Origin of the sequence: Aeromicrobium sp. Leaf272 (assembly GCF_001422865.1) — a bacterium.
Classification (GTDB): Bacteria; Actinomycetota; Actinomycetes; order Propionibacteriales; family Nocardioidaceae; genus Aeromicrobium.
The window spans coordinates 1-40,802 of the sequence record NZ_LMMY01000015.1; the positions used below are offsets into that span (position 1 = coordinate 1).

Here is a 40,802-nt window from a genome sequence, read left to right on the forward strand (position 1 = left end):
CCTGCCGTTCTTCGCGGTCATCGCCGCCACGGCCGAGGGTCAGACCCTGCTGCACGACTGGGTCTACGAGAACCGGGCGATCTACCTGACCGACTCCTCAGTTAGCTCAACGGTCCGGCGATCGGGATGAGCAGAGAGGTTTGGATCAGGAGGTGTGGGAGTTGCTGAGGATCATGGCCTCGGAGCCGTAACCACGCCGCTCCGCAGCTCGGTGGGTACCCGCCGCGATGGGCGGTCGGGTGGCTCCCCCTTGGTGTGTTGTTCGGAGACGTTGTTGTCACGGAAGACCGTCCAAGCCTCTTGCGCCCTCTGGCACGACGACCTTCACCGCGTGGCAGCTCGCAACAACACCCAGCCAGGAATGCGAGCGCCGGCGTATCCCATGGGCGAAAGCGGACGCCGCGTGGGTTGCGAACCAAGATGCTGTCCCCGCCGTCAGTCCTCTCAGAACATGCGCAGTCCCGGGCCCGGGAACAAGGTGCGTGTCTGGACTCGGAACACACTCCACCGGTCATGCGTCTCAGCGACTCAAGGTCCTTCGCCTGACGTTCAGCTCTTCCGTAGGGTTCTGCGAAGGATCTTGCCGGAAGCCGACTTTGGCACGGCGTCGATGAAGCTGACGGCTCTTACCTTCTTGTAGGGGGCCACCCGCTCCTGGACGTACGAAAGGACTGTGTCTTCGTCAATGATGGCTCCCGGGGCGACGACCACGTAAGCGTGTGGCGCCTCGTCCCCGTCGCCGATCGGGTCGCCGACCACGGCAACGTCAGCTATGTCCGGGTGTTCGAGCAGCAGGCCCTCGAGCTCGGCGGGCGCCACTTGGTAGCCCTTGTACTTGATGAGTTCCTTGAGACGATCGACGATCGTCACGGCGCCTTGTGAGTCGACGACCGCGATGTCGCCGGTGTGCAGGTAGCCCTCGGCATCCAAGGTTGTGGCCGTCGCGGTCGGGTTGTCGAGGTACCCAAGCATGACGTTCGGTCCCTTGCACCAGAGCTCTCCGCGTTCGCTGACGCCCGACTGGGGGAGCCCGCGTTCCTGGCCTGTCTCGGGGTCGACCAGCTTGCAGGTCATGTTGGCGACGGTGAGGCCGACCGACGCGGGCGCGATGTTGTCGACCGAGAGCGGGGCGATGTGGCTGACCGGGCTCATCTCGGTCATGCCGTAGGCCTGGCGGACCGCGCATCCGAGACGCGTAGCCACGGCCCCAGCGAGGGTCGCGTCCAGCGGTGCGGCTCCCGACAGCACGAGTCGGACCGATGACAGATCGCGACCGTCGAGGGATGGCGACTTGCCGATCGCGACCATGACGGGTGGAGCGACAGGCAAATGTGTGAGTCGTTCGCGCTCGATGACGTCCAGAAGCGTGTCGAGGTCGAACGAGCGCATCGTCACGATGGTTGCCCGCCGGCGGAGCGATAGGTTCACCACCACCGTCATCCCGTAGATGTGGGCGAACGGAAGCAGGCCCAGCACAGCGGAATGGTGATCAATGCCGAGCGGTTCGTCCAGCTGGCACAGGTTCGCCACGAGGTTGCGATGGGTCAGCGAGACTCCCTTCGGCAGGGCTGTGGTGCCTGACGAGAACGGGAGCGTCGCCACTTGGGTGACCGGCGCGACGACGCGGTCGTCAAACGGCGTGGCTGTCTCTGGGGACAGGTCCACCGAGTCGAGGTCGCGGGCCGCCCCAGCGTCAAGTCCTGCCTGTTCGGCTCCAGCGCGCGCCGCCTCGAGCACGACGGGATCCGCGTAGATCTTCATGGCCTTCGAGGCCGTTAGCTGCTTCGCGACCTCGGATGCGTTGGCGAGCGTCGTCACCGGTGTGACGACGACGCCCGCCTTGAGCGCCCCGAGGTACGCCACGACCCATCGGGCGGAGTTCGGTCCCATCAGTGCGACCGTCTCTCCATTGTCAGTATCCGCGGCGATGGCCGCCGCGAAGTGGTCGACGGCGGACGACAGCTCGCCGTAGGTCAGGGTGACTCCGGCGTGCAGGTCGACGACTGCCCGACGGTGTGCGTCGTCCTCGCTGAGCTCGCCCAGCAGGTAGGTGACGATGCTGATGTCGGGGATGTCGACCGGCGGGAACGGGCTGGTGAACGGCACGGTCAGCTGGTTGCGTAGTCGGCGATGTTCGTCTCGAACCCGGCTTCGGATCCGAGGATCAGGATCTCACCGTGCTCGATGTCCTCCTGCCACACCAGTGACGCGTTGGAGGTGTGCAGCGGGTGGTCCTGGACCGTCAGGACGCGGGCGCCCTCGTCGCTGATGAAGTGCTGGTGCGCGGCCCAACCCGGAGCCGAGAGCATGAGGTCGCCGGCCGCCCACTCGTAGCGCTGGCCCTCGACGACACTCGCCCCGCTGCCACCGAAGTGGTAGTTGATGGCCGAGCTCATGTGCCTGTGGTTGCCGCCGATGAACTCGCCACCCACCGCGGTGATGGTGGCGAAGAACGAGGGGGTCGTGCCGTTCAACCGGCCGGTCGCGGGGTTGTAGAGCACGACTAGAGGACGGCCGGTGTACCCGGTGGTCAGTCCCAGCACGCCGCTGAGGTGCTGGCTTACCTCGGCCCACGCGAAGTGGAGCGGCTTGTCCTCGACGAAGTCCGGGTCGACGAGGTGCTCGTAAGGGAGCAGCTGCTCGTCGCCGGTCAGCGGGATCGCGGGTGCGAGGTCCTTGGCCCGACGACCGTGGTCGATGACTCCGGCCTCGATGGCGGCGGCTTCGCTGCCTCGGTCCTCGTAGAACGCCGAGATCGACTCGAGCAGCGCGGCGTTCGAGTAGCGCAGGTAGCGAAACGGCTCGGTGCCGGTGTTAGTGAAGCGCTCAAGGCGCATGGTCGGCTTGGTCCAGACGTCCTGAAGGGAAATCTGCATGGTGCGGTCGCCCACCTCCACCTGGCCGGTGCCGCCGATGCCCATGGCGAGCCCGGTGGTGTTGTCGCGGGTCAGCTCCGTCGACTCGCCTGGGAGGACGACGCCCACGACGACCTGCGTGGCAGGAGCGAGCCCGCGGACTCCGGCCGGTGCCTGCGGGTGGACGATGAACGCTTCGCGTCGACCGTGGTCGTCCTGGTCACCGTCCTCGAGTGCCGACAGCTGCGCCTCGATCTCGGCGGCCGAGATCTTCATGGGACTCCACAGTCCGCGCGGCTTCCGCTCGATCTCACGGCTGTCTTGAAACATGTTCTGGGCGTTCATATAAGCGCTCCTTGCGAGGCTGCGTCGCTGCAGGGCAGCGAACGGTCTGGTGTCTCACGTCACACTAGGAACGGCGAAGCATAATTGCTAAGACCGAAAGGTCGATCGGGTCATAACCAAATGTCGATGCGCCGATGGGTAGCCCCCTCACTCCGTCGAGGCGAGCGCCTCGCGGATCGCGTCGACAGCGTCGCGCTGCAGCGGTGAGTGGAGTCGGTCGCGTCGGTGGAGCAGGACGATGCGCTCGGTCAGCTTCAGCTCGGGCACCTCGACCTCGTGAAGTCGCGCGTCGCTGCCGACCGAGTACGCGGGAGCGATGATCGCCCAGTCGTTGGCGGCGGCGGCTCGGATCATGGCCTCGGAGTGCCCGAGGCGCAGCGTGAAGCGCGGCTCCTCGAGTCCCGCTGCGCGCAGCTGCTCGACGAGGTTCCGCTGGTACACGACGTCCTTGGGTGCTCCCACGAACGGGAGGGCCATCGCGTCGGTCGGCGACAGCGTCGTGCCCGGGGCGATCAGGGCGGCGGTCGTGAAAATGCCCAACCGTGTCACGGCCAACAGCTCTGACGTCATGGACTCGGGGATGTCACGTCCGTCCCAGTTCAGGACGCCGAAGTCGAACTCACCGGTCTCGACGCCGTGGACCACCTCGTCCGGTCGCGCCACCGCGACGGTGATGTCGGCGTTCGGTCGTTCATGTCCGAGCTGTGCGGCCACCGGAGGGATGAGGTAGGTGCCGACGGCCATGCTCGACGCGATGATGACGCGGCCTGTCTCGCCTGACGCAAGGTCGCCGACGTCTCGCCGGATCTGGGCAGCGCCGGCGAGCACCTCCTTGGCCCACGCGGCTGTCCGCTCACCGGTCTCGGTCAGCACGAGGCGGTTGCCCTTGCGGACGAACAGGGGCGCACCTACCCACGACTCGAGGGCGCGCAGCTGGGCCGAGACGGCGGGCTGCGCAATCATCAGCACCTCGGCGGCTCGCGTGACGCTCCGCTCCTCGACGACGAGCCTGAACACCTCCAGGCGTCGGAAGGACAGTTGGGCCTCCATGGCTTCTCCATAACGTTCGAGGTATGCGCTCATCGACATGTTGGTCTTTGTGTTATGACGACGCGGGCATCAGTGTAAGTCACGTCACAACACTCGATACCGGCGTCGCCCCGAGGGGCGCGACGCGGGTTCCGTCCCAGGAAGGTCACCCGTGGCGACCACTACACGTCCCAACATCCATACCTCGGTGCTCGAGGGCAGCGACGTCGTCGCGGCTGTCGACCAAGGTCGTGCGACCGACGCGGTGCGCGCAGTTCTGCGCGCGGCGGCTCGCGGGGAGGCTCGACCCATCGCCAAGTCGATGGCGGCTTGGGATGACCGGTCCACCGCCCACACCCTCGGCGCGGTTGACGAGAGCCGGGGGCTCGTGGCCTTCAAGAGCTGGGTCAACACGCCTGCGGGGGCAAGCGCGTTGCTATCGCTGTTCGACGCTCGGACGGGAGCGGTCCTGGCCGTGATGGATGCTGGGCAGCTGGGCGCCTTCCGCACGGCCGCGACCGCCGCGGTCGCCACTGACCTACTAGCTGCGCCAGAAGCGAACGTGCTCACAGTCCTTGGCAGCGGGCGTCAGGCGTTCCAGCAGGCGACGGCCGTCTCGCTGGTTCGGCCGCTTGAGGCGATTCGCGTGTGGAGCCGGACTCCGGCGAACCGACAGGCGTTCGCCGTGACCCTAGAGCGCGAGCTGGGGCTGCGGGTCGACCAGTTCGATGACGCGAGGGACGCCGTGGACGGCTCGCCCATCGTCACGGCCGTCACGCGCGCCGCTGACCCCTTCCTCGCGCGGGAGTGGTTGGCACCCGGGGCCCACGTGAACGCGGTGGGAGCCATCCTGCCGAGCGCCGCAGAGCTGCTTCCGGGCGTGGTCGAGGCAGGAAGCCTGGTCGTCGTCGACGATCTGGAGAACGCGCGTCGGGCGAGCAAGGAGCTCAAGGACGCGCTCGGCGACGACCTGGCCGGGACCGTCGAGCTCGGGCGGTTGCTGGAGGACGGCGTCGGTCGTCCCGATCAGCCAGCGCTGACGGTGTTCAAGGGCATGGGTTCGGGGCTGTGTGATCTCGCGGTCGCTGCGCTCGTCCTCGATCGTCAGGAGGTCGGAGCATGAGGTTCCGCAACACGCCCGAGCTCATCTCGGGCTCCATCGTCCCGCTCATCACCCCGTTCACCGACGACGGCGAGCTCGACGAGAAGAGCATCACCTCGCTCGTCGAGTGGCAGCTCGCCGCCGGTACCCACGGCGTCTCGATCGGAGGCTCCACGGGCGAACCGAGCGCTCAAACCATCGACGAACGGGCTCGTGCGATACACACCGTGGCCGAGGCCGTCGGTGACCGCGTCCCGTTCATCGCGGGCACCGGCTCGGCAAAGCTCGACGAAACGATCCGCCTGACGGGCGAGGCCGTCGACGCGGGCGCGGACGCCGCACTGGTCATCACCCCGTACTACGCCCGACCCACCCAGGACGCGCTGTACACCTGGTACTCCACCGTGGCGCGTGAGTACCCAGACCTCCCGATCATCGCCTACAACGTCCCGTCCCGGACGGCGGTGGAGCTTGCTCCCAAGACCGTCGCGCGGCTCTACCGCGACGTCCCGAACGTCGTCGGCATCAAAGAGACGACCAAGGACTTCGAGCACTTCTCCCGCGTCATCGAGGCGGCCGACGAGGACCTGCTCGTCTGGTCCGGGATCGAGCTGCTATGCCTTCCTCTGCTCGCGCTCGGCGGCATCGGCTACATCAGTGCCACCGCGAACGTGGCGCCAGCAGCCTGCGCCCGCATGTACGACCTGTGGCTCGCCGGCGACCACGAAGGAGCCCGTCGCATCCACTACGCCCTCCACCCCGTCGTCGACGCCCTATTCGTCGAGACGAACCCCACCACGTTGAAGTGGATCCTCCAGAAAGAGGGACGGATCGCGTCCGCCCACGTGCGCCCGCCGCTCGCCGAGACCACACCGTCCGGGGTCGAGCGGGTCCGTGCACTGCTGGCCGATGCCGCCGACCTGATCGACGCAGAGCGAGCGGTCCGATGAGGCTGGCTACGGTCGAACTCGACGGAGAGACCCGGGTCGTCGCGTCAATCGACGGTCACACCGTGCACGACGTGTCGGACACCGCCGGTCGGTCCGGCCTGGTTGGTCTCCTTCCGAGCGACGCCCAACAGCGGCTTGCGGACGAGCTGGAGCAGCACCCGGTAGTGAGTCTCACTGAGGCGACATGGCTACCGCCTGTGCCGCGGCCCGAGCACGTCGTCTGCGTCGGCCACAACTTCAACTCGCACGCAGCCGAGGTCGGTGCCAAGCCGACCGAGCATCCCACCCTGTTTACGCGTTTCGCGTCGTCGTTCGTGGGACACGAGGTGCCGCTCGTAGCGCCGTTCGTGTCGGACACGCTCGACTGGGAGGGCGAAGTTGCCGTGGTCATCGGTGACGGCGGTCGACACATCAGCCGCGCCGACGCGATGAGCCACGTCGCCGGCTTCAGCGTGATGGGCGAGAACAGTGTGCGCGAGTTCCAGCTCCACAGCCCCCAAGCCACAGCCGGCAAGAACTTCGACGGCTCCGGCTCCTGGGGGCCGTGGATCGTCACCACCGACGAGGTCCCTGACCCCGCTGCCCTGGAGATCGTGACCCGGCTCGAGGGCGTCGAGGTTCAACGAGGGTCGCTGGCCAACCTGACCTTCGACGTCTCGGCCGTCATCGCTTACGTCAGCGCCTTCGTCACCCTGGTGCCGGGCGACGTCGTCGCGCTCGGCACGCCCCCGGGCATCGGCCACCGCCAGGATCCGCCGCGCTACCTGCAGCCGGGGGAGAGGCTGGAAGTGTCAATCCCCGGGTTGCTCGAGCTGAGGAACGTCGTGCGCGCCGAGGTCGCAGCGCCATGACCGGCTGAGCACGCCGTCCAGCAGCACCACCCGTTTCCGTCTAGACCCCATCAGGTGCGACTCGGCGCACCGCAACACGAAAAGAGGAGCCTCACCGTGCCGTCTGAAACCGAGCCGCCAATCGACCCCGACCTCCCCGTCATCGACACCCACCACCACCTGTTCGACCACCCGAACGACATCGTCCGCATGGTCATGCGCCGCGAGCGGTTCCTCATCGACGAGTACACAGACTTCGTGTCCGACGGGCATAACGTCATCGCGACGATCGCCATGGAGTCGCAGGCGATGTACCGCACCGACGTTCCCGAGCACCTCCAAACCGTCGGCGAGCTCGAGTTCTTCGGCGGTCAGGCGGCGATGGGCGCCACGGGCAAGTACCGCGGCATCCGTGTCGCGACCGCGTTTGTCGGGCGGGCCGACCTGCGCCACCCTGACGTCCGCGAGACCCTCGAAGCGTCGGTCGCGGAGGCGCCGCACCGGCTGAGGGGGGGTGCGACAGGAAGCTCTGTGGGACGAGGACGAGTCGATCGTCGGAGCGGTCTTCGACCACGGTCCGGGCATGTACCTCGGCGAGAACTTCCGGCGCGGCTTCGCCCACCTGGCACCGCTCGGGCTGAGCTTCGACGCGTTCGTGCTCTCTCCCCAGCTGACCGACATCCTCGCGCTCGCCCGGGACTTCCCGGAGACGTCGATCGTCGTCGACCACCTCGGTCACCCCGTCGGCATTGGACGTCACACGGGCAAGCTGGAGGAGGAGTTTGACCAGTGGAGGGCGGACATGGCCGCCATTGCCGCGTGCGAAAACGTCACGGTCAAGATGGGTGGACTCGGATCGTTCCTGTCCGGCTCACCCACGTTCCTTGCCGACCCGCCGGCGAGCTCCGAGACCCTCGCGGCGGAGTGGCGTCCCTACGTCGAGACGTCCGTCGAGCTGTTCGGTGCCGATCGCATGATGTTCGAGAGCAACCTCCCGACCGACGGCTCCGGCCCGTTCGGGCACGTCTGCAACGCCTACCAGCGCATCACGGCGGGCTGCTCGCAGTCCGAGCGCGAGGCGATCTTCGCAGGGACGGCCAAGCGCGTCTACCGACTCGAGGGACTTCTCGGCTGAGGGTTCATCGCTGGCTCGCGGCCAGCTGATGCTGAGGCCCTCAGGCTGGAGAAACTCCACGAGCTCCAGTCGTGCGCTCTCACGGCCCAGCCCCCTGCTCTTCACCCCGCCGAACGGAGCAGACGGGTCCGACACGACAGCTCGGTTGATACCGACCATGCCGACCTCGAACGACTCAGCGAGCCACACGGCGTCCTGCAGATCTGCTGCGTAGACGTACGCCACGAGTCCGGCGTCGCTCGCGTTGACCAGCTCGTGCAGCTGCGCGTAGTCGTGCCCCGTGACGATAGGCGTCACGGGGCCGAAGATCTCTTCGCCCGGGATGCGCGCGTGCGGGCGGACGTCGCGCAGGACGGTCGATGCCGAGAAGTAACTTCGCCAGCTCCGGAATCCTGGCCCGGTGGGCCAGCGTCGCGCCGTCCTCGAGTTCCTGGGCGACGAGCCGCTCGACCTTGTCGACGGCCTCGGCTGAGGTCAGCGGTCCGATGTCGGCGCCGTCGACGGCGGCCCCGAGACTCAGCGAGTCCGCCCGGGTGAAGCGATCCACGACCTCGTCGACAACGTCGGCGTGCACGTAGGAGCGATTCCTTCAGAGCGGTAGGGCACAGGCGGCGGCCTCGAGTGCAGCGTCGGCCTCGGCGACACCACAGTCAGAGACTTCGGCGAGCACCGTTCGTGTCGAGTGGGCGTCCACCGCGGACGTGCCGGGAGCGGTCTGCCACCGACTTCCGATGTAGGCGGCGCGATCCGCTGAACAGGGCCACGTCGATGGTCATGTCGACTCACCGTTCCCGGCCGCATCGAGCACCGCCAATCTGAGTTCGCGACTGGACCCATAGCGAGAAGCGGTCCGAGCGACATCACCTTTCCATGATGGGCAGATCAGTTGACTTGTCTTGGCGTTATAGGGCACGGACGCCATAACGTGATTGACGCCACAGTGATCCGGCTCGGCCGGTCCGCGATGGTGCACCACCAGTACTTCCCGACAGCTGAGAGCGAGCCCCTGATGTCCGCCGACACCCTCGACTTCCCGATCGACCTGACCGACCCCGAGTTCCTCGCTGGCGACCGGACCGCGGCCTACGAACGTCTTCGTTCCGAAGTTGTGTTTCCGCTCCAGCTCGGCCCGGGGGACCCCGCTTGGGTCGTCAGTCGCTACCAAGACGTCCGCGCCGTCCTCCGTTTGCCCGAGGGCCGTGTCCAGCCGGTCGGGACCGAGGCGCCGCCGTGGTTCGACGGTGTGGCACGACAGCGACTGCGCGCCAACCTCGTGCAGATCGACGACCCTGACCACGCGCGGCTGCGGAACGTCGTCGGGCCCATGTTCATCCCGCGTCGTGTCGAGCAGTTTCGAGAGTTCGCGACCGAGTCGGTGGCTCGGGCCATGGCCAACGTGGCGGCCAAGAACGGCGAGGTCGACGCGGTCCAGGATCTCGGCGTCGACATCCCGCGAGGCGTCATCTGTCGCTTCCTTGGCATCCCCGAGGAGGACTGGCAGCGCCTGACGGAGAACCAGCACGCCTTCTTGCTCATCTTCGCGCCGAAGCCGCTCGGCGACGACGAACGGGCCGCGCTCGAGAACATCACACAGTTCTACCTCGACTACTTCGACACGTTCGTCGCGAGTAAGTCGCGCGAGGAGCACAGCCCGTTCGTGCAGCTGCTCCTCGAGGCAGAAGATCGCGGGGACTTGAGCCACGTCGAGGTCCTGTCGCTCATGCACACAATCCTTGACGCGGGCTACGAGACGACCCGCACGTCGATCTCCAACCTGGTCGAGGTGCTATGCCAGGAGCCAGATCTGCTCTCGGTCCTCCACGACGAGCCGGAGTTGATCCCCGGGGCGGTCGAGGAGCTCCTGCGTTACCGAACGCCTCTTCACGTGCGCGAGCGCTACCTTGTTGACGACTTCGAGCTGTCCGACGGCAAGGTCCTCGCAGCGGGCACGCGCGTCATCGTGATGGTGGCCGGCGCCAACCGTGACCCCGAGCAGTTTCCGGACCCCGACCGGCTCGACCTTCGGCGGGAGAACGCGTCCGGTCACGTCGCCTTCGGCGGCGGCATGCACCACTGCCTCGGTGCGCCGATCGCGCGCATTCAGCTCCAGGAGACGCTACGCGGACTCGTGGCGCAGTTCGGATCAGTCGACCTGCGCGAGGACGGCCACCGCTTCCCGGACCTCATCTTCCCGGCCCTGCTGAGCCTGCCGGTCACCTTCCACCCGCGGAGCAGCCAGGGATGAGCACGGCGACAGCCCGAGCCACGGACACCGATCTCGCCCTTCGAGTGAGCCGCAAGCTGCCGCTCTCGACCGACGTGGTCGAGATCGTCCTGACCGGCGACGCGCCGCTGCCCAGCTGGTCGGCCGGCGCTCATCTCGAGGTGCAGTGCGGTGACGTGCGGCGGCAGTACTCCCTGTGCGGGGACCCCTTGGCACGAGACGAGTACCGGATCGCCGTGCTGCGCGAGCAGGAGAGCCGAGGGGGTTCGTCGTTCCTGCACGACGTCCTCGACAGCGACGACACCCTGCCGGTGTCGGCACCTCGCAACTCCTTTGAGCTGGAGCCGAGCCCGTGCTACGTGTTCGTCGCAGGCGGCATCGGGGTCACGCCGATCGTCACAATGGTGCGCGAGGCCGAACGCCGGGGTGCGGACTGGGAGCTGCACTACGGAGGTCGCAACCGTGCCACGATGGCCTACCTCGATCAGTTGGAGAGTCTCGGCGCGCGAGTCCACGTCTACCCCGAGGACGAGATCGGTCTGCTGCCGCTGGACACTCTCATCGGCGCCGCACGGGACGACACGCTGATCTACTGCTGCGGTCCCACCCCGCTGCTGGACGCAGTCGAGCGTGCTTCCGCCGGCTGGCCCGCGGGCGCCCTGCACATCGAGCACTTCAAGCCCCTCGAGCTGGATGCCGACATTGAGCAGCCGGTCGAGGTGACGCTCGACCGCAGCGGTCTGACGGTTCAGGTGCCGAGCGACCGAACCCTCCTCGAGGCCTTGAACGAGGCTGGCGCGAACCTCGGCTCCTCGTGCGAGGTCGGTACCTGCGGGACATGCGAGGTCACGGTCCTCAGTGGGATCCCAGACCACCGCGACTCCGTTCTCACCCCTGAGGAGCGGGCCGAGAACGCGTACATGTTGCCGTGCGTCTCGCGCGCCCTGACCGAACGGCTCGTGCTTGACCTCTGACCGATTACCGGTGTCACAGCGTCGTCCCGGCGACTCGCCGGTGCCGAAGATCGCGACAGCCTAGGTCAGTCGTTGAATGACGATCGCGGCGTGCTTACCGATGAAATGATTACCCGAGCAAAACCATCAACGGGTGACAGGGTTCGGCACGCTGTCGCTCTGATCCGTGCTCGCGACGCCGACGAAGTGCCGGAACCTCAGGGTTCCGGCACTGGCTGCGTCCGGGCCCCGCCCGGAACGCGTTACAGGCGACCTCAGCAGTCGATTGTCTTCTGCATGGTGTCGGGTAGCGGTCTCGCCGCACCCGGACGCTGCTGGATGCCTCGTCGAGCTCGGTCAGGCCGCCGTCAGGTCGAGGTCGGCGGCTCCGAAATTCTCCTCCAGGCGTGGCAGTCGGCGGGTGCCCAGGATCGGGACGGTCCGGGGCTGCTGGGCCGGCAACCAGACGAGGGCGGTGTTGGCCTGGAGGGCATCGGCCTCGAAGCGGGGAAGGGTCGGCGGCACGGCTGTACGGCTCGGCGGTGTAGGTGATGATGACGAGTTCGTCGTCGGGCAGTTGCAGAGCTTCGCCGATGACTTCGAGGCATACGAGCAGGACTGGGGATGAAAACCTGGCCTCTTGTCGTGTCGCCGCACTTCTTGGAGGGCAGGAGGAGGCCGTGTCGGTCGTCGGTCATAGCCTTGCCTGAACGCAAGGAGCGAGATGAGCAGTCGGGATCAAGGGGATGACCGTGAACCGTGGGCGTCGAACCCGTCGCGGTTAGCCGAGGAGCTCCTCCGCCTCCGCCGGCTCACGACGGGAAGCGACCCGACGGGACGCGAAGGCATCGCGCACGTCCGCCCGGGCGTTGCGTACCTTTCCGGCTCTACCGTGGAACCTCTCGGTGGCAACTACGTAAGGCTGCCGTCCGGCCTCGTCCTCCCCGAGAGGACCGCCGCTGGCCCCGCGCCAATCGATCAAATCGCCGTGTACCTCGAAGCCGAAGAGGTCTTCGGCCGGTCGGTGCCGGTCGAAGAAGCTCACCAACTACTGGGTCGCATTTCATCCGAGTTGGTCGTCTCATGGGCAGCATCCTGGCTGGCGAAGCTGCGAAGCCCTAAAGCCAAGCATGCCGAAGTCGACAACCACTTCGTCGAAACCTACTTCGGCGGAAGGCCACTAGCGCGACTCAAGGGCCTGCTCCGCGACCCCAACCGGGTGATACTTACCCCGCAAGCGCTTATGGCGCTGGTGAAGGGCGGTCTGCTGGTCAGCACGCCGCGCGGCGAGGTGCCAACCGAGACCCGCGAGATGCACCAGGACCTCGTTCTCGCGCTCATCGGTTTGTCGTCTGCGATGGGTCCGGGCGACGATGAAGTCAACGAGCACGAAGACGGTTGGGTCATGACACACGTGCCAGGCGAGATCGGCCGTTCCGTCGTCGCGAACCAAGCCTTCAACGCACCTCTGAACGAGCGCGAGAACTGGGCAGTGCTGCAGAGATGCTGGCGTGAACTTCCTGTCGAACTCCAAGACGACCCTCGTGTTATGGACCTGGAGCAGGAGTACGCGAACGTCGTCGGTATCGAGCTCGAAGATCTGATGGCCGTCAGCGCGCTGGCGTGGGCGGAAAGTCTCGCCGGCAGGTCAACCTTCCCGATTCAACTGCTCGAGACCTCGTTCGGGTTCGACGCCGCCAAGCTTGCTCGTCTGGTCGAACTCATCTCCGCCACACCCGAGCAGATGTGCGAACTGGTGACTAAAGACGCTGAGAAGTACGGCTTCGAGTGGAGCCGCAGAGTTTTTGAGGAACGGCCCGCCGTTCTGTGGCCTACGGGGCACTTGACGATCGTCGATCCCGACCTGGTCCTCAACCGCTCGACAGGGATGTGGCCCATGTTCGACATCCTGCGAGAGCTGGAGGTCCGAGGTGACCGTAAGCGCATCAACCAGGTCAGGGGTGCGGTCAGTCATGTCCACGAGATCTACGCGCGCGAGGTGCTCGACGCCATCGTCGGGGAGGGGACTGAACGCGCCTACGACGAAAAGGTGCTCCAGCGAGCCTACCGAGGCAAGGCTGCTGACGTCGCTCTCGACTACGGCGAGGCATGGGTCATCGTCGAGATCACGACCACCGGCGCCCAAGCCGCGACGATTGCCGGCAGCAGCGACGAAGCTTTCATGCAAGACCTCGACAGGTATGTCGACAAGCTGGGCCAAGTGATGGCGGTCATCGACAACCTGCGAGCCGACGAGAAGAGGCTGACCGGAACGGCCTCGACCGTCGACAAACGGTTCATCCCGGTGCTTGTCGTGGCTAATACCTTCGTCACCAGCCCCATCACGATGACACTCCTGCTTGAACGATTTCAAGCGAACTACTCGCCGCGTCACGACGTCGCAGAGCCAACCGTGCTCACACTCGAGGACCTGCACGCCATCGAAGGCCTCCAAGAACAGGGCGGGCCCAGCTTGCTCCAGCTACTCGAAGGTCGAGCCAGATCCGGGCTCCGGCACATGGCGATGAAGGACTACATCCTGTTGGACCTCCGCCGAAACCCTCCGCCGCCGGAACGAGTCCGGTCTCGGTGGCCTTCTTGGTTCGAGCCCGCAAGACGACGCCTCGCCGAGAACCAAGACGAGGCCGGCGAACCCGGCACCGGGTGACCTCAACCTCTCGATGCGCGTCGGCAGAGAGTGCCACTTCTTCAGTTCCTAACGTTGGCAATCCCAACTAGTAAGTAGGCTGCTGCCATGCCCTCACAGGACGGTCTACTGGAAGCCGCGTTGGACTTCTCGTCGGCGGTGCTCGCTGCGGTCTCGGTGGCGTCGGTTGATCATGGACTTTCGGCCGCGCAGGGTCGTCTACTCGGCATCCTTCTCACACGAGAGCCGCGCATGTCTGAAGTCGCCGACCTCCTCGGCTTGGACAAGTCGTCTGTGAGCGGGCTTGTAGCGCGGGCTGAAACCAAGGGACTCGTCCACCGCACGGAAGATGCCGGTGATCGAAGATCGTCCCGAGTCGCGCTCACCGAAGAAGGGCGAGAAGCCGCAACTCGACTGGCAGTCGACCTGGCCGATCGGATGGTCCCACTGGGATCGCGCTTCTCGACCGCCCATCGCGCTCTCTTAGCCGAATCCCTCAACGAGGCGGCCGCCGCGCTGCGGCGAACGGACGACTCCGCGGTCGAAGAAGCGTGAGGCGGTCCGGTGGAAGGGGCGTCGTTCAAATCAGGTGCCCTCGCCGATTCGTCTCAGAGCTTCCGCTAGACCGACCTCGTTTGAGTGCCAGGAACGGCAGGCGGCGCGCCTAGTAGCTGCGCGGAAAGTTGTCCTTGCGCGAACTGTGAGATGGTGGCCGTATGAACCTCCCTCTGCGGATCCGCAGGGGGGCGAACTTCGAGTCCGGGATTTTGGCAGGGGCGAACTTTCAAGTCCCGCTAATGAGACTGCACCGCGTCGCTACGATGCCGCCGTGAGTGACATCAGCGATCCCGGGGGAGCCGGACGCGGGGACCGGCGCACCGCTCGACGCGCCGTCGACGCCGCCTACGCGGCCGGTCGCATCTCGGCCGTGGACCGGTCGCTGCGGATGGAGCAGATCGACGCGGCCTCGACCCGAGGCGACCTGGCCATGGTGGTCCGCGACCTGACGGACCGCCCGGCCGATCCGCCGCCCTCTCGGCCCACCACGTCGAGCGACGCGGCCCAGCCGTCGTTCCCGCCGTCGCCCGCGGCCGACCAGCCTGCCCCGTCGGCGGGCAGCAGCCCGTTCCCGGCGCCACCGACCACGAGCCCTGGCGAGGCGCCGGGTCGCGCGTGGCCGCCGCCCGGGTTCGGTGGGACCCCGCAGGTGGGCGAGCGCACCTCCGGCACCAACCGTCGGACGATCGGCTGCATCGTCGCCGTGGTGGCGTTCTTCTTCCTGGCTCCCTGCCTGCTGGGTGCCGGCGGGCTCGTCCTGAGCCTCTTCCTCGGTGGCAGTGACTCCGACAGCAGTGACGTCGTCGCGGTCGAGCAGGTCGAGCAGTGGTGGGACGAGCGGGTGGACGACCTCGCCGCCGCCTCCGGGACCACCGTCGTCTCGGCGTACCGCGTCGGCGAGGACACCGGCACCGCCACGACCGACGAGCCGACGGCCTCGACCGACTGGACCTACTCGTCGAGCGTGTGGGTGGAGGGCATGACCCGCGCGGACCTCCCCGAGCGTCCCGTGGCCGACCTCGCCCGCATCGACGCCTCGGCCGTGCAGACCGCCGTCGACGACGCCCGGTTCGCGGTCGACACCGACGCCGACCCCACGATCATGATCAGGGTTAGACCGCAGATCGGGCAGGACCCCCTGCTCGAGGTCACCGTCGGGGACGGCGCAGCGGTGCAGAGCCGGACCTACGACTCCGACGGCCTGCTGCTCCAGGACTGAGCCTGGCTCAGACGACCTGCTGCAGCAGTCCGGTGTCGACGTCGTACAGGAAGCCGCCGACGTCGATCGAGTCCGGGATGAGCGGGTGCGAGGTCACGCGGTGCACGTCGGCCCGGAGCTGGCGCTGCTGGTCGTCGATCGGGCCGATGCTCATCCAGGTGGAGTCGGTGCCGGTGCTGCTGGAGACGCGCTCGTGGATCTGCTCCTCCGTGGAGGAGGCCATCGCGCACCGGGTGTGCTCGACCACGAGGACGCGCTTCACCTGGAGCAGGTGCACGCCCAGCACGAGGGCCACGAGCTCGTCGTCGTTCACCCGGCCGCCGGGGTTGCGCAGGATCTTCGCGTCACCGGGCTGGAGGCCGATCATGCCGAGCGGGTCGATGCGCGAGTCCATGCACGTCACCATGGCCACACCGGCACGGGCGATGCCGTCGAAGCCGGTGAGGGCGAAGGAGTCGGCGAAGGTTCGGTTGGCTGCGAGAAGGTCGTCGAAGTCCGTCACAGGGGCAGCGTAGTACCGCTGCTGCGCGTGCGGGTATGAGCAGGTTCACGTAGGAGCCAGAGCGACAGGCCCGCCGCGACGACCGCGCAGACGGCTGCCCCGAGGAACACGGCGTGCAGCTGCGCGATGCCGGCGTCGCGCACCGCGTCACGGTACGCCTGGCAGAGCTGGACCTCCCCGGTGCAGAGGTCCGCCGCCGCCGGGATCCGCGACGAGGCCGAGTAGAACGCCCGCAGCCCGATGGTCGTCAGCGCCGAGACGCCGATGAGCATGCCGACCATGCGGGCCACGATGAGCAGGGCGCTCGCGACGCCGTGGACGGCGTCGGCGGTGTGCTCGAGCAGCACGGCGTTGACCGGTGCGATCGCGAGCCCGAAGCCCAGTCCGGCCGCCACGAGCGAGAGCGTCTCCCACTCGCTGGCCAACGACTGCGCGTCCCACGTGGCCATGTGCCAGAACGCGGCCGCACTGACCAGCATGGCCACCGCGGTCAGCCACGACGCCGGTACGCGGCGCAGGAGCCAGCCGCCGAGGACCGCGCCCACCGGGAGTGCCACCAGGAAGCGCACGAGCACGAGGGCCGCGTCGAGCTGGGAGTCCCGGTGGACGGTGAGCCGGGCGAAGAAGGGGATGTCGACGAGAGCCGCGATCAGGGCTGCCCCGATGACGAAGGAGACGACGAGGGCGCCCCAGGCCGGCCGGGCCGACAGGGCGCCGCGCGGGACCAGGGGCTCGGTCGCCGTGCGCTGCCGGTACACGAACCCGACGGTCGCCAGGGCGGCGACGGGCAGGAGCCACGGGGCCTGGGGCGAGAGCGTGCCGGACTCCGGCTCGGCCGAGGCGAAGGTCACGATCACCGCGGCGAGGGCGATCGCGAGGAGTGCGGCCCCGACGAGGTCGGTGCTGCGCGCGATCTCGCCCCAGCTGCGCCACTGCACGAGCGGCCGGCGGGCGGTGGCCTGGCGCACCACGAACAGGGCGGCGACGACGTAGGTGCCGAGCGCGAGCGGGGTCAGCCAGCGGGAGTCGCCGGTGACCGGAAGGAACGCCAGCCCGGCGGTGACGCCGGTGACGAGGCGTTCGGGCTGCAGCATGACCAGCGAGAGGCCCGTCAGCGCGAGGGCCAGCAGGCCGAAGCCGGGCAGGTCGGGCCGACCGGGCGGGCGGTCGGGTGACGCGGCGGCGTGACCGCGCGGCGGGGCGGCGGGGGCGGCGTCACGCAGCCGCAGCATGACGGCGGCCAGGACCAGCCCGACGGCAGCGTTGAGCCAGAAGATGTCCCGCCACGAGCCGAAGGCCAGCACGACCGCTCCGTACAGCGGCCCCAGCACGCTCCCGAGCTCCTGCACGGCGCCCACGACCCCGAGGGGGAGCCCGCGTCGGCGGGGCGGCCACAGGTCGGCGACGAGCGCCAGCGTGGGAGGGATGAGTCCGCCGCCGCCGACGCCCTGGAGCAGTCGCCCGGCGACGATCGTGCTCAGGTCGTAGGCGGCGGCGGTCACGAGGGAGCCCACCGCGAAGACGACGAGCGAGCCGAGGAGCACCGGGACGCGGCCGCGGAGGTCGGAGATCCTCCCGATGAGCGGCAGCACGCCCACGTAGCCCAGGAGGAAGCCCGAGATGATCGGGGCGGCACGCTGCAGCTCGTCGACGTCGAGCCCGCTGGCCGACATCATCTCGGGCAGGGCCAGCACGACCACGTACGTGTCGGCGGCCGCGAAGGCGATCGCCACCGCGGCGAGCCCGAGCAGCGTCCGTGACGCCAGCACGGGGCCCGACGACGACTCGGATCGGGCGTCGTCGACCTCGTCGGCCGAGCTGCCGGAGTCCTGCACGGGTCAGCTGCCGCCGGTGCGGGCCGGTGCCTCGATCTCGATCGGCTCGTCGGAGGTGGCCAGACGCACCGTGTACGTGACGTCCGTGCTGCCGCCGTAGAACGGGCCGGACATCGTGGCGTCGCGCAGCACGTCGTCGTCGGTGAGCCGGTACGTGACGTCGAAGCGTGCACCCTTGGTGGCCGAGGGGATGATCTGCGACACGACGGACCCGGGCAGGGTGCCCGTGACGGAGGTCAGGACGTCCTGGCCGTCGCGCGACTTCTTGCCCTCCTCGAGGTCGTCGGTCTGCACCAGGATCTGGGTGAGACCCGTGTCGGCGTCGATGAGCCCTGCGGGGTCCGGGGCCTTCAGGGACGCCGGGTCGATCGTGAGGTACACCGGGGTGATGTCGGTCTTGGCGTAGACCGTCCCGTCCACGGCGACCACCTCGGCCGACAGGGTCGCTCCGCCGGTGGAGACCTTCACGTCGCCGGTGAAGGCGGGGGAGTGGTTGCCCTTGCCCTTGGCCGAGAGCAGGCCCGAGACGCCGTCGGGCACCGAGGACGTCGCGAGCGAGACCTCGACCGTCTCGGCCTCGTCGATCGTCTTCTTGGCCGTGTCGAGCCGCTTCTGCAGGGCCGAGGTGTCGGTGCCGGGATCGGCGTCGTCACCGCCTCCGGTGCAGCCGACGAGCAGCGCGCCGGCGAGGGCGGTGGCGACGACGAGGAGGACGCGGGAGCGGGCGGGACGAGAGGTGGGACGCACGCGCTCAGTCTCGCACGGTCGGGAGTCCGGGGAGCAGACCTGCGGGCGAGGCGGCGGCGAGCACGGGCTGGGCGACCGCGACCCCGGAGCCGTCGCGCCTGGGGTCGATCTCGGGCAGGTCGACGGGGGACCCGCTGGTGGCGCACGCCACGGGGGTTCCGTCGCCGACCCAGCCGAGGATCAGGCCGTCCTCGCCCTTGAGCAGCCGGTGGCAGCGCACGCCGCCGGTGGCCCGGCCCTTGGCCGGGTAGGCCGAGAGCGGGCTGACCTTCGCGGCCCCGGTCTGCGTGCCCGGCAGCGCGTCGCCCGAGCCGGAGATCGTGAGCACGTGGGCGGACTCGACGTCGCGCACCACGCCGAAGCCGACCACCCGCTGACCTGCCGCCAGCTTGACGCCCGCCACACCGCCGCCGCCGCGACCCTGCGGACGGACCAGGCCGGCCTCGAAGCGCAGCAGCTGGGCGTCGGAGGTGACGAGGACGAGCTGCTCGTCGCCGGTGGCCAGCGGCGCGGCGCCCACCAGGGTGTCGCCGTCGGCGAGGCCGATGACCTCCCAGGAGTCACGCGACAGCACCTCGGGCTTGACCCGCTTGACCACACCGGCGCGGGTGGCCAGTGCAAGCCCGGGGCCCTCGGCCTCGAGCGACATGAGGCACAGCGCAGGTGCCGAGGTCGCGAGCAGCTCGCGCAGCGGCAGGCCGCCCTGCAGGTGCGGGGCCTGGGCGGTGGCCGGCAAGGTCGGGATGTCGAGGACGTCGAGCCGGTGCACGGTGCCGTCGGCGGTGACCAGGCCCACCTGGCCGCGCGCCGTCGCCGCCACGGCCGAGACGACCACGTCGTGCTTGGAGCGTCGACCGACGTCGCCGAGCGGGGAGTCGTCGCTCGTGCGGGCCAGCAGCCCCGTGGCCGACAGCAGCACCCAGCACGGGTCGTCGGCGACCTCGAGCTGCGCCGCGGCCGTGACGGTCTGACCGGCGGACTCCAGCAGCACCGTGCGTCGGGGCGTCCCGAAGCGCTGGGCCGCTGCGTCGAGCTCGTCGGAGACGACCGCACGCAGCACGCCGTCGTCGCCGAGGATCTCCTCGAGCCGCTCGATCGCGGCGCGCAGCTCGTCGGCCTCCTTCTCGAGCTCGATCCGCGAGAACCGGGTGAGGCTGCCCAGCGTGCGGTCGAGGATGAAGTCGGCCTGGGCCTCGCTGAGGTCGAAGACCCCCATGAGGCGGCTGCGTGCCTCGCCGCGGTTGTCGCTGCTGCGGATCAGCTGGATGACCTCGTCGATGTCGAGGATCGCGACCAGCAGCCCCTCGACGAGGTGCAGCCGGGCGGCGGCCTTGGCGCGCCGGAACTCGCTGCGCCGACGGACCACCTGGAACCGGTGCGCCAGGAAGACCTCGAGCATCTCCTTGAGGCCCAGCGTGCGGGGCTGGCCGTCGACGAGGGCGACCGCGTTGATCGAGAACGACGACTCCATCGGCGTGTGCTTGTAGAGCTGCTCGAGGAGCACCTCGGGCACGATGCCGTTCTTGACCTCGATCACCAGCTGCAGGCCCTTGTGCCGGTCGGTCAGGTTCTTGATGTCGGAGATGCCCTGGAGCTTCTTGGCCTGGACCAGCTTCTTGATGGCCTCGACGACCTTCTCGGTGCCGACGTTGTAGGGCAGCTCGGTGACCACGATGCCCTTGCGGCGAGGGGTCACGTTCTCGACCCGCGTGGTGGCGCGCATCCGGAAGGAGCCGTTGCCCGTGGCGTACGCGTCGCGGACGCCGTCGAGCCCGACGATCTTGCCGCCGGTCGGCAGGTCGGGGCCGGGGATGAAGCGCATGAGGTCGTCGAGGTCGGCCCGCGGGTGCTCGATCAGGTGGCGCAGCGCCTGCACGACCTCCACGAGGTTGTGCGGGGCGATGTTCGTGGCCATGCCGACGGCGATGCCGGATGCGCCGTTGACCAGGAGGTTCGGCAGCGAGGCCGGCAGCACGCTCGGCTCCAGCTCACGACCGTCGTAGTTGGGCTTGAAGTCGACGGTGTCCTCGTCGATGGAGGCCGTCATGGCCTCGGCGGCCTCGTCCATGCGGCACTCGGTGTAGCGCATGGCCGCGGGCGGGTCGTCCGGCGAGCCGAAGTTGCCGTGGCCGTCCACCAGCGGGAGTCGCATGGACCACGGCTGGACCAGCCGGACGAGCGCGTCGTAGATGGCGCTGTCGCCGTGCGGGTGCAGCCGACCCATGACCTCGCCGACGACACGGGCGCTCTTGACGTGGCCGCGGTCGTTGCGCAGCCCCATGTCGTCCATCGTGAAGAGGGTGCGCCGCTGGACGGGCTTGAGCCCGTCGCGGGCGTCGGGGATGGCGCGGGAGTAGATCACCGAGTACGCGTACTCGATGTAGCTCGCACTCATCTCGTCCGTGATGTCGGTGTCGATGATGTGCTCGTCGAACTCCTCGGGGGGGTTCGGGGTGCTGCTGCGGGCCATGCATCCTCTCCTGGCTGACGACGTGCCACCCGATGGGCGACCTCTCGATTCTCCCGGTCCGGGGCCGTGCGCCCCAGCCGCCACGCCGCCCGAGGGACGCCCGGGCTCCTCCGCGCCCGGGACGGGCGCCCGTACGGGGTAGGTTTAAGCGCGTGACGCAGGACGCCTCGACGACGCCGGCCGACCGTGCCCGGATGTGGGAGGCGGACGTCCTGCTGAAGGACGGCCGCGTCGCCCAGGTCCGGCCCATCACCCCCGAGGACACCGAGGCCTTCGTCGCGTTCTACTCACGCGTCTCCGACGAGTCCAAGTACTACCGGTTCTTCGCCCCGTACCCCACGCTGTCCGAGCGCGACGTCGCACGCTTCACGCACGTCGACCTCGATCGCCGGGTCGCCTTCGTGCTGACGCTGCACGACACGATCATCGGCGTCGGGCGCTACGACGCGGTCAGCGACGACGTGGCCGAGGTGGCCTTCCTCGTGGAGGACGCCCACCAGGGTCGGGGCGTGGGCCAGCTCCTGCTCGAGCACCTCGCCCAGGCGGGCCGCGAACGAGGCCTCACCAAGTTCACCGCGGACGTGCTGCCGAGCAACCACCGCATGCTCCAGGTGTTCCGCGAGATGGGCTACTCCGTCGAGGGCGTGGTCGAGGACGGCGTCCAGCAGCTGTCGTTCCGGATCGATCCCACCGACTCGGCCGTGGGCGTCATGCGCTCGCGCGAGCAGCGCGCCGAGGCCGCGTCCATCGAGCGGATCTTCGCGGCGCGCAGCATCGCCGTCGTGGGAGCCAGCCGGCGCCAGCGGTCGATCGGCCAGACGGTGGTGCGCAACCTCGTCCTCGGCGACTACCAGGGCAGCGTCTACGCCGTGAACAGCCAGGCCGAGGCGGTCTCGGGGCTGCCCGCCTTCAAGAGCGTCAAGGACATCCCGCACGAGGTCGACCTGGCCATCGTGGCCGTGCCGGCCGACTCGGTGAACGACGTCGTCCGCGACTGCGCGGCGAAGGGCGTGCACGGGCTGGTGGTCATCTCGGCCGGGTTCGCCGAGGAGGGTGCCGAGGGTCGACAGCGCCAGCGGACGCTACTCGACCTCTCCCGCACGTACGGCCTGCGCCTCGTCGGTCCCAACTGCCTCGGTGTCATCAACACCGCCCCCGGGGTCCAGCTGAACGCCTCCCTCTCCACGGCCATGCCGCCCCAGGGGCGCGTCGGGTTCTTCTGCCAGTCCGGTGCCCTCGGCACGGCGATCCTGGAGTCGGTGTCCCGACGTGGCCTCGGCCTCTCGACGTTCGTCTCGGCGGGCAACCGTGCCGACGTGTCCGGCAACGACCTCCTCCAGTACTGGCAGGAGGACGACGACACCGAGGTCGTCCTCCTCTACCTCGAGTCCATCGGCAACCCGCGCAAGTTCTCGCGCATCGCTCGCCGGGTCTCGGAGTCCAAGCCCATCGTCGCGGTGAAGTCGGGCCGCTCCACCCAGGGCGTGCCCGTGGGCCACGCGGTCAAGCGCAGCACGGCGCCGCAGGCTGCGGTCGACGCGATGTTCCGGCAGGCCGGCGTGGTCCAGGTCGACACGCTCGAGGAGATGTTCGACGTCGCGCAGCTCGTGGCCCACCAGCCGCTGCCGCGCGGCAACCGGATCTGCGTCGTGGGCAACTCCGACGCCATGGGCCTGCTCGTGGCCGACGCCGCGACCGCCACCGGTCTGCAGGTCGCGGACTCGGTGCCGCTGGGCGCCGACGCCGGCGCCGACGACTTCGAGGTCGCCATCGAGAACGCTCTGGCGTCCGACGACATCGACGCCCTGATGGTCGTCTACATCCCGCCGCTCAACACCTCCGGCGAGGAGGTCGCGAACGTGCTGGCCTCGATCGGCGAGCAGTCCGACAAGCCGATCGTCTCGACCTTCCTCGGCACCGAGGGCATCCCCGAGCTGCTCCGCGTGCCCGACGTCCAGGGTGGCTCCGCGGGCCGCGGCTCCGTGCCGTCGTACCCGGCACCGGAGTCGGCCGTGCGTGCCCTCGCCCGTGTGGTCACCTACGCGGAGTGGGCGGCTCGGGACCACGGCGAGTTCCGCGCCCACGACGACTTCCGCACCGGCGACGCCCGCGCCCTCGTGCGCGACGTGCTGGCGCACGCGCCGCGAGGCGCGATCCTCTCGACGGAGCAGGTGCACGCGCTCCTGGCCTGCTACGGGATCGACCTGTGGACGTGGATCAACGTCCACGACCCGGAGGAGGCCGTCGCCGCCGCGGAGCAGCTGGGCTGGGACGTCGTGCTCAAGGCCGGCAGCGAGCACCTGCGCGCCCGCCCCGACCTCGCGCACATCTGGCGCGGGATCCAGGACCGTGCCGACATGTTCGAGGCGTGGGACCAGCTGACGTCCTGGCCGGGCATGCGTGCCGACACCCGCTTCTTCGTCCAGCGTTCCGCCCCCGACGGCATCCCGCTGTCGTTCACGGTCACCGAGGACGCCCTGTTCGGACCGCTGGTCTCCTTCGGCCTCGCGGGCGCCTCGAGCGAGCTCCTGGGCGACCGCGCCTACGGCATCCCGCCCCTGACCGACGCCGATGCGGAGTCGATGATCCGCGACCTGCGGTCCGCGCCGCTGCTGTACGGCTACCGCGGGTCCGACCCGGTCGACACCCCGGCGATCCAGGACACCATCCTGCGGCTGGCGGCGCTGAAGGACGACCTGCCCGAGATCGCCGAGCTCGACCTGGAGCCCGTGCTGGTGCACGAGACCGGACTGACGGCGTTGAGCGCCCGCGCCAAGGTGGTGCCGGCCACGGACCGTCGCGAGGAGCGGTACGTGCGGCGTCTGAGCAGTCCGGTCAGGGATACGCTGGCGTGATGAGACGTGAGCGCCCCGTCGGGCCCGCCGCCGACGTGTTCCAGGAGATCGAGCGCAGCGGCTACTACCCCGAGATCGTGACGGCAGGCCTGCGTGACGCCCTGGCGGGCGAGGACGTCCTCGCGCACGTGGTCCACCACGAACCGACGTTCGAGCGCGACGAGATCCGTCGCCACATGACGGTGCTCGTGATGACGCCGTCGCGGGTCGTGCTCGTGCACACCGACGAGCACCCGCCCGACGACCTCCTGCCGCGGCCCTACACCTCCACGACGAGCGAGGCCGTGTCGATCCACCGGATCAGGTCGGTGGTCGTGACCCGGATGGTGGCCACCTCCGGCACCCTCGAGGAGGCCGTGGTCACCATCGGGTGGGGTGCCGTGTCGCACCTGGACCTCGAGCCCGCCCAGTGCAGCGACCCCGACTGCGAGGCCGACCACGGGTACACCGGCAACCTGACCGGCGACGACTTCTCGTTGCGCCTGAGCGCAGCGGCCGACGGCGGCGTGGCCGTCGAGCGCCTCCTGGTGTTCGCCCGTCAGCTGTCCGCCGCCACGACCGGAACGGCGTGACCGCGCCCGGCCCGCGGGGTCGGCACGGTCTGCACGAGGTCCTCACGTCGGCCGGAGCGGTCGCCGGCGGCGGACTCGCCGGTCTGGTCGACACCCTCGGGCTTCCGGCCGCCCCGCGCTACGTCGTGCTGCTGGTCGACGGCATGGGGGAGCAGCTCCTGCGCGAGCACGCCCACCTCGCCCCCTTCTTGTCGTCGCTGCCGTCGGTCCCCGACGTGGTGTGCGGTGTCCCGTCCACGACCGTCACGAGCCTCACGTCGCTCGGGACGGGACTTCGCGCCGGCGTGCACGGGGTCGTCGGCTACACCTCGCGCGTGCCGGAGACCGGGCGACGTCTCAACGCCCTGGCCTGGGACCAGGACGTCGACGCGCTGCAGTGGCAGCGCCACCCCACCGTCCTGCAGCGACTTCACGAGGCGGGGGTCAACGCCGGGAGCGTCAACGAGGCACGCTTCGAGGGCACGGGGCTGACGTTGTGCAGCCAGCGGGGCGCGCCCTTCCACGGGGTCGGCTCCATCTGGGAGCGGCTCGACGTGGTGGCCGAGGTGGTCGAGGACGCCGCGAGCTCGGTGGTCTACGCCTACGAGTCCCGCCTCGACCACGCCGGTCACGCGCACGGCTGCACGTCGCAGGAGTGGCGCGACGTCCTCACGACCGTCGACCGTGAGACGGCCCAGCTGCGGGACCTCCTCCCGCCCGACACGGTGCTCCTCGTGACCGCGGACCACGGCATGGTCGACCTCCCCGACGAAGGGCGCTTCGACGTCAGCACGACTCCCGCGCTGCTGGAGGGCGTGGACCTGCTGGCCGGCGAGGCGCGCTTCCGGCACCTGTACACCGCCCGCCACGACCGCGAGGCCGTCGCGGCCCGGTGGCGGGACTTCTGCGGGGAGCGTGCCGACGTGCGCACCCGCGACGAGCTCGACGACTGGTTCGGTCCCCTCGACCCGGCCGTCGCGGGCCGCATCGGCGACGTGGTGGTCGCCGCCCTCGGCGACTTCGCCGTCTTCAGCACCGACGACTTCCCGCTCGAGATGCGCATGAAGGGCTTCCACGGATCGGTCAGCGAGGCCGAGCTGCGCGTCCCCGTGCTCCTCGCCACCTGAGCACGACGACGGGCACCGCCGCTGGCAGGATGGTCCCGTGGCCGAGCTGACCTTCTACTCCGGGACGATGGACTGCGGGAAGAGCACGCTCGCCCTGCAGCTCGACCACAACCACCGGGCCCGCGGGCGCGTGGGCCGGGTGTTCACGTCGCACGACCGCGCCGGTGAGGCGACGCTCTCGAGCCGGCTCGGGCTGGCGGTCCCGGCGACGGAGGTCGACGACTCCCTGCACTTCTGGGAGCACGTCGTGACCGAGCTGACCCAGGGCGGGCGCATCGACTACCTCGTGTGCGACGAGGCGCAGTTCTACACGCGCGACCAGGTCGAGCAGCTGGCCAAGATCGCCGACGAGCTCGACATCGACGTCTTCTGCTTCGGCATCCTGACGGACTTCCGCACGCGCATGTTCGACGGATCGGCCCGACTCGTGGAGCTGGCCGACCGCATGCTTCCGCTCCAGGTCGAGGCACTCTGCTGGTGCGGTGAACGGGCGACGCACAACGCCCGCACCGAGGACGGGGAGATGGTCACCGAGGGTGAGGTGATCGTGGTCGGGGACGTCGACGACCCCCAGCGGCCGCGGCCCTCGGTGGGGTACGAGGTCCTGTGCCGCCGACACCATCGGCGCCGCATGACCGCGGAATCGGCGAAGGCTGCCGCACTTTCTCCGGACGTCCTGCCTTTCCCCTGAGATAAATAAAGGACTTTGGTCCTCACTATCGCGCGCACATGGCAGAAATGTCTGGGACCATCGACCAATGCGTACTGTTTCTCGGGCTCTCACGCTGATCCTCGTCGGCGGTGTGGTCGCCGCACTCCTCGTTCCCTCGTCGGCCTCCGCCCGCGTCTCGATGACGAAGGCCAAGGTCGAGCAGTGGCTCGCCTCGACCTGCACGACCTTCGAGACGCAGGCCGCCTTCAAGACGCGCACGGCCCGGCTGCCCAACAAGATGCTGAACGCCGACGGCTACGACGTCACCCGCTTCACGAAGTACAACGTCTACACCTCCGACAGCTATCGGCTCAACGCGTGCCTGAGCCTCATCGAGAAGGCGAACAGCTTCAGCGGCAACCGCAAGAACCGCACGATCACCTTCGCGCCGGGCACCTTCAAGCTGTCGAACGCGATCTTCGTGCCGTCGGACACCACGGTCGTGCTGTCGTCGGGCACCACGATCAACAAGCTGATGACCACGGGCATCTCCGGCGTCCGGGCCTCGAGCTCGATGTTCCAGACGATCTCGCCGACCCGAGCCCTGCGCTCGAACGCGGTGAAGGGCTACGACGGCGAGCGCAACATCACCTTCCGCGGCCCGGGCGACGGCAGCGCCACGATCAACATGATGGGGACGGTCCACCCGGCCTTCGACAAGGTCTACGGCGTCGTGATCGGCCACGCCAGCAACGTGCGGGTCGAGGGGATCCGCTTCCGCAACAACCACCTCGGCCACTTCCTCGAGGTCAGCGCCTCGCAGGACACCGTCGTGAAGGGCAACGACTTCGTCAACGACGTCCGTGGTGACGGCAAGGCGGGCACCAAGGCCAACCCCAACGCCGAGGCCATCAACGTGGACACGCCGGACAGTCGGACCAAGGGCGTGAACTACACGTGGGGCGCCATGGACCGGTACGGCAACAACCGCCTCACGATCGAGGACAACGACTTCCTGTACCAGAACCGGGCCGTCGGCACGCACGTCATGTCGGCCGTGGCCCGGGTGACGACGCCGCGCAAGCAGGAGGACTGGAGCCTGCGGTACCACACCGCGGTCGTGCTCAAGAACAACCGGATCGTCGACTCCCGGTTCGACGCGGTGAAGATGCTGAACTGGCGTTCGCCGGTGCTCGAGGGCAACCTGATCGACGGCATCACCACCCGGCGCAACGCCAGCAACAACCTGCCGGCCACCGCGGTCATCAGCCAGGGCGCGGAGAACCCGACGATCAGGAACAACCGGTTCGTCGACGTGCCCGAGCCCATGCTGGTGCGGACCTACGACTCGCCCCACTACTCGTTCACGAACTCGCGCGGGGTGACCGAGAAGCTTCGGTCCATCAACACGTACCCGACGCAGGGCACCCTGCAGGCGCACTGGTGCAGCAACCAGGCGCAGGGCCCGGCCGACCGTGTCGCGCTCTTCTCGGCCGGCAAGGACGCCGCTACCGCGGAGCGGATCCTCGCCAAGGAGCCGTGGCGCCGGTTGACCGTCTACAAGAACACGTACCGCTCGGGCAGCTCGGTGGGCCAGATCGTGTCCGAGGTGCTCATGCCGTGGCGCTCGAGCGCGAGCGCCTCGATCGACACGCCCTCGGAGTGCTCCACCAGCTGAGCCCTGCACGGAGGAGGGCCCCGACCGCTCGGCGGTCGGGGCCCTCGTCCGTTCGTCCTGGGTGGTCGGTGGTGCTCAGTCGTTCCGCCCGCCGAACATGATCTCGTCCCAGCTGGGCACCCGCCGACGCTCGGGGCGCTTCTTGCGCGGGGCGACGGTGTCGGGGACGGCCACGTGGCCCTCCTCCTCGTCCAGGTCCTCGTCGACCTGGTGGTGCGCCTCGGCGGGCTCCTGGTCGGCGTCGTCGGACGTGTCCTGCTCCTGGGGGGCGATGTCCTCGGTGAGGGACAGCTGCTCCATCGCGCGCCGGTCGCGGGCCTCCTTGAGGGAGTGCACGGGTGCGTGGAGCCCGGCGTCGACCTCGTGACGAGGTGCGTCGTCGCTCGGCGCGACGGGCTCGGCGGAGCGGGCCTCGTCCGCGGCCGGCGTTGCAGGACGGTCCTCGTCGGGGCGCAGGGCGTCGGCGATGGCCATGTCGGAGGCCTCCGGCGGAGCGACGTCGCCCACGAGCCGGCGAGCGGTCTCGTCGTCGGGGACGACGTACCGGCTCTTGGCGTCGTAGCAGAAGGTGGCCGGCTCGAGCGCGCTGGGCGCGAGCACCTGGACGGTCCAGCGACCGTCCTCGCGGCGCCAGGCGTCCCAGCTGACGTCCTCGGGAACGCCGCCGTCTGCGGCCACGCTCTCGTCGACCGCGGACCCGAGCAGGACGCCCGGTCCGGTGGCGTGCCGACGGCGGATGGTGGTCGAGCGCGCCTGCTCGGCCACGTAGGCACGCTCGGCGAGCACCGGGGTGGCGAACCCCTCGATTTGCTCGGTCGGCACGCCGGCCGACTCGGCGACCTGGTCGGGACTCTCCCCGCGCCGGATCCTGGCCTGGATGTCGCGGGGGCTGAGCGTGCTTTCCATCGTGATCTCCATCTGGCCGTGTGCGCGGCCGCGGGCACGGGGGGAGGCGTCGACGAGTGCGGCGAGCCGTCGATCGATCGGGACGCGGAACAGCTCGGGACGGCCGGCTTCGCGCAGGACGAGGAAACGTCCGTCGTCGCTGAGCCGATCGGGGCCGAGTTCGCGCATCGAGCGTCCTCCCACTGGTTGCTTCGTCATCCTAGGCTCCGTCCCCGGCCAAACCGTGGCGACACGCGTGCCCAGAGGACTGGGCCGACGACTGGGCTGACGACTGGGCTGACGACTCGGCCGACGACCTGCCACGACGTGTCCTAGGGTCGATCCGTGCCTGACGTGTGGATCGTGACGCTCGACCTGGTGGGCATCGCCGTGTTCGCCTGCACCGGCGCCATCGTGGCGGTGCGCAAGGAGCTCGACGTGTTCGGCGCGTCGGTCCTCGGACTGGTCACCGGGCTCGGCGGCGGCGTGCTCCGCGACGTCCTCATCGGCGACGTCCCGCCGGCGGCCCTCCTGGACTGGCGCTACCTCGTCGTGCCCGCCGTGGCCTCCGTCGTGGTGTTCGCCTTCCACCCGGTGTTCGGGCGCCGCGAGTCGCAGATCGCCGTCCTCGACGCCGTGGGTGCGGCGCTGTTCTGCGTCGCGGGCGGCGTCAAGGCGGCCGAGGCCGGTCTCGGGGTGCTGCCCGCCGCGCTCCTGGGGATGGTCACGGCCATCGGAGGGGGCATCCTGCGCGACGTGCTCGCCGGACGGGTGCCCGTGATCTTCCGCGAGGAGCTCTACGCCACCCCGGCGTTCACCGGCGCGCTGGTGGCCGTGCTGGCCCATCGCGCCGACCTCGGGTGGTGGGCGTACGTGTCGGCCGGGGCCCTGTGCGTCGTGTGGCGGCTGCTCGCCCTCTGGCGTGGGTGGCGAGCGCCGCTGCCACCGGGCCTCGCTCGCGGCTGACGGCGGAGCTCGCCCGGATCAGTGGCGGGGCAGCACGCGGTCGAACGCCGGGTCGTGGTTGCCGAAGCGGTGCGTGGTGATGGTGACCGACTGCTCGCGCAGGAACGGCAGGAGCTCGACCCGTCCGGACCAGGTGACCTCGCCAGCGTGGACGGCGACGTCCGGATCGCCCTCGACGGCGGCGGCGAGCTCACGCGCGAGCGGGCCCAGCAGGCGCACCCGTCCGGGACGGTCCCGCGACATGCGGTCCAGCCAGTCGGCGTCGTCCTCGACGACGTGCCCGGGTGCGAGGTCGTCGGGCAGGGCCACCGGCGTGGACACCGTGACCGAGGCGCCGGCGCGGAGCCCGGCGAGGACGACCCGAGCGGTCGTGAGCAGGTCGCCGTCACCGCGCACGTGGACCGAGGTCGGTCGGTAGCGGAAGACGTTCCGCTCGACGCCGAGCCCGCTGACGTCCTTCTCGCGGCCGAACTCGCGCTGCCAGGCCAGCTCGTCGGAGCGGGCGGCCGCGGCGAGCTGCGCGGCGTCGGACTGGAGCAGGTGCGGCGTCACCGACGCGAGCGCGGAGGCCACCGGGGCCGAGAGCTCGACGTCGTCGGGGACGTGGCGCAGCGGTCGGCGCGTCCAGGTGCCCAGGTGGGTCAGGTAGTTGGGTCCGCCGGCCTTGCTGGAGGCGCCGACGCTCGACCGCTTCCAGCCGCCGAACGGCTGGCGCTGCACGATCGCGCCAGTGATCCCGCGGTTCACGTAGAGGTTGCCCGCCTCCACGGTGTCGATCCAGCGGTTGACCTCGTCGGGGTCGAGCGAGTGGATGCCGGCCGTGAGCCCGAAGTCGGTGGCGTTCTGCCAGGCGATCGCCTCGTCGAGGTCGGCGGCGTGCATGAGTCCGAGGACGGGGCCGAAGTACTCGGTGCGGTGGTAGGTGCTGCCGGGGGCCACGCCCACCTTCACCCCGGGGGACCAGAGTCGACCGGTGGGGTCGAGACGACGCGGCTGGACGATCCACTCCTCACCGTCGTCGAGGACCGTCAGCGCGTCGAGCAGCTTGCCCGAGGGCGCCTCGACGACCGGGCCGACCGAGACGTCGGGATCGTCGGGCCACCCGACCTTGAGCGAGGTCACGGCGTCGACGAGCTGGCGACGGAAGCGCTCGGAGGTGGCGACGGAGCCGACCAGGATGCCGAGGCTCGCCGCCGAGCACTTCTGCCCGGCGTGCCCGAAGGCGCTCTTCACGAGGTCGCCGACGGCCAGGTCGAGGTCGGCGCTGGGGGTGACGAGGAGGGCGTTCTTGCCACTCGTCTCGGCGAGGAGCGGCAGGTCGGGCCGCCACGAGCGGAACAGGGCCGCCGTCTCCCAGGAGCCGGTGAGGATCAACCGGTCGACCGCGGGGTGGGACACGAGGGACTTGCTCAGCTCGCCCTCGTCCATGCTCACGTAGCGCAGCACCTCGCGCGGCACGCCGCCCTGCCACAGCGCCTCCACCATGACGGCTGCGCACCGGGGGCTCTGCGGAGCGGGCTTGATCACCACCGCGCTGCCGGCGGCGAGGGCCGACAGCACCGAGCCGCACGGGATCGCGACGGGGAAGTTCCACGGCGGGGTGACGACCGTCAGGCCGACCGGGTGGAACGAGGCGCCGTCGACGACCTCGAGGCGACGCGCCGCCTCGGCGTAGTAGTGCGCGAAGTCGATGGCCTCGCTGACCTCGACGTCGGCCTCGGCGATCGTCTTGCCGGTCTCGGCGGCCATGACGGCGACCAGGTCGCCCCGTCGGGTCTCGAGCGCCCCGGCGGCCTGGTGGAGGATCCAGGCCCGGACCTCGGCCCCACGGGCGGACCAGGCGGTCGCGGCGGTCCGGGCGCCCCGCACGAGGGTCTCGAGGGACGCCGGGCCGTGGACGCGGCTCGACTCGATCGTGGAGATCCCGAGCTGGGTGTACGTCGACCGGGACAGCGCCTGACGGCCCCACACCCGGTTCCCGGCCGTGGACGGGTCCGTGTCGGGGGTGTTGGAGAAGCCGTCGGTGTGCGCGTGCACGTGGTGGTCGGTGGCGTCGGTGCGACGGTCCTGGACCCGGTGCGGAGGGGGCACGGTCTCGTCGAGCGCCTTCACGGAGGCGAGGAAGCGCCCTGCCTCGCGATCGAAGGCCGAGGGGTCGTCGGCCAGGTCGAACGCGGCCGACATGAAGTTCTCCGAGCTGGCGTTCTCCTCGAGCCGGCGGACCAGGTAGGAGATGGCGACGTCGAACTCGTCGGGGTGCACCACGGGCGTGTAGAGCAGGAGTGCGCCGACGTCGGCGCGCACCGACGCGACGGGACCGGAGTCCATGCCCAGCAGCATCTCGAAGTCGACGCCGTCGCGAACGGACCGCTCGCCGGCGAGCAGCCAGGCGTAGGCGACGTCGAAGAGGTTCTGCCCGGCCACGCCGATCCGCACGGCGTCGATCCGCTCGGGGGTGAGGGCCCACCGCAGGACGCGCTTGTAGTGCGTGTCGGTCTCCTGCTTGGAGGACCACGTCGCGAGGGGCCAGCCGTGGACGGTGGCGTCGACCCGCTCCATGGCGAGGTTGGCGCCCTTGACGAGGCGCACCTTCACGGACGCGCCGCCGGCCTCCCGGCGGGCGCGGGCCCACGCCTGGATGCGCTGCATCGCCGCGAGGGCGTCGGGGAGGTAGGCCTGCAGGACGATGCCGGCCTCGAGGTCGGGGTGCTCCTCCAGGACGCGTGTGAAGACCGCGATCGTGAGGTCGAGGTCGCGGTACTCCTCCATGTCGAGATTGATGAACGAGCCGCGTTCCGCGGCGACCTCGTACAGCGGGGCGAGGCGCTCGACCACGCGCTCCACGGTCTCGTCGAACGCCCACATGGACAGCTGGCTGGCGACGGCGGAGACCTTCACGGAGACGTAGTCGACGTCGTCGCGCCGCAGGAGCTCGAGGGTGCGGTCGCGTCGGCGCACGGCCTCGCCCTCGCCGAGCACGGCCTCGCCGAGCAGGTTGAGGTTGAGCCGGTCGCCGTTCTTGCGCAGGGTCGCGATCGTGCCGCCGAGCTTCTCGGGCCGTGCATCGGCGATGAGGTGCCCCACCATGCGGCGCAGCGTGCGTCGGGCGGTGGCGACGACCAGTGCCGGGAAGAGCAGCGAGAAGAAGGCGCCGGTGCGCAGCAGGACCCGCTGGGTCCAGGGCAGGAAGGCCGGAAGAGAGCGGGTCAGGTCCCGCAGGTTGCGGGCCGCGACGTCGGAGTCCTCGGGGCGGACGACGCGGTCGACGAAGCCGATCGTGAAGTCGAGTCCGGCCGGGTCCTTGAGCAGCGTCGCGAGGCGGCGGGCGGCCGGGTCGGTCCGTCGGCCACGTCCCTGCTGGGCGGTCACCCAGTGCCGGACGAGCGCGACCGCGCGCTCCTCGAGGGGGGCGTCGGGCGGCGTCTCGGCGGTAGGGCTCATCTCGGTCGACAGCCTAGTGCGCCGAGGGCCCTGGCGGGGGTGCCGGGCTCGGGGCGGCGGAGGAGCCTGGCGGGGGTGCCGGGCTCGGGGCGCCGGATGCCTGCGGGTCGGTGGAGCGGTCCGGTCGCGGCGGGGGCCGGAAGGACCAGGCCACGGCCGCGGCGAGGACGCCGGCCACGAGGGGGACGGCGAAGCCCGCCGAGGCGCCGAACCGGTCCACGACGGCGCCGGCGACCGCGGCGCCCGGGGCGACACCGATGGCCAGGCCGGTGCTCGTCCACGTGAGGGCCTCCGTGAGCCGCGTCGGCGGCACGTACTCCTCGACCACGCTGGTGGCGGCGATCATCGTCGGGGAGATCATGAAGCCGGTCACGAACATGCCGACGGCGAGCCAGGCGATGCTCGGCGCCAGGAGCAGCGGCGCGAACAGCAGGCCGAGGACCAGGACGGTCCAGCGCAACCGCGCCACCGAGTCGGAGGGTGAGGGCAGCAGTCCGACCGCCACGCCGGCCAGGAGGCTCCCGGCCGCCCAGATGGCCAGCACCACCCCGGCCGCGCCCGCCGACCCCTCGGCCTCGGTGAACGCGACGACCAGCACCTCGGTCGAGCCGAAGAGCACGCCGATCCCCACCGCGGCCACCAGCACGGGGCCCAGGACGGCCCAGCCGAGGGGCGGGCGGGGTCCGTCCCCGTGCCGACCCGTCGGAGGCTCGGTGGACGTCTGCGCGGCGAGGAACCAGCTGCCCACGACCGCGGCCGCCGTGGCCGTCGCCAGGCCTGCGACGTCGGCGACCTGCAGGGTCAGGAAGGTCACGAGCACGGGGCCGACGATGAAGACGACCTCGTCGATGACGGCCTCGATCGCGAACGCGGTCGTGAGCCGCGGACGGTCGTCGCGCAGCAGGTGGGTCCACCGTGCACGGACGAGCGACCCGGTCTGCGGCGTGAAGACCCCGCCCACCGCGGCGGCCAGGTGCGGCCAGGGTGCGTCCACCTCGCGGGTCACGGCGAGGATCACGGCGATCATGCCGGCGGCGTAGCCGGCGCCCGCGAGCACCAGGACGCGCCGCTGGCCCCACCGGTCGCTGAGCCGTCCGTGCATCGGGGCGACGACGGCGGCGGCCGCCACGTAGGCGGCGGCGACCAGCCCGGCGGCGCCGTAGCTGCCCCCGTGCTCGCGGACGAGCAGGACGAGTCCGAGCGAGGCCATCGAGAGCGGGAGGCGCGACACCAGTCCGGTCAGGCTGAACAGAGCCGCGCCGGGCAGTGCGAGGACGTGCCCGTAGGTCGACCGCACCGTGCCACCTCCTCGTCGCCGCCGGCGGGTGCCGACGTCCCGTCATTCTCGGCGCAGGCAGGCTACCCCCGGCGGGCCGGGGGCCTGCATGGGACGATGACGTCATGGATGTACGCCCCTTCGACGCCCTGCTCTACGTCTCCTTCGGCGGGCCGGAGAAGCCCGACGACGTCGTCCCGTTCCTGGAGAACGTGACCGCCGGCAAGGGCATCCCGCGCGAGCGGCTGGAGGAGGTGGGCGAGCACTACTTCCTGTTCGGTGGGCGCAGCCCGATCAACGACCTGAACCGCGACGTGATCGCGGCGCTCGAGGGCGAGCTGGCCGATCGCGACGTCGACCTGCCGGTCTACTGGGGCAACCGCAACTGGACCCCGTACCTGCGCGAGGCGCTCGAGGCGATGGTCGCCGACGGGGTCCGCCACGCCGCCTACTTCCTGACGAGCGCGTACTCGTCGTACTCGGGCTGCCGCCAGTACCGCGAGAACCTCGCCGACGCGACCGAGGGCCTCGACATCGAGCTCAGCCGGCTCCGGCTGCCGTTCAACCACCCGGGATTCATCGGCCCCTTCGTGGAGCACACGGGCGCCGCCCTGGACGAGGCTCCCGACGGCACGCGGGTGGTGTTCGTGACCCACTCGATCCCTGACGCCATGAACGACGCGAGCGGCGGGCCGGGCGTGGGCGCGTACCGGTCCCAGCACCTCGAGGCGGGTCGGCTCGTCATGGAGGGTCTCGCGCCGCAGCACCGCGACGTGCCGTGGGACCTCGTGTACTGCTCCCGGTCCGGCTCGCCGCGGACCCCGTGGCTGGAGCCCGACGTCAACGACCACCTCGAGCAGCTGGCCGCCGACGGTGTCACGTCCGTCGTGGTCGTCCCGATCGGCTTCGTGTCCGACCACATGGAGGTCGTGTACGACCTCGACACCGAGGCGGCGGAGACCGCCGAGAAGCTCGGCATGAGGTTCGTCCGCGTGCCGACGCCGGGGACGCACCCCGGCTTCGTCGCGATGATCACCGACCTGCTGCAGGAGAGGGCCGCCGTCGACCGCGGCGAGTCGCCGACGCCGGCCACGCTCGGCCGGTGTGCTGCCAACCCGGTCGTGTGCGTGCCGGGCTGCTGCGCGAACCTGCGCGGCGACCGGCCCGCTCACCCGTGAGCTCGTCCGTGCTGCCGGACCGTGAGCAGCTCCTGACCCTGGCGCACGAGGTCGGGCTCGATGCGGCCGCCCTGGTGCGGCGCGAGCGGCCGGAGGGCCGCGTGGCGGTCGCGGCGACCAAGTCGAGCCCCATCGACGTGGTCACCGAGGTCGACCGGGCCAGCGAGGACCTGGTCCGCGACCGCATCCTCGCTGCACGTCCCGACGACGGGTTCGTCGGTGAGGAAGGTGCCGACGTGGCCGGCACGAGCGGGGTCGACTGGGTGGTCGACCCCATCGACGGAACGGTGAACTTCGTCTACGGGATCCCCGCGTACGCCGTGTCCATCGCCGCGCGGGTCACCGACGCGACCGGCGAGCGGGTCGTCGCGGGCTTCGTGGTGAACATCGCGTCGGGGGAGCGGTGGGGAGCCGTGCTCGACGGCGGCGCCTGGCGCTGGGACGGCGACCGTCGGGTGCCGCTGCGTGCTCCGGAACCGCCGCCGCTCTCCCAGGCCCTCGTCGGGACGGGCTTCAACTACGTGCGCGAGGTCCGCGAGCACCAGGCTGCGGCCGCGGCCCGCCTGCTGCCGCACGTCAGGGACATCCGTCGGATCGGTTCGGCCGCACTCGACCTGTGCGCGCTCGCCGAAGGCCGTCTGGACGCCTACGTCGAGCAGGGGCTGCACCCGTGGGACCTCGCTGCGGGAGGACTGGTGGCTCGCGAGGCCGGTGTGCTCGTCGAGGGCCTCGACGGCCCGCCGGATCTGCGCCTCGTGATGGCGGCGCATCCTGCGCTTGCAGGGGAATACTTCGACCTCGTCCGGACTTGTGGGTTCTGACCGACGGCCGCTTGCAGCGGTGTGGAACAATCCCGTCGGTTGAACGCACACGACGGAGGGGTACATGGCTACCGACTACGACGCGCCTCGCAAGACTGACGAAGAGCAGTCCGAGGACAGCATCGAGGAGCTCAAGGCGCGTCGCCACGAGAAGAACTCGGGCAAGGTGGACGAGGACGAGGTCGAAGCGGCCGAGTCGTTCGAGCTGCCGGGTGCCGACCTCTCCCACGAGGAGCTGGCCGTCCAGGTGGTCCCGCGCAAGTCCGACGAGTTCACGTGCTCGTCGTGCTTCCTGGTGCACCACCGTTCCCAGCTCGCCGAGGAGAAGGGCGACCGGCTCATCTGCCGGGACTGCGCCTACTGACGCACCGTCCGAGCTCGCTCAGCGCGAGCGCCGACGACCAGGAGCCGGCTTCCGTGAGGAGGCCGGCTTCGCCGTTCCTCCAACCGTCCGTGCCGCCGCCTGCGCTGCTCCGGCGACGCCACCCTTGGCGGCGCCCTTCAGGGGCTTCATGCCCGGAGGCAGGTCGCCCGTCGAGCGGACCCAGTACCCGGCCGCCCCGCGGCGCACGAGCAGCCTCACGACCTCGACGAGCGCACCTCCGATGACGGCCCAGGCGACGGCCTCGCGGGTCTCGACCTCGGGGTGTCGCCCCGCGGTCGGGGGCTTCTTGCCGGTCGCGGCCCGCCAGGCCAGCGTCGAGACCTGACGTGCCAGCAGACCCGCCGCGACGGTGGAGCCGCGGTCGAGCAGCTTCCACGTGCTGCGGCTCGAGCGCGACGGTCGCCTCGCGGGCGTGGCCGACTCGAGCGTGGGAGCGGACGTGCGGCGTCGGCGCTTGCGGGGCATGGTCGTCACCTCGGGTCGGTGCGGGGTTGGTCGGTGCTGGCTTGGTCGGTGCTGGGCTGGTGGGTGCCCTGGGTGCCGGCCTCGGGTCGGATCGGCCCGGCAGGACGGCCGAGGGCCTGGGCGATCGCGGACGGATCGCGGGTCGAGACCACCCAGTAGGGCGCGGGGTCGGCCGGATCGCGGACCTCCACCTGCACGGCGGTGGCGATGTACGGCCGGACGTGCAGCCAGGCGCGGGCGTCGGCGCCGGGACCGAGCAGGGTCCGTGCACCGGCCGCGTCGAGCGCCGTCACCGCGCCCACGTGCTCGTGCGTCAGGTGGGCGCGCCCCACACGGAGGCCGTCGGGTCCGGCCTCGAGCACCGTCGACCCGTACGACCACAGCAGGGCACCCGTCACGCCGGCCACCGCCACGGCCACGGCGACCGCGGTCGGCGGTCCTGCGACGACGAACGCCACCCAGCCCCACGCGATCGCGAAGGCCGCGACGGCGATCCACCACGCGGGGGGAGCGAGGAGTCGCTCACGACGGGTCTGCACGCTCCCAGCCTGCCGCATCCGGGCGTGGTCGGCCCGAGTAGGGTCGCGAGCATGCTCGAGATCGCGGTGCGTCGCCTCGACCCGCGGCTCCCGGCCCCGACCTATGCGCACCCGGGTGACGCGGGTGCCGACCTGCACGCCGCCGAGGATGCGACCCTCGCGCCGGGCGAGCGCGTGCTCGTGCCCACGGGCATCGCCCTGGCCCTGCCCGACGGCTTCGCGGCCTTCGTCCACCCACGGTCCGGGCTGGCCCTGCGCCACGGACTCTCCGTGGTGAACACGCCCGGCACCATCGATGCCGGCTACCGGGGCGAGATCAAGGTCCTGCTGGTCAACCACGACCTGCACGAGACCGTCCGGATCGCCCGCGGCGACCGCATCGCGCAGCTCGTGGTGCAGCGGGTCGAGCACGTGACCTTCCGCGAGGTCGAGTCACTCGAGGACACCAGCCGAGGCGCCGGGGGCTACGGCTCCACCGGGGGCCACCGATCCATGGGGGAGGACGCATGATCCGTCGACGCCGAGAGCGTGACGACCAGGCAGTGCAGACCGACGAGACGGGCACGGAGCCCGACGTCGTGTCCACGACGCCCACCGAGGAGCCGTCCGGCCCCTGGGACTCGCGAGACTTCACCGGGGACGGCACGGGCTACATCGACCTCGGACCGCTGCGCATCCGCGGACGCATCGGCTTCCAGCTCCAGGTGCCCCAGGACGACGGCGGAAGCACCGGGTCCGTCGTGCTGGTCACGGAGGAGTCGGGGCTCGAGCTGCGGGTCTTCGCCGCGCCGCGCAGCGGTGGGCTGTGGGACGAGGTCCGTGGCGAGCTGCTCGCGGAGGTCGAGCGGCTCGAGGGCACGGCCGAGCAGGTCGACGGACCGTTCGGTCCCGAGCTCCGCGTCCAGGTCCCCGTGAAGCTCCCCGACGGCCAGGACGGCTTCCAGCCGTCACGGATCCTCGCGGTCGAGGGGCCGCGCTGGATGCTTCGTGCGACCTTCCTCGGATCGGCTGCGCTCGAGCCCGACGAGGACGGGCTGCTCGAGCGTGCGTTCCGTGAGGTCGTCGTCGTCCGAGGTGACGAGCCGCGCCTGGTGCGTGAGGCCCTGCTCATCGAGGTGCCCGAGGGTGCGGTGGCCGAGGAGCCGCCCGGCCACGGCACCCAGGCCTGAGGTTCGCGGCCTAGGATCGAGACATGGCATCCCGACTGCGCCGCCCGATGCGCCGCGCGACCCTCGAGCAGCTCGAGGACCAGGAGCTGCAGCGCAGCGCCGACGCCGCGGGCTGCCGGTTGCTCACCGCCCAGGCCGAGAGGTCGGTCTGCTCGCTGCACGGTGAGCTGCGGTCCGTCACCACCCGCCCGGTCGCCGACGGTGCGAGCGCCCTCGAGGCGCAGCTCTACGACGGGTCCGGGCAGGTCACCCTCGTGTGGCTGGGCCGGCGCCGGATCGAGGGCATCGAGCCCGGGCGACGACTGACCGTGCACGGCCGCATCGGTCGCCGCGGCGACGCCTTCGTGCTCTACAACCCGCGCTACGAGCTGGACGCATGAGCGAGGCCGGCGCGAGCGTCGCCACCGTCGAGGAGCTGGTGCGGTCCAAGCTCTCCGAGGCGCTCGGCGGCGGGCGCGGCATCGTCGAGAGCGCCGTGCCCACGATCGTGTTCACGATCTGCTGGATCAGCACGCAGGACCTGCGGACCTCGCTCGTCGCGAGCGTCGGCGCGGCGGTCCTGCTGCTCGTGGTGCGGCTCGCCCAGCGCTCCACAGTCCAGTTCGTGCTGAACGCCCTCATCGGCATCGCCATCGCCGCCGTGTTCGCGTCGCGCAGCGGCGAGGCTCGTGACGTGTTCCTGCCCGGGATCCTCTACAACGGCGCCTACGCGGCGGTCTTCATCGTCTCGATCCTCGTGGGGTGGCCCCTCATCGGGTTCCTCATCGGCAGCCTCACCGGCGAGCCCACCGAGTGGCACGAGGACCGACAGCTCGTCCGTCTGTGCTCGCTGCTGACCTGGCTCTTCGCCGCACCCTGCATCCTGCGGGTCGTGGTGCAGTACCCGCTGTGGGCCGGCGACCACGTGGCGCTGCTCGGCACCTCCAAGGTCGTGCTCGGCTGGCCCCTGCAGGTCGCGGCGTTCGCGGCGATGGCGTGGGTGCTCTCGCGCAACTCCACCCCGATCGAGGCCGAGGCCGAGCCGGAGCCGCCTGCTTCTCGGTGACGCGCTGGTCGCGGCGGCGGGGCCTCGACCTGCGGCTGCGCTGCTCCGGGTGGGCCTCGACCTGCGGCTGCGTCGATGTGGCTGGGTCTCGACCTGCGGCTGCGTCGATGTGGCTGGGTCTCGACCTGCGGCTGCGTCGCTGTGGCTCGTCGTCGACCTGCGCTCCGAAAGGGCCTCGACCGGCGGAGGGGTCTGGGCCCGGTCGGGTTCCCGGAGCGTGGCTCGGGGGACGTAAGGTTCTACGTTCGTGCGTGAGGGGTCGAAGGATGCTGCGTTCGTGGTCGGATCCCGTCGTGAACGCAGCATCGTTCGGGGTTCTGCACGCGAAGGCAGAATCTTGCGTCCGCGGGGCCGGTTCGCGCGTCGGG

Annotated in this window: 36 protein-coding genes and 2 pseudogenes; 22 read left to right on the plus strand and 16 right to left on the minus strand. The window is 70.2% G+C overall.

Annotated features, from left to right (window positions below; genetic code table 11):
• Nucleotides 1-549: 549 nt before the first annotated feature.
• From ASF38_RS15250 to ASF38_RS15260, 3 genes are all read right to left on the minus strand, one after another.
• Entirely contained in the window at nt 550-2,106 is a 1,557-nt protein-coding gene (locus ASF38_RS15250; protein WP_056577208.1) for an AMP-binding protein, read from the minus strand.
• A gap of 2 nt (nt 2,107-2,108) precedes the next feature.
• On the minus strand, nt 2,109-3,131 hold the full coding sequence (locus ASF38_RS15255; RefSeq protein WP_056577213.1) for a hypothetical protein: 1,023 nt from the start codon (nt 3,129-3,131) through the stop codon (nt 2,109-2,111).
• A 216-nt stretch (nt 3,132-3,347) separates the two neighbouring features.
• Entirely contained in the window at nt 3,348-4,283 is a 936-nt protein-coding gene (locus ASF38_RS15260; RefSeq protein WP_200914558.1) for a LysR family transcriptional regulator, read from the minus strand.
• A 118-nt stretch (nt 4,284-4,401) separates the two neighbouring features.
• Between ASF38_RS15260 and ASF38_RS15265 the strand changes: the two genes are divergently transcribed.
• The 3 genes from ASF38_RS15265 (at nt 4,402) to ASF38_RS15275 (ending at nt 7,132) form a co-directional block, all read left to right on the plus strand.
• A complete protein-coding gene (locus ASF38_RS15265) occupies nt 4,402-5,352 on the plus strand; it encodes an ornithine cyclodeaminase family protein (protein WP_156366950.1) in 951 nt (316 codons plus the stop codon).
• On the plus strand, nt 5,349-6,281 hold the full coding sequence (gene dapA / locus ASF38_RS15270) for a 4-hydroxy-tetrahydrodipicolinate synthase (RefSeq protein WP_056577221.1): 933 nt from the start codon (nt 5,349-5,351) through the stop codon (nt 6,279-6,281). The genes ASF38_RS15265 and dapA overlap by 4 nt, the downstream gene beginning before the upstream one ends.
• A 62-nt stretch (nt 6,282-6,343) precedes the next feature.
• On the plus strand, nt 6,344-7,132 hold the full coding sequence (locus ASF38_RS15275; protein WP_200914559.1) for a fumarylacetoacetate hydrolase family protein: 789 nt from the start codon (nt 6,344-6,346) through the stop codon (nt 7,130-7,132).
• Here ASF38_RS15275 and ASF38_RS18510 read toward each other — a convergent pair.
• Nucleotides 7,073-7,612: a hypothetical protein gene (locus tag ASF38_RS18510; RefSeq protein WP_200914560.1), complete on the minus strand. Its 540-nt coding sequence runs from the start codon at nt 7,610-7,612 to the stop codon at nt 7,073-7,075. The genes ASF38_RS15275 and ASF38_RS18510 overlap by 60 nt on opposite strands.
• A gap of 13 nt (nt 7,613-7,625) precedes the next feature.
• Between ASF38_RS18510 and ASF38_RS15280 the strand changes: the two genes are divergently transcribed.
• Nucleotides 7,626-8,246: an amidohydrolase gene (locus tag ASF38_RS15280; RefSeq protein ID WP_200914561.1), complete on the plus strand. Its 621-nt coding sequence runs from the start codon at nt 7,626-7,628 to the stop codon at nt 8,244-8,246.
• Nucleotides 8,247-8,303: 57 nt separating this feature from the next.
• On the opposite strand, the pseudogene ASF38_RS19810 reads toward ASF38_RS15280, so the two are convergent.
• Together ASF38_RS19810 and ASF38_RS19815 are read right to left on the minus strand one after the other, a co-directional pair.
• Nucleotides 8,304-8,609, minus strand: a pseudogene (locus ASF38_RS19810) (aldehyde dehydrogenase family protein); the annotation flags it as partial.
• Nucleotides 8,610-8,658: 49 nt separating this feature from the next.
• Nucleotides 8,659-8,820: pseudogene (locus ASF38_RS19815) on the minus strand (aldehyde dehydrogenase family protein); the annotation flags it as partial.
• A gap of 351 nt (nt 8,821-9,171) precedes the next feature.
• On the opposite strand from ASF38_RS19815, the gene ASF38_RS15285 reads away from it, so the two are divergent.
• Entirely contained in the window at nt 9,172-10,491 is a 1,320-nt protein-coding gene (locus tag ASF38_RS15285; protein ID WP_156366952.1) for a cytochrome P450, read from the plus strand.
• A 44-nt stretch (nt 10,492-10,535) separates the two neighbouring features.
• Nucleotides 10,536-11,444 carry a PDR/VanB family oxidoreductase gene (locus ASF38_RS15290; RefSeq protein WP_200914562.1) on the plus strand — a complete coding sequence of 303 codons (909 nt, stop codon included), beginning with the start codon at nt 10,536-10,538 and terminating at the stop codon, nt 11,442-11,444.
• A 336-nt stretch (nt 11,445-11,780) separates the two neighbouring features.
• Here the strand turns inward: ASF38_RS15290 and ASF38_RS17690 are convergent, their stop codons facing one another.
• Nucleotides 11,781-11,948 (minus strand): hypothetical protein, encoded by a 168-nt coding sequence (locus ASF38_RS17690; protein WP_156366953.1) that lies wholly within the window; start codon nt 11,946-11,948, stop codon nt 11,781-11,783.
• 199 nt (nt 11,949-12,147) lie between these two features.
• Between ASF38_RS17690 and ASF38_RS15300 the strand changes: the two genes are divergently transcribed.
• The 3 genes from ASF38_RS15300 (at nt 12,148) to ASF38_RS15305 (ending at nt 15,847) form a co-directional block, all read left to right on the plus strand.
• Entirely contained in the window at nt 12,148-14,091 is a 1,944-nt protein-coding gene (locus ASF38_RS15300) for a hypothetical protein (protein ID WP_156366954.1), read from the plus strand.
• An 87-nt stretch (nt 14,092-14,178) separates the two neighbouring features.
• Nucleotides 14,179-14,625 carry a MarR family winged helix-turn-helix transcriptional regulator gene (locus tag ASF38_RS17305; RefSeq protein WP_082480815.1) on the plus strand — a complete coding sequence of 149 codons (447 nt, stop codon included), beginning with the start codon at nt 14,179-14,181 and terminating at the stop codon, nt 14,623-14,625.
• A 274-nt stretch (nt 14,626-14,899) separates the two neighbouring features.
• The gene (locus tag ASF38_RS15305; protein ID WP_056577239.1) at nt 14,900-15,847 is read left to right on the plus strand and encodes a DUF1707 domain-containing protein; all 948 of its coding nucleotides are present in this window, start codon (nt 14,900-14,902) and stop codon (nt 15,845-15,847) included.
• Nucleotides 15,848-15,854: 7 nt separating this feature from the next.
• Here the strand turns inward: ASF38_RS15305 and ASF38_RS15310 are convergent, their stop codons facing one another.
• The 4 genes from ASF38_RS15310 to ASF38_RS15325 are packed head-to-tail and all read right to left on the minus strand — an operon-like array spanning nt 15,855 to nt 21,401.
• The gene (locus ASF38_RS15310) at nt 15,855-16,349 is read right to left on the minus strand and encodes a carbonic anhydrase (RefSeq protein WP_055967828.1); all 495 of its coding nucleotides are present in this window, start codon (nt 16,347-16,349) and stop codon (nt 15,855-15,857) included.
• The gene (locus ASF38_RS15315) at nt 16,346-18,184 is read right to left on the minus strand and encodes an MFS transporter (RefSeq protein WP_082480817.1); all 1,839 of its coding nucleotides are present in this window, start codon (nt 18,182-18,184) and stop codon (nt 16,346-16,348) included. Before ASF38_RS15315 ends, ASF38_RS15310 begins: the two co-directional genes overlap by 4 nt.
• Before the next feature lie 3 nt (nt 18,185-18,187).
• On the minus strand, nt 18,188-18,931 hold the full coding sequence (locus tag ASF38_RS15320; RefSeq protein WP_055967840.1) for an LppX_LprAFG lipoprotein: 744 nt from the start codon (nt 18,929-18,931) through the stop codon (nt 18,188-18,190).
• A 4-nt stretch (nt 18,932-18,935) separates the two neighbouring features.
• The gene (locus ASF38_RS15325; protein ID WP_055967843.1) at nt 18,936-21,401 is read right to left on the minus strand and encodes a DNA topoisomerase (ATP-hydrolyzing) subunit A; all 2,466 of its coding nucleotides are present in this window, start codon (nt 21,399-21,401) and stop codon (nt 18,936-18,938) included.
• 152 nt (nt 21,402-21,553) lie between these two features.
• Between ASF38_RS15325 and ASF38_RS15330 the strand changes: the two genes are divergently transcribed.
• The 5 genes from ASF38_RS15330 (at nt 21,554) to ASF38_RS15350 (ending at nt 28,264) form a co-directional block, all read left to right on the plus strand.
• Nucleotides 21,554-24,256: a bifunctional GNAT family N-acetyltransferase/acetate--CoA ligase family protein gene (locus ASF38_RS15330; RefSeq protein WP_235492957.1), complete on the plus strand. Its 2,703-nt coding sequence runs from the start codon at nt 21,554-21,556 to the stop codon at nt 24,254-24,256.
• Nucleotides 24,256-24,828, plus strand: coding sequence for a DUF5998 family protein (locus ASF38_RS15335; protein ID WP_055967845.1), 573 nt, complete (start codon nt 24,256-24,258; stop codon nt 24,826-24,828). The genes ASF38_RS15330 and ASF38_RS15335 overlap by 1 nt, the downstream gene beginning before the upstream one ends.
• Nucleotides 24,825-25,934 (plus strand): alkaline phosphatase family protein, encoded by a 1,110-nt coding sequence (locus ASF38_RS15340; RefSeq protein WP_055967847.1) that lies wholly within the window; start codon nt 24,825-24,827, stop codon nt 25,932-25,934. The genes ASF38_RS15335 and ASF38_RS15340 overlap by 4 nt, the downstream gene beginning before the upstream one ends.
• Nucleotides 25,935-25,971: 37 nt before the next feature.
• Nucleotides 25,972-26,625, plus strand: a complete 654-nt coding sequence (locus ASF38_RS15345) for a thymidine kinase (RefSeq protein WP_055967848.1) — start codon at nt 25,972-25,974, stop codon at nt 26,623-26,625.
• Between the two features lie 67 nt (nt 26,626-26,692).
• Complete coding sequence (locus ASF38_RS15350; protein WP_156366955.1) at nt 26,693-28,264, plus strand: hypothetical protein; 1,572 nt, start codon at nt 26,693-26,695, stop codon at nt 28,262-28,264.
• Between the two features lie 75 nt (nt 28,265-28,339).
• Here the strand turns inward: ASF38_RS15350 and sepH are convergent, their stop codons facing one another.
• The gene (sepH, locus tag ASF38_RS15355) at nt 28,340-29,338 is read right to left on the minus strand and encodes a septation protein SepH (protein WP_056577245.1); all 999 of its coding nucleotides are present in this window, start codon (nt 29,336-29,338) and stop codon (nt 28,340-28,342) included.
• 156 nt (nt 29,339-29,494) lie between these two features.
• Here sepH and ASF38_RS15360 point away from each other — a divergent pair, with 156 nt between their 5' ends.
• Nucleotides 29,495-30,115, plus strand: a complete 621-nt coding sequence (locus ASF38_RS15360; RefSeq protein WP_156364782.1) for a trimeric intracellular cation channel family protein — start codon at nt 29,495-29,497, stop codon at nt 30,113-30,115.
• 18 nt (nt 30,116-30,133) lie between these two features.
• Here the strand turns inward: ASF38_RS15360 and ASF38_RS15365 are convergent, their stop codons facing one another.
• A complete protein-coding gene (locus ASF38_RS15365; protein ID WP_056577248.1) occupies nt 30,134-33,556 on the minus strand; it encodes a bifunctional proline dehydrogenase/L-glutamate gamma-semialdehyde dehydrogenase in 3,423 nt (1,140 codons plus the stop codon).
• A 13-nt stretch (nt 33,557-33,569) separates the two neighbouring features.
• Nucleotides 33,570-34,853 carry an MFS transporter gene (locus ASF38_RS15370; RefSeq protein WP_056577251.1) on the minus strand — a complete coding sequence of 428 codons (1,284 nt, stop codon included), beginning with the start codon at nt 34,851-34,853 and terminating at the stop codon, nt 33,570-33,572.
• 104 nt (nt 34,854-34,957) lie between these two features.
• Between ASF38_RS15370 and ASF38_RS15375 the strand changes: the two genes are divergently transcribed.
• The 3 genes from ASF38_RS15375 (at nt 34,958) to ASF38_RS15385 (ending at nt 37,195) form a co-directional block, all read left to right on the plus strand.
• Nucleotides 34,958-36,010: a ferrochelatase gene (locus ASF38_RS15375; RefSeq protein ID WP_056554473.1), complete on the plus strand. Its 1,053-nt coding sequence runs from the start codon at nt 34,958-34,960 to the stop codon at nt 36,008-36,010.
• Entirely contained in the window at nt 36,007-36,831 is an 825-nt protein-coding gene (locus ASF38_RS15380) for an inositol monophosphatase family protein (protein WP_082480829.1), read from the plus strand. Before ASF38_RS15375 ends, ASF38_RS15380 begins: the two co-directional genes overlap by 4 nt.
• Nucleotides 36,832-36,895: 64 nt before the next feature.
• A complete protein-coding gene (locus ASF38_RS15385; protein WP_055967866.1) occupies nt 36,896-37,195 on the plus strand; it encodes a DUF4193 domain-containing protein in 300 nt (99 codons plus the stop codon).
• An 18-nt stretch (nt 37,196-37,213) separates the two neighbouring features.
• On the opposite strand, the gene ASF38_RS15390 is transcribed toward ASF38_RS15385, so the two are convergent.
• Complete coding sequence (locus tag ASF38_RS15390) at nt 37,214-37,681, minus strand: DUF4235 domain-containing protein (protein ID WP_156366956.1); 468 nt, start codon at nt 37,679-37,681, stop codon at nt 37,214-37,216.
• 5 nt (nt 37,682-37,686) lie between these two features.
• Complete coding sequence (locus ASF38_RS15395) at nt 37,687-38,220, minus strand: DUF3093 domain-containing protein (protein ID WP_200914563.1); 534 nt, start codon at nt 38,218-38,220, stop codon at nt 37,687-37,689.
• 51 nt (nt 38,221-38,271) lie between these two features.
• Here ASF38_RS15395 and dut point away from each other — a divergent pair, with 51 nt between their 5' ends.
• Genes dut through ASF38_RS15415 form a run of 4 tightly spaced genes read left to right on the plus strand, consistent with a single transcriptional unit; the run spans nt 38,272 to nt 40,434 of the window.
• Nucleotides 38,272-38,730 carry a dUTP diphosphatase gene (dut, locus tag ASF38_RS15400; RefSeq protein WP_055967875.1) on the plus strand — a complete coding sequence of 153 codons (459 nt, stop codon included), beginning with the start codon at nt 38,272-38,274 and terminating at the stop codon, nt 38,728-38,730.
• Nucleotides 38,727-39,389, plus strand: a complete 663-nt coding sequence (locus ASF38_RS15405) for a DUF3710 domain-containing protein (RefSeq protein WP_056554482.1) — start codon at nt 38,727-38,729, stop codon at nt 39,387-39,389. The genes dut and ASF38_RS15405 overlap by 4 nt, the downstream gene beginning before the upstream one ends.
• Before the next feature lie 23 nt (nt 39,390-39,412).
• Nucleotides 39,413-39,769, plus strand: coding sequence for an OB-fold nucleic acid binding domain-containing protein (locus ASF38_RS15410; protein ID WP_055967880.1), 357 nt, complete (start codon nt 39,413-39,415; stop codon nt 39,767-39,769).
• Nucleotides 39,766-40,434: a DUF3159 domain-containing protein gene (locus ASF38_RS15415; protein ID WP_056577258.1), complete on the plus strand. Its 669-nt coding sequence runs from the start codon at nt 39,766-39,768 to the stop codon at nt 40,432-40,434. Before ASF38_RS15410 ends, ASF38_RS15415 begins: the two co-directional genes overlap by 4 nt.
• The last annotated feature ends 368 nt before the right edge of the window (nt 40,435-40,802 follow it).

Bases quoted from the DNA above. Each gene is read 5' to 3' on its own strand.
- ASF38_RS15350 (WP_156366955.1), top strand. From the start codon at position 26,693: ATGCGTACTGTTTCTCGGGCTCTCACGCTGATCCTCGTCGGCGGTGTG.
- ASF38_RS15415 (WP_056577258.1), top strand. From the start codon at position 39,766: ATGAGCGAGGCCGGCGCGAGCGTCGCCACCGTCGAGGAGCTGGTGCGG.
- ASF38_RS17305 (WP_082480815.1), top strand. From the start codon at position 14,179: ATGCCCTCACAGGACGGTCTACTGGAAGCCGCGTTGGACTTCTCGTCG.
- ASF38_RS15365 (WP_056577248.1), bottom strand. From the start codon at position 33,556: ATGAGCCCTACCGCCGAGACGCCGCCCGACGCCCCCCTCGAGGAGCGC.
- ASF38_RS15375 (WP_056554473.1), top strand. From the start codon at position 34,958: ATGGATGTACGCCCCTTCGACGCCCTGCTCTACGTCTCCTTCGGCGGG.
- dut (WP_055967875.1), top strand. From the start codon at position 38,272: ATGCTCGAGATCGCGGTGCGTCGCCTCGACCCGCGGCTCCCGGCCCCG.
- ASF38_RS15260 (WP_200914558.1), bottom strand. From the start codon at position 4,283: ATGAGCGCATACCTCGAACGTTATGGAGAAGCCATGGAGGCCCAACTG.
- ASF38_RS15405 (WP_056554482.1), top strand. From the start codon at position 38,727: ATGATCCGTCGACGCCGAGAGCGTGACGACCAGGCAGTGCAGACCGAC.
- ASF38_RS15335 (WP_055967845.1), top strand. From the start codon at position 24,256: ATGAGACGTGAGCGCCCCGTCGGGCCCGCCGCCGACGTGTTCCAGGAG.
- ASF38_RS15390 (WP_156366956.1), bottom strand. From the start codon at position 37,681: ATGCCCCGCAAGCGCCGACGCCGCACGTCCGCTCCCACGCTCGAGTCG.
- ASF38_RS15300 (WP_156366954.1), top strand. From the start codon at position 12,148: ATGAGCAGTCGGGATCAAGGGGATGACCGTGAACCGTGGGCGTCGAAC.
- ASF38_RS15410 (WP_055967880.1), top strand. From the start codon at position 39,413: ATGGCATCCCGACTGCGCCGCCCGATGCGCCGCGCGACCCTCGAGCAG.
- ASF38_RS15385 (WP_055967866.1), top strand. From the start codon at position 36,896: ATGGCTACCGACTACGACGCGCCTCGCAAGACTGACGAAGAGCAGTCC.
- dapA (WP_056577221.1), top strand. From the start codon at position 5,349: ATGAGGTTCCGCAACACGCCCGAGCTCATCTCGGGCTCCATCGTCCCG.
- ASF38_RS15325 (WP_055967843.1), bottom strand. From the start codon at position 21,401: ATGGCCCGCAGCAGCACCCCGAACCCCCCCGAGGAGTTCGACGAGCAC.
- ASF38_RS15255 (WP_056577213.1), bottom strand. From the start codon at position 3,131: ATGAAGATCTCGGCCGCCGAGATCGAGGCGCAGCTGTCGGCACTCGAG.
- sepH (WP_056577245.1), bottom strand. From the start codon at position 29,338: ATGCGCGAACTCGGCCCCGATCGGCTCAGCGACGACGGACGTTTCCTC.